Below are 47760 nucleotides of genomic sequence, written 5' to 3' on the forward strand. Positions count from 1 at the left end.
AAATGCCAACCTGAATATGGCCGCAAAGCAAGATATCCACATTGACAGTGTTGACGGCAAACTGACCATTACCGCCAGCAAAGAGTTAACCTTAATCTGTGGCGGCTCGTATATCAAAATCAGCAGTAAAGGCATAGAGCTAGGTACACCAGATAACGTTAAGCTTAAATGTAATGTGATGCAGAAGATGGGGCCCACATCATTATTTCCGACAACAATTGAGTTACCATTAAGTATGGTAGAATTTGCCGAATCATTACCATGCCAGTTAAATCTGAAAATTAGTGATATTCCAGGTAGTAATGGAATTCATTATAGCAATTCACAATGGCGAATTGTCACGGCTAATTGTGTTGAAGATGCTTTAATGACTGATGACGTTATTTATGAAGGTAAAACAACACAGACTGGCGAATTACAAATCTCATCGGAAGAATCGAAAGATATCGTTGCACAGTATAACAAGCATCCAGGCCGTTTATGGATTGTGAATAATAATATTGCTTATCAATTACAAATGTCGACATTAGGGGATGTTGATAATTCAACAAAAAATATTAAAGCAGCGCAAGCAATGGGATACAAAGCCAATTTATTAAAAGAGCAGAAAAGTTTCTTAAATGCGGTTGAAAGTAACTCACAAATTGAAAAGAATCAATTGATCAAATCAATAAGAAAATGATGGTATGCTAATGATGGAACATAATAAAACACATATCTTGTTTGATGAAAAAGGCGAGGAAAACTACACCTCGACAGTAACTGAGGATATTTGGTTATATGATATCAATAAATATGGTAATAGAGATAATTTTGCGGAACCTGCACATAAAAATAGTGTAAAAGCTTATGTACAAAGTTATGACTATTTTCAGGATTTAATTGCTGATATTCGTAGTGCTGAAAGAGAAATCTATATCACTGGCTGGCAGGTAAACTGGGATGCAATGCTAACACCAAATATACGTTTAGTTGATTTAATACTTGAAGTGGTGCAGAAAAATAAAAAATTGGAAATATTTGTTTTACCTTGGAAATCGCAGTCAATCGCCGTCGATACCAATGATCAAGATACTAGAAACGTATTAAGAAACTACATAAATGAATATATTCAGCGAGAAGCGATTTTTGTCAGATTACATAGTTCAAAAAATGATGAGCCATTCTACAGTATTGCAACGCAAATGTTTTTCTCTCATCATCAAAAGTGTATTATTATTGATAGAAAAAAAGCATACGTAGGTGGAATAGACTTAGCTTATGGTCGTTATAGCCATGGTTATGATATCGATCCGAATGCAGACAATAGACAAGTGTTGAATCGTTATAATCCTTGTGTTGCATTGATGGGCGATGACAGAAAAGAAATAAGTCTATCATTCAGACCTAGAGATCGTTCAACGCTTAGCTATGATAAACTTAGCCAAACACAAATATTTGATAAAAAATATTTTGAAAAAACCAAAACAACATTAGCCGACAATCAACCAATTATGCCATGGCAAGATATTCACGTTAAAATTGAAGGTAAAGCGGTATTCGACTTAACATTAAATTTTGTATTACGTTGGAGGCAAGCTGGCACTAACGGTGAGCAAAAAAATGACAATGTATCTGATTATTGTATAAATAAATCACTATCATTACCCACACAGCAAGAATATGATGAAATGGTAGATAAAGGTAATGTTAGTGTACAGATATTAAGAAGTGCGCCTCTTTCTATGCGTGCTAAGGAAACAATGTCGGTACTAATGGGTAGCGATATAGACCTATATAATGGGATTGAAGGTCTTAACAAGCTGGCACCGAATGTTCGGCATAAAACTAACTTCACATTGCAGCCACAATCTGATATTTATCAGGTGATGCTAAAATTAATAAAAAAAGCCAAACGCTATATTTATTTGGAAAATCAATTTTTTATCTCTGATTATGGTAGTCCTTCTGATATTTCATTAAATGATCAATTATCCGAGGCCGCACAAATAGAGTTGCCACTTAAACCGTGGGCGACAACAGTGTTATCGGCAACGGCTAATGATTTGCCTGAAAATAAAATTGTTCAAGCTTTAAGCGATAAAATTGCCAGTGTCATTTTTGCCTTTAAACCCGAACCATTTCATGTCTATATAACCTTACCTGTACATCCGGAAGGGTTATTAAATACTGGTTCTATTATGGCTACCATCCATCAAACCATGCAAACAATCGTATTTGGTAGCGATAGTTTGCTTAACCGCATTCGCAAACATTTATGGGTTTATCAACAACTTGTTCAAGATGAAGTGCCACGAAAAAACTGGCAAAAATTGCGACCAACCTATTACGATAAAATGGGCGAGGAATACAAAACAATAGAGTTAGAAGAGTGTGATAAATATGTTACCTTACTTAATCTGCGTAGTTGGGCTCAGTTAGGTGATCGCACACTTACTGAACAAATCTATGTTCATAGCAAATTAACCATTGTGGATGATCTGTATGTATTAGTCGGTAGTGCCAATATTAATGACCGCAGCTTATTAGGTGGGCGGGATTCAGAGCTTGCGGCATTAATTGTAGATAATGATTCACAAACCATTAATTGTCCTGAACGTGGCATACCTATACCGGTTAGAAAATTTGCTTATGAATTACGCACCAAAATTTGGCAAGGATTATATGGTCAAGGTTTAGAACAAGCGATTAACGTCCCAGAACTTGCCAGTAGTGTTACTGCAATCCGCTCCCGAGCTAAAAGTAATACTGATATTTTTGAATCGGTTTTCCCATTTATTCCGAGGAATTATTTGTATATCGAGGATATTGAGGATGCCCAAATTAAAAAATATTCATCAATTTGGCCTGCTTTAGATTATGATAAATTAAGACAGCAAAATAATAAAAAATGGGAAGAGTCAAAATTACTAGTGGAAGAGATTGAAAAATATAACGGAATATTTGGAGCCATTAGCCAACAGCCTTTTATAAATTATGAACGAATATTAAAAAAAATGTATAGCGAGCAATATTTCACAGAAGAGTTATTGATGCCTTTTAATGAAATTTTTTGGCAAAATTATGCTATCAACAAACCCGGTGCATTAAAAAACATTCAAGGTTATATTACATTAGTGCCCATTCATTGGACTGAAGATGAAAATAACGCGGTTGCTTATCATATTCGGTTATTAACTTAAGGATTTTCTCTCATGAAAAAGATTTTTTTATTAGCCGGCCTTACTTGTTTTAGCTATTTAGCCCAGGCGGTAGAACTCACCTATAAAACCGAATGTATTGGCTCCTATACCTTAGATTTACCTGATAATCTTGAAGTGGCTCTTTATCCTACCAATCAATACTTTAAACCAAAATCTCGTTTTCCTGTTTATTTTCGAGATGGTAAATGGGCTATGTTATCTGTTTTTAATTATAATATAAATGATTTAGCTATTACTAATAGCTGGAGTGATGAGGAAATAATTGATGTTAGAAAACGATTATATAAATTTAATCAGGAAGTTAAAATCAATAACCCTAATAATCTTGTAGAATTATGGGAAAAAGAGAATAGTTTTGGTTATTATTCAAAAAATGCATCTCGCGTAAATTTTATTATAAAAAATAGAGTTTACTCTTTTCATACATCAAATCGTTCATATTATGAAGAAAAAAATTTTGATTTTTATAAAGATAACGTTGAAGCAATTATTAATGGTTTTTCCACTCGTGAACTGTTTGAAGTGCCACAAACCGCAGGTAAATGTATTCCTTTTGGCTTTGTTGCCGGTAATGATTCCTCCGTACCCCTTATTTTAACCGTCTCTTTTCGATTAAAAGAGCACCCTGATATCGTTATTTCGTTTACTGAAAATACAAGTTCTTTTACCAATCTCTTGCGTTATGATGCCAAAGAGGAAATCAATCTATTTTGGAATAGTAATTACGATATAAGTAATCGAAATATAAAAAACATTAAATTACTAGGCTTCCCCATAAAGTATCGGGATATCAAAATGGATGGGCGTAATGGCTTAGCGGGTTTTGTTGAAATACGTTATAAAGATAAATCACCCTCCGATTATGGTTATTATGGCGTAGTGTCTTACTATTCCCGAAACACCTCAAACAGCAAAACCAATCATCCGTGGCTACAGCTATCAGTTATTGGAAAACGTAGTGAAGCAAAAGGGAAAATCCCCCTAACGGAAGATGAAATTTATCAAATGGCGAAAACCATTGAAGCATCAATAAAACGTAGAGCAACAGAACAATAGTTAACAATTACTTAAGTAATAACATGGAATATAAGGTAAATAAAAAGGGAGAAAACACGATGAAAAAGACGCTCCTTTTACTCGGCTTATTAAGCCTGAGCGTAACTACCCAAGCGGTAGAACTCGCCTATAAAACCGAGTGTATTGGCTCATATACTTTAGATTTACCCGATAATCTTGAAATCGCACTCAATCCAATAGAACATTATTTTGAACCCAGTTCAAAATCTCCAAACTATTTTGCAGATAAAAAATGGGCAATTTTATCTGTTTTTAATTATAATCGTAATATATTAGATATTTATGATGGTAATTTAAATAAAACAGCTAAACAGCAGGTTATAAACAAATTAATTGAAGAATCCGATAATCGCTCAGAAACTAACTCAAAACGTAAATTAAAAAAAATAAATATAAATAATATAATTGGTTACTATAGTGATTTTGCTAGTAACTTAGCATTTTACCCAAATAATCATATTTATAATTTTTATTCAAATGAATATTACCAAGGTGAAAAAAAAGATTTTGAGTTTTATAAACAAAACGCCGAAGCAATTATTAATGGTTTTTCCACTCGTGAACTGTTTGAGCTGCCACAAACCGCAGGTAAATGTATTCCATTTGGCTTTGTCGCCGGTAATGATGCCTCCATACCCCTTATTTTAACCGTCTCTTTTCGGTTAAAAGAGCACCCTGATATCGTTATTTCGTTTACTGAAAATACACGATCATTTACCAATCTCTTGCGCTATGATGCCAAAGAAGAAATCAATCTATTTTGGAACAGTAATTACGATATAAGTAATCGAAATATTAAAAATATTAAATTACTAGGCTTCCCCATAAAGTATCGGGATATCAAAATGGATGGACGTAATGGCTTAGCGGGTTTTGTTGAAATACGTTATAAAGATAAATCGCCGTCCGACTATGGTTATTACGGCGTAGTGTCTTACTATTCCCGAAACACGCCAAACAGCAAAACCAACCACCCATGGTTACAGCTATCTGTTATTGGCAAACAGAGCGAAGCAAAAGGAAAAATCCCCCTAACAGAAGATGAAATCTACCAAATGGCAAAAACCATTGAAGCATCAATAAAGCGTCGAGCAACAGAACAATAATGGCATTACAATCAATTAATAATATGAGGCCTAAGGCAAATAAAGGAAAAAACAAAATGAAAAAGATGATTTTTTTATTTGGTGTTTTAAGCCTTAATACAACTCTGGCGGTAGAACTCACCTATAAAACCGAGTGTATTGGCTCATATACCTTAGATTTACCTGACAATCTTGAGGTAGCACTTTATCCGACAAATAAATACCTTAAACCAAAATCCCGTTTCCCTATCTATTTTCAAGATGGTAAATGGGCCATTTTATCAGCTTTTAATTATAACCAAAATAATTTATCAATTACTGCAAAATGGAACGATGAAGAGTTAAAAAAAGCAAAGCAACAAATAGCTATAGAGAATAGTAATGTTAAAAACAGCAATTCCAATGATATGGTAGAAATATGGGAAAAAGATAATAATTTGGGGTTTTATACAAAAAATGGAGCTCGTGTAACTTTTATAGACAAAAATAGAATTTATTCTTTTTTTACTAATGATTATCGCCAAGCGGAAGAAAAAAATTTTGATTTTTATAAAGATAACGTCGAAGCAATTATTAACGGTTTTTCGCCTCGTGAACTGTTTGAAGTGCCGCATACCGCAGGAAAATGTATTCCATTTGGCTTTATCGCCGGTGATAATTCCAACATACCCCTTATTTTAACTGTCTCTTTTCGATTAAAAGAGCACCCTGATATCGTTATTTCGTTTACCGAAAATACAAGTCCTTTTACCAATCTCTTGCGCTATGATGCCAAAGAAGAAATCAATCTATTTTGGAACAGTAATTACGATATAAGTAATCGAAATATTAAAAATATTAAATTACTAGGCTTCCCCATAAAGTATCGGGATATCAAAATGGATGGGCGTAATGGCTTAGCGGGTTTTGTTGAAATACGTTATAAAGATAAATCACCGTCCGACTATGGTTATTATGCTGTAGTTGAACCTTATCAAACTAAAAAAGAGGGTCATAATCCATGGTTGCAACTTCTAGTAGTTGGGAAACAAAAAGAATCAAAAGGGAAAACACCTTTAACTAAAGATGAAATCTACCAAATAGCGAAAACCATTGAAGCGTCAATAAAACTTAGAGCGACAGAACAATAGCTAGTAATTAACGTAAGCAATAACATGGAATGTAAGGTAAATAAAAAGGGAGAAAATGAGATGAAAAAGACGCTTCTTTTAATCGGTCTATTAAGCCTAAGCGTAAATACCCTCGCACTCAAACTCACTTTTTATATTATGAGGCCTAGTCTCTAGGAAAATACCATAATGGACAATAAAAAAATCAATATTTAATAGATAACTCATCATTTCATTGCATTTTTTTATTGATAGGTTATATCGTTGCTACGCAAATAACTATAATGTCTTATAAGTTAGCAAAAGGTATTATAGTTAAAATTTATTGTGATCTAATTAATATTCGATGGGATTTTCAAACAATTTTTACTGAATATTTCAGCGGAAAATTTATCAAAAAACACTGGATTTGAATTCATATTCCCTGAAATAGATAGTAAGATTGGATAGAATTATTAAGCAGTGAAAGGGATCCCAAAAATCACGAGTATGCCTAAAATTATCCTTAAAAGGAGAATGTTTCCTGCTATCTGATATAAGCTGGCTTTTTACTAAAAAATTGCTAGTAAACAAAAAAAACGGAATTTAACTATGCCTTACGCCAAATATGATGGAACAGATAAAATCTATAATGATAAAGAAGAGTTATTAAAGGAAACAGGTATTAGTATTCCTGATCCCATTTTACCTCCTAAAAAACTGGTTAAACTAACCGGTACTTTGACTGATTTTAAAGGGATATTTTGCAAAGCACCGTTATATAATTGCGCTTATATAAGTAAAGAAGAACGAAAAAAACAACAAGCAAAAATGCGTAGCGGAGCAGCATTGGCAACTGTAGCAGGCAATGGCACCGCAGCACTGGCATCGCTTGGTCATGGTGATGATATTCATCGGAGTAACTATTTTGATGGGCAATATATTACAGCTCAATTAAATAATTATCTTACATTAAGAGGTTGGATTGGTTTTTATCAATTTAAAGATGGGGATGAGGTAGAAGTTGTGGCCGAAAAGCATGCTGACCATTATGAAGTATACACAATGCTAAAACCCAGTGAAGAAATTATCTCCATTATTCCGCCTTGTATGGGGGGGCGCAAGCAGTCTTTGAAACGTAATCTTCTACCGCTCATTCTATTTTATATACTATTTACTGTCTGTATGGTTTATTTTACTGCACCATTTACATTAGATAATTTGGTTACAGCTTTTATGGGAGCTGGAATGATATTTATTCCGGCGATTTTTATCTCTTATAAAAATAGTATTGCTAATTTTATTACACTGGCTGAGCGGATTTTTACCACTTTGGATTGGCAAAATGTGAAAAATATTGACTTAGTTTCAATGAGTAAAAAGCAAGTCAAAAAACGAATTGAAGAAGGTAAATATTCCACTGAATATAATTATAATTCAAATGATTATTATGAAAGGCCTCCAAAATCAGGCGCTGGTTGGTATTTTTTCTATTACAATCCCGAAATTGTATGTAAAAAAACACCTAAAAAGCCGTCTAAAAATATGGTAAAAGCTAAAAGAAAAAAATAGTTTTCTGAAAACGTATAGATTTAAAACATATTGGTTACAACATAGATAAACGGAATTTAACTATGCCCTATGCCAAATATGACGGAACAGATAAAACCTATAAAGATAAAGAAGAGTTATTAAAGGAAACCGGTATTAGTATTCCTGATCCCATACTCCCTCCTTAAAAACTGGTTAAACTAACCGGTACTTTGACCGAATTCAAAGGTATATTTTGTGAAGCACCATTATTTGATGATGCTTATATGAGTATAGAAGAACGAAAAAAACAACAAGCAAAAATGCGTAGCGGAGCTGCATTGGCAACGGTAGCAGGCAATGGCACCGCAGCACTGGCATCGCTTGGTCATGGTGATGATATTCATCGGAGTAACTATTTTGATGGGCAATATATTACAGCTCAATTAAATAATTATCTTACATTAAGAGGTTGGATTGGTTTTTATCAATTTAAAGATGGGGATGAGGTAGAAGTTGTGGCCGAAAAGCATGCTGACCATTATGAAGTATACGCAATGTTAAAACCCAGCGAACAAATAATCTCTATCATTCCTCCTTGTACAGGAGGGAGAAAGCAATCTTTAAAGGGTGAACTCTTACTCTATTTCATTGTATACATATTATTTACTCTTTGTATGGTTTATTTTTTTAGTTCGTTCACATTAGATAATCTGTTTCCGGCATTTACTGGTCTCGGAATATTATTTATCCCGGCAATTTTTATTACCTATAAAAGAGATATTGCAACTTATATAACACTGGCTGAGCGGATATTTACAACTTTGGGGTGGCAAAATGTTAAAAATATCGATTTAGCCTCAATAAGTAAACAACAAGTCAAACGACGTATAGCCGAAGGTAAATATACTGATGATTATGATGATAAATCAAATGATTTTTACACAAGACCACCAAAATCAGGTGCAGGCTGGTGCTTTTTCTATTACGACCCTGAAGTTGTTTGCAAAAAGAGGTCTGGAAAAAATTGATGAATACTTGTTGAATCGCTAAGACTATCGTCAGTAAACGATATTAAATTGCTCAATTGGATCTTCAACGGGGTTTTATACTGAAACACATATAAAATCTGAAACTTTTTGACAATCAACATCAAGTTTGCCCAGTCGTGCCGTTATCATATTGATATTATTTTTTTAACAACGTTGATGTTATTTTTCTGACTGTATAAGTTTCAATTGCTGTAACTAACCGAGGTTGTGAATAATGTTTAGGTCAATTGTTTTTTGATTTGCATCTATGTTGTTTCTCTGCCATATATTTTATTCACGCTTGCACAGCTAGTTGAATCGCAATTGACCTTATACGTTAATAATCGTGGTTATAAATAAAAATTATAAAGATATATAAATATATTATTTAACAGTAAAAATAGAGTTTTGTATTATACTTGCTAGCCTTATAATTTATAAATATAAATAAAGAAAATAATGCATAAACTCGCTAAACGACTCGACCATTTTTCTGATTCGGTTATTCGCCGAATGACCCGAATTGCCAATCAGTATCAAGCTATCAACCTTTCACAAGGATTTCCTGACTTTGACCCACCGCAAGCCTTGATTGAAGCATTGAAACAAGCCGCACAGCAAGGTCCGCATCAGTATGAAATAACGTGGGGGTCACGTGAGTTTAGGCAGTTGTTGGCTAAAAAACAGCAAAGGTTGATGAATATTGAGATCGATCCTGAGGAAAACATTCTAGTCACATGTGGCAGTACTGAAGCCATGATGTGCGCGGTGATGACGATCTGTGATCCGAAAGATAAAGTTATCATCTTTTCTCCTTTTTATGAAAATTATGGCGCAGATGCCATTTTATCTGATGCTACTCCCATTTATGTTCCACTAAAACCGCCGACATTTGAATTTGATAAACAAGAATTAAGGCAAGCTTTTGAGCAAGGCGCTAAAGCATTAATTTTATGTAATCCCAGCAACCCTTGCGGTAAAGTGTTTACTCAAGACGAACTTGAATATATCAGTCAATTAGCGATAGAGTTTGATGCTTATGTGATCACCGATGAGGTGTACGAGCATATTGTTTATCCGCCTTATCAACATCTTTATTTAGCCAACTTTCCCGGAATGCAGCAACGCACGATTAGTTGCAGTTCATTATCGAAAACCTATTCGATCACCGGTTGGCGTTTGGGTTATATCATTGCTGATAAATCGATTATTGATGGATGTAAAATGATCCATGATTTTTTAACTGTGGGCGCAGCTGCACCATTGCAAAAAGCTGCTTGTGCAGGGTTGGCTTTAACTGATGATTATTATGTGCAGCTATCACAAACTTATATGGCTAAACGTCAGCTGTTTTTGCAAGGTTTAGATAAGATTGGGCTTAGCTATTATCCGCCGCAAGGTGCTTATTATGTGCTGGTAGATATTTCAGCATTTAACCCATTTAAAACTGATTTTGAATTTTGTGAATGGTTAATCAAAGAGGTGGGTGTAGCTGCGGTTCCCGGTTCGGCTTTTTTCAAACATCCAGAATATCGTTATATTCGTTTTCATTTTGCTAAACAACAACAAACCTTGATTGATGCTTTAGAAAGATTATCCAAATTTAAGGAAAAATTATTATGTTTAAAAAATTAATCGCATTCGCTTTTGCCGTTTTATCAACAGTAATACTGTTAACAGGCTGTGACAACAGTAAAAAAGAAAATCATATTATCGTTGGTGTTGCGGCGGGTCCTTATGGTGATATGTTTGAGCAAGCGATAGCGCCCGGATTGGTAAAAAAAGGGTATAGTGTTGAGATCCGTGAATTTAGTGATTACGTTCAACCTAATCTTGCTTTAGCAAATAAAGAGATCGACGTTAATTTGTTTCAACATCTCACTTATTTGAATAATTTTAAACAAGCACGCCAATTAGATATTGTAGCAATCGGTTTTGTCCCGACTGCTGGGGCGGGTATTTATTCTAATAAAATAACCGATTTTTCGCAGTTAAAAAACGGCGATCAAGTGACGATTGCCAATGATGTCACTAACGAAGCGCGAGCGCTACGAATTTTACAAGCGGCCGGATTAATTAAGCTTGATCCAACTATTGATAAAAATAAACTTACACCAAGCAATATTATCGAAAATCGTTATGGATTAAATATCGTTCCAATCGAAGCGCCACAAACGCCACGCTCTTTAGATAGTGCGGTATTGTCAGTAGTAAATGGTAATTATGCTATTGGTGCCGGCTTAGATTTGTCTAAAGCGCTTTATACGGAAGTATTAGATAAAGACCTTAAAAATGTCATTGCCATTCGCACCGAATCGAAAGAGACATTAGGCAACGATCTGATTGAAGTGCTTAAATCGCCGGAATTTAGCCAAGTGATTGAAGATAAAAATGGTATTTTTTACACCTTTCAAAAACCTGATTATCAATTATTCTAACTATGCAAACTACACCTCTTATTGAAGTAAAAAATGTGTCGGTGCATTTTAAGGCAAAAAATCAGTTGATAGAAGCGGTCAATAATGTCTCATTTGATGTTTATCAAGGCGATATCTTTGGCATTATCGGCTCCAGTGGAGCCGGTAAAAGTACACTGGTGAGAACACTTAATCGACTTGCTGAACCGTCCAGCGGGCAAATCATAATTAATGGTATTGATATCAATACGTTAAAAGGCCGTCATTTACAAGCCTTTCGTTTTCAAGTCGGTATGATTTTCCAAAATTTTAATTTGGCTTCATCAAAAACGGTATTTGAAAATATCGCTTTTGTACTTAAAGCGGCGGGTAAAAAAGGCGATGCGGTTAAAAACAGAGTTAAAGAGCTACTTGCCCTTGTCGGATTAAGTGATAAAGCTGATGCTTATCCGGCCGAACTTAGTGGCGGGCAAAAGCAACGGGTTGGGATAGCTCGTGCCTTAGCTAATGAGGCTAAAATACTGCTTTGTGATGAAGCAACCAGCGCTTTAGATCCAACAACGACAAGCGCAATTTTAGATTTACTCAAAGCGCTTAATCAAAAGTTTGGTTTAACTATTGTGCTTATCACCCATGAAATTGATGTGGTAAAAAAAATCTGCAACCGTGTTGCGGTCATGTCACAAGGTCGGATTGTTGAGATGAATACAACATTTAATCTTTTCGCTTGCCCAAAACAGCCTTTTACTCAAGATTTTCTTAACATTGATGAAAACACCCATTTGCCGGATCTAATCAAGCAAAATGCACAAGGTAAGTTAGTGCGTCTACGTTATATTAATGAAAACACTACGCAACCTATCTTGTATCAAACAGCCTTAGAAACGCAGGTCGCATTTAATATTTTGCATGGATTTATTGAATACTTTGATGATCAAGCATTGGGCAATTTAGTCATAGCGTTGATAGGCGAGCCGGATAATATTAATCATCTTATTACCAAACTTGCTAATCAAGGTGTCATTATTGAGGAGATAAATTGATGATCAAACTGACTATCGCCCAAATGGCTCAAATGTTATGGCAAGCCGCCTATGAGACTTTTATCATGGTAAGCTGGTCTTTGGTTGCCGGTATTGTGTTTGGTACCCTAATTGGTTTACTGCTTTTTTTACTCTCCAGCCCGTTCTTTTTTAAAAATAGCGTGGTGAATAATATTGCTAATTTTATCATCAATGCGACACGTTCAATACCATTTTTAATTCTCATGGTCACGGTTCTACCGTTAGGTGCGCTTATTGTGGGCACAACGGTAGGGCCTAAAGCGGTGATCTTTCCTTTATCTTTAGCTGCGATCGCATTTTATGCACGATTAGCTGAAAATGCCTTTAGTCAGATTGATAAAGGGGTAATTGAAGCCGCGGTTGCAAGTGGTGCTTCACATATTCGAATTATAGCCGGAATACTATTTCCTGAAGCCATGGCGCAATTAATTCGCCATGCAACAGTAACAACCATTTCGTTAATCAGTTTTAGTTCAATGGCGGGGGTAGTTGGTGGCGGTGGTATAGGTGATTTAGCTATTCGTTATGGCTATCAGCGATATGTGACTGAAATTCTTGTTCTATGTATTATTATTCTGATTATGATTGTCATGCTAATACAATTTTTAGGGGACAAGCTCGCTAATCATTTTGACAGAAGTTACAAGTAGTGAGTATAAGAATATGAAAAACTTAGCAGATCTTATAGCAGATCCTCAGCGCATTGTTTACCAAAAAGCGATTGCGCAATCACAGCTTAGTGATGGCTTAAAATTGAAATTTGGTCACGCCGATGTGTTGGTCTATCCACTAACCACAGCAGAAGTCGCAGCCATTGTAAAATATGCCAATGATAACGCCATTAATATTACAACACGAGGCGCAGGTACCAATTTAGTCGGTTCAACTATTCCCAATGGCGGGATTATTATTGATCTCTCATTGATGAATAAGTTGATAGAATTGGATAAACAAACCTTTACCGTCACAGTGCAACCCGGCATGTTATTAGAAGATCTGCAACAATTTGTTGAGCAGCATGATCTTTTCTATCCACCCGATCCGGGGGCAAAAAATGCCACAATTGGTGGCAATATTAGCACTAATGCCGGTGGGATGCGGGCGGTTAAATACGGTGTGACTCGGGATTATGTTCAAGCAATTGAAGTTGTCATGGCCGACGGCACTGTTTTAAATTTTGGTAGTAAAAATGTAAAAGATAATACCGGGTTATCTTTAAAGCATCTATTTATTGGTAGTGAAGGGACACTTGGGATTATTACTCAATGTACCTTAAAGCTAATTGCTAAACCCAAAGTTTTTGAAACGGTAATTTTAGGATTTGCCAGCCTTGCACAGGCCGTTGCCAATATTACCACTATTTTGCAAACATTAACGCCAACCGCATTGGAATTGGTAGAGAGGCAAGTTGCTCAGTGGGGGGAGCGTTATTCAGGTTTTCAATTTCCGCTTGCTGATGCTAAGGCCTATTTGATTATTATGTTAGATGCCTTAGATACTCAATCTATTTTGCAGCAACGTCAACTGTTATTAGCCAATCTAAGTGATTGTCGTTATTATGTTGCCGAAACAGCCCAACAAGCCAATCAAATTTGGGCAGTGAGAGGGTCGCTGGTTCGGGCAGTTGAAGCTGTGACAGAACAAGATCCGATTGATACAGTTGTACCAATCAATCGAATTGCCGACTTTATCACATTTACCAAACAGTTATCAGAAGAAACCGGCGTACGTATGCTCGCTTTTGGGCATGCCGGTGACGGTAATATTCATTTATGTATACTTCGTGACGGGCGTTCAGATTCAGTGTGGCTCACTCAACTAACACAGATTCACGAAGCCCTTTATCAAAAATGCCATGAATTAGGGGGATTACCTTCCGCTGAGCATGGAATTGGAACAGCCAAAGTAAACTATTTTAAGCAGGCGATACCTGAAAAAAATCGCCATTTAATGCAGTTAATTAAACAGCAGTATGATCCAAAAAATATACTTAATAATCAGGTGTATATCACCCAAAATTAGTCGAAAATTTTCGCTGAATGCGATATTAATCGCTGCTTTAAATGCTCACAAATAATGGGTTTGCTATTAGTTTTTGGGACAAGAAAATGTGATATCTGTTTCAATCATCTAAAATTAACCAAATCGTGCCTAATTTGGTTATCAACAGTAAAACAAAGGTTAAATCCACTGACTCATTAACTTATTTTGTGGCGTTATAATGCAATATTGATTTTTAAAAGCCCTGAGGGTGAACGATTAACCAACCATTTTTATCTCTATATCCAAAGCAATAGGATCATTTATCTGGCTTAAAATAGGCTTATCAAATCGCATATTGAATTTATTATTCAGCTAAAGCAGGACGGTTGCACAAGCTTGAAATCTTAATGAAAATAGCGCTTGATTCCGATTAAGTTATGGACATTTTAATCAAAATTTGATTTGATCCAGTTACGTTTACCATTTTTTTATATCGATTATGCAACGTTCTAAAACTTTATCACTAACCACCAACAAACTGTTACTTATTGCCGGTACCGGCTGGCTATTTGATGCAATGGATGTTGGATTGCTTTCTTTTATTTTAGCGGCTTTAAAACAAGATTGGGGCTTATCTGCCACCCAGTTAGGTACAATTGGAAGTGTCAACTCAATAGGTATGGCTGTGGGGGCTTTCGTTTTTGGTCTCTATGCGGATAAGAAAGGTCGCAAAGCCGCTTTTTTATTTACCTTACTGATGTTTAGCATCGCCAGCGGCTTAAGTGCTTTTGCTTGGGGACTGTATAGCTTGCTGGTGCTTCGATTTTTCATTGGAATGGGACTAGGGGGTGAATTACCGGTTGCCTCTACCTTGGTGAGTGAAAGTGTTGCGCCAAATGTACGTGGCCGTGTTGTGGTGTTACTGGAAAGTTTTTGGGCTGTTGGTTGGATATTGGCAGCGTTGATCGCCTATTTTTTGATACCATTACCGTCAGTAGGGTGGCGAGGTGCAATGATTTTATGTGCCATGCCAGCTTTTTACGCACTCTACTTGCGGTTTAACCTGCCTGATTCGCCAACTTATAGCCATTCAAATGAGATAATAAAAAAAGAAACGGTTATACAAAAGATTCGATTACTTTTTTCAAAACCATTTCGTCAGCAAAGTGTTATGTTATGGATAGTTTGGTTTTGTGTGGTATTTTCCTATTACGGTATGTTTTTATGGCTACCGAGTGTCATGATGATGAAAGGTTTTGATATGGTCAAAAGCTTTCAATACATCTTAATTATGACACTGGCGCAGTTACCCGGCTATTTTACCGTTGCATGGTTAATTGAACGAGTAGGGCGAAAATGGGTTTTAGTTTCCTATTTATCCGGCACATTAATCAGTGCTTATTTATTTGGACAAGCCGATACAGCCAACCAGTTGCTCATTTACGGCGCATTATTGTCATTTTTTAACTTAGGTGCTTGGGGAGCCATGTACGCTTATACACCGGAACAATATAGTACCAATATTCGGGCAACCGGATCGGGAATGGCGGCATCTGTTGGTCGAATCGGTGGCATTTTAGGTCCATTAATGGTGGGATTATTAATGGCGAAAGATTTTAGTGTTAGCGCCGTTTTTGCTTTATTTAGCCTATCAATTTTAGTGGCAATTATGGCCATTGTGATATTGGGCGAAGAAACAAAGCAAACTGAATTAACTTAACGAAACGAAGTTAACGATAAAACCTATGGGGCAAATCCCATAGGTTGACAAGATGATAAATCCACTCGTTGCGCTAACCGTAACATTCATATCTTGCTTTGCAACTGATCTATGTTATTAAGCCTCACGGATTTTAGCGCTTTTATTAAGCTAAACAGTTAATAATACTCCCTAAAGTATGTTTTAATGCGGTTAGGTAGGTGCCGGTTGAGGGGATAAAAGCGAATAACTCCGCCAGCATTGTGGTCAATATTTAATGATATTTTACTTTTTCACATCTTATCGCAAGTTTAATTTTTATTAGATATATGCTAGAGTTTTATGCCTCCATTCATTTTTGAGCAGGCAGGTAGATCTTGAATCTTTCACCGAAAGCTTTTCATTATTTGGGCATCATTGCAACCATTGCATCATTAGGTATGTATGTTTCTTATATCCCACAAATCATTGATAATCTTCATGGGTTTAAATCTAATCCAACACAACCCCTAGCCGCCGCTATAAACTGTTCATTATGGGTCTGTTATGGCTTATTACGTGAAAAGAAAGATTGGCCAATTGCTATTGCCAATTCTCCCGGCGTTATTTTTGGCTTAATGGCTTTTTTTACCGCTTTATAAATTCCAATAATAGTCAGTGTCACAGCAAATCACTAATTGCTGTGACACATTGGCTAATCTTTTGCGCTTTTCGTTTTATATTGGGCTAATATTTTCTGATTTCTTGTCTTAATCGATACTTAATAAAAATAGGTTATTTTTTAACCGCATCAAAAAATCAATAATAATTAGAGCATTATCAAGTTATCAACAGGTTTGTTAATCACTTATCAAATTAAGCAGTGCATAAATGTGCTCTTTGCAGTGAATAAAATCATCTAAATTTAAAATTAACAACCATTGTCATTGCTTAAATATTAGCATATATTGAAAGTGCTATAGAGATAGGCTTATTTCCAGCTTACTGATAGATCAAATAATAAATAAGGAAATTACGATGAAAAATCTCAATCTTTCAGATGAATTAATTAAAGACTTTATTTATTCAATGTATCGTAAAGAAGTCTTATTAAACTTAAAAGGCGTTGTGTTAACTGAAGAAGACCGTAATAAACTTCACAAAAAACGTGATTTTGTCAATAGTTTATCACAAGCCGATATCGAAGATATTCGGTCTTGGATCTTAAATAAATTGAAAACGTTAGAAAACAGACATAACTAAACTTGCTGCATCATCTTGAAAACAATATTTTTAAAATCGCTAATTGCACTACCACTTTTTAATTAGATAAAAAGTATATTATTAGATTTATCAATAGGCTGATATTTTATTGATAAATATGTATACATGAAAGGAAAGAAAAGAAAATGAAAAAATTAGTCTCTGTTTTACTGCTGAGCTTACCGATGATTGCAGGTGCATCAAATTGTGAAGAAGTTAGTGCAAAGATTGCCGATAAGATTCAAAATAATGGTGTTGATGCCAGCCGTTTTGAACTTAAGCATGTATCGGTTGATGAATCACAACAAGTTGAAGGGAAAGTTGTCGGATCTTGTGACGGTGGTCGTCAAAAAATTATTTATGTGCGATTAAATGATGTATCTGCTTCATCGCCAACAGAGTCAACAGCCCCAGCTAAACCGGATGAAATATCCCCAACTCCCGAGAAATCAGTACCCGATGAGGATGTTCAATCGTAATACCTAATCAATTAAGCATCTTGCTAAAAAGCTAAATATTAGGGCGAAAGCCCTAACTGGCTTTTTTCTCATTATTATCATATCTTTTTGCTCAAATAAATGGCATTTTTTATTTGTTTTGAGATTCATGATAAATAGCCAGATGTGTTGATAACGTTATTGTTAAAGCGCTAAAACCTCCAATTGGGAATGAAAAAGTATCTAAATTATAAAGATAAAAAGTAATACCATAATATCATTACTGAGTAATAATAGGTTTTTGAATTCCATATGGATGGTAATGACATGTAGTTTTGGGGTATTCCTTTTAAAGGTAAATATAAAGGCAATAATACAAACTTTGAAGGATCATTCAATTTCCGTTTCCATATCCCCGAAGGCTCAGACGAATTAGAAGTTATAAGATAGGTAATCATGAAAAGATTAATCAGTTTATTTTTAATTAGCAGTTTTTTGTTTTCTTGCGGACAAGAAAACCAAGAAAAACAAATGGAAGAAATCATACAACAAGAATTAGCCTTAACGCAAAATTACACACATCGCCCGGCATTCGGCGCACAAGTTACCAAAAACGGATGCAAACTCATTATTGAAGTCGAGGGAGCACAAGATTATCGATTTATTGATAATAATGGACAATCAACCATGCTTCCTTTAAATGTTTTATTATTCAATGCCGGTAAAAAAAATGTCATCATCAAAGTCTACCCGAGAGATGGAGAAGATTATCTATCTAAATACGCTAATGCATCTGTTACCATATACCGAGCAGCCGACAAGGATACTTCTTTAAAAGATTATCAACAAATTGCCGAATTTAACTTGCCACAAGGGTTGGAAGAGCAAAAGTTACCTTATTATGAAGCTAAATTGATGATTGATGTTGATGTGCCCTTTACTTACGATCAGGAGCTTGCAGCATCAGTTAATTTAAAAAATGTCCCAAATATCGAACAAAAAATTGTCGAAAAATATAATCAAATAAGAACAATATGCATTAACAGAGATGAAATTGTATATCATAGGGAATTTCTTCATTCTTCAGGTATTGTATCAAACACAACCTACGAAAATACTTATGAGGAAATAAAAAATTCATATAAAATGAAGCCAATGTTAATCGATTCGGATTCTAGAATAACGAATCACGAATTTTTGCCTATCGAAAACTATACTATACAATATTATGCCAACGGTAAAATTGTGGCACTTTGGCAAAAAAATCTATGTCCAATGCTTTATATGAAAGCTCGTGTAAAAAATGATGAAGGAGAAGAAAGAAATATAGAAGGAGGTCGGCCTATTTTCTTATATATGCCACAAGGAAGCAATGAGTTGAAGGTATGGTAACGATGAAAAAATTAATCAGTTTATTTTTAATTAGCAGTTTTTTGTTTTCTTGCGGACAAGCACCAAAAACAGATAAACAAATAATTCAAGAAACTATGCAAGCAATTGAAATGCCAAAGCAGTACCAGCAAGAACCGTTCTATTATGTAGGTATTTACAGTGCTAATATTAAATGGGAACTATTTGTTAATGATGTACAAATGTTTGCCCATTATCAAGGTAAAATTACCAGTCCCATTCTCCCATTAAACTATCGAATATTGGGTAGTGGTAAACAAAAATTAACCTTTCGCATTTATCCCCCGAATGGACAGGCTGTTTTAGGCGAGTATGCCGCTTTTAGAATGAGATTATTTTTCAATAAAAATTTTAGGGATAAGGAAGATCCTGAAATAAATATACTAAACTTCGAACTGCCTTATGAAGAGACTAAAGATTTACCTTATTTTGAAAAATCGTTTGAATTTGAAGCGCAAGTGCCTTATCAAATAACAGGTTGGACAAAATCTAAAGATTTAACCAAAGTCTCCGATTTGGAACAAAAAGTAGTTAAAAAAATAGAAGAGTTGCGTACTATTTTAGAAAATAAGGATACAGAAGCTTACTTTCAAGCAGTTATGCCTAGATGGAAAGAACAATTTATCTTTTTATATGCCACTCAACAAGAAATTGAAAATTATCTTCAAGAAAACTCTTTAACAAATGGAGAGGTTTCAAATATATTTGATGATATACAAATTTTACCGATTGAAGACTATCAGATAATACTTGAACCCAATAATAGGCTTGTAAAATTAAGACAAAAAGACGATGATAGTTTTACAGACGGAATTAAATTTAAAGCAATTGATAAAGAAGATAAACAGGAGATTACTGGAGGTTATTACTTCCGTTTTCATATACCCGAAGGCTCAGACGAATTAGAAGTTATAAGATAGGTAATAATAAAAAAATAATCAGCTTGTTTTTACTTAGTTATTTTTTGTTTTATTACGGGTAAGAAAAAAATAGAAGAAACTAAGAAAAAGGGAATTATGCAAAATTCCCTTTTGTTTAAAAAGGTTAGTAACGGCAGTGTTGTAATTGTTAAGCGCGTTACCGTAGAACAGTAACGCATTTTTATAACTTACCTTACAATCACATGTTAAAAAGCGTGATGCTATCGATTAATCAATTTTCCTTTCAATCGATCCTATTAATATCTCTAAATGTCGTGAAGATATCCACCTCAATTAAAGTAAATTTGGATATTGTTGGCTTGTGGTGTTGTCCCAAACACTGGCTTGTACTTGTCCAATATGGTTTTGCTGTAAAAGTAACATCACTAAACGAGATTGCCCAATGCCACCACCAATAGTTTGCAATAGTTCGCCGTTTATTAGAGCTTGATGCCAAGCATAATTTAAGCGATCTTCATCATTAGTGATCTTTAATTGGCGCTTTAATGTTTCTGGATCGACACGAATACCCATTGATGAAATTTCAAAAGCGCTATTTAATACCGGATTCCATACTAAAATATCGCCATTTAAGCCTTTAGAACCTAAATCATTATCGCTACTCCAATCGTCATAATCCGGTGCACGCACATCATGTTTTTCGTTATTTGACAGTTTGCCACCGATGCCGATTAAAAACACTGCGCCTAGCTCTTTAGCAATAGCATTTTCACGCTCTTTAGGGGTTAAATTAGGGTAGCGTTTTAATAATTGTTCACTATCCATAAATGTAATGGTTTCAGGGAGGAAACGTGATAAGTGATATTTTTGTGACACCGCATTTTCGGTTGCTTTAATAGCACTATAGATTTTTTCAACAGTCTGTTTTAAATAGGTTAAATTTCTATCTTGTGGGCTGATTACTTTTTCCCAATCCCATTGATCAACATAAACCGAATGAATAGGTGATAATTGATCTTCATCCGGGCGTAAAGCTTTCATATTAGTATAAAGGCCTTCACCGACGGCAAAGTGGTGACAACTTAAAATTTTACGCTTCCATTTAGCAAGTGAATGAACCACTTCAAATTGGCTATCCGGTATTGTTTTTACCTTTACTTGTACCGCATTTTCTGTTCCCGATAAATTATCTTGAATACCGTCGCCAACTCTGCTTAAAATCGGCGCTTGTACTTCTATAAGTGATAAATTTTCGGCCAATTTATCAGCAAAAAATTGTTTTACAAAACTAATCCTTTGTTGTTGCTCTTTGAATGATATTGTCATGTTTACTCTCTAATTTTGTGTTTAAGTTTGAATATAAATTGAATCGAAAAAGCATGAAGCAAATTAGTTTAAGAATGCTTTTTCAACTTCATTAACAATCAAGTTAGTATTAAGCAAAAATTTTATAAGTATTATAAATTTAATTTGTTTTTGCTGATAAAAAATAATCGTTAATAATTTGTTTTAAATTAGCTTTTTGCCATTTTCCGACCAACAAAAGATTGGGCAGTTTAAATTCGAATTTTTGATTATCGAACATGAAAGATAATTTACTACGTATAGTGCCCCGTTTGAATTGTAGATTGGTAATCTTTTCCATTGGGATTTTTTTTATATTTTTGGTTAAGTCACCTAATAGAGTTAACTTAATTAAAATAATCTGATTGGGTTGGAAGTAAATTAAATAGTGTTTAATCAATAAAGTAGCAAAAAAATTAAAAAGTATATATTGCCAAAGTGAGGCATCTTTCAAAATATATAGTATTGATTTATCGTCAAATTCTGGTAATTTTTCGAGCTCGAAATAGTCTTTTATTTTGTCTAATTTAAAACCATTATTCATTTCAATCCTTATTCCTATTCAACATTGATTTACGATAAATTGAGCAATATATTACCACTCTTTTCGTGAATTTTTCATTAATAAAATTCGCAAATAAATTGAATATTCTGCATTGAAGGCTTGATATCGGATTGGATAAAAAATAGTCTTGTCAAGAAGTTTCAGAAATACCCTATGTTTCAGTATAAAACTATTTTAGTTTATGCATTAAACAATAAAACGCTAAAGGCGTGTTGGTAGCATAAATAAGGAAGCGTAAGCTGGTGAGTTTAGTTACACAGGACAATAGGATAAATAAAAACCTTGTCAAAAAGTTTCAGAAATACCCTGCGTTTAAGTATAAAACTATTTTAATTTATTCATTAAACAATAAAACGCTAAAGGTGTGTGGTTAGTATAAATAAGGTAGCGTTAGCTGGTGGCTTTATTAAACAGATTAATTGAATAAATAAAAGTCTTGTCAAGAAGTTTCAGAAATACCCTATGTTTCAGTATAAATCTATTTTAGTTTATTCATTAAACAATAAAAGGCTAAAAGCGTGTTGGTTAGCATAAATAAGGAAGCGTAAGCTGGCGGATTTATTAAATGGATTAAGAGAATAAAGAAAAATCTTGTCAAGAAGTTTCAGAAATACCCTATGTTTAAGTATAAAACGGATAGTATCAATAATAACAGGGTAATACCAAATTAATTATGGGGAGCTATAGTGCTTATTTGGTATTCCCTGTATTGATAGTAAACGACTTTACTCGGCGAATTTATTTTTATGATCATAGCGGTTGTAATGAATATCATCACTAATGAGATATTGATAAATATCATCCACTATTTCGATGCCATTTTTTTGATAATCCGCTTCGCGTTTTTTGCCTCGCTCACCCGGGAAGTATACTTCACTGTTGCCCTTAGCCGGTTTGACTTGCTTAAGTTGATCGAGCATCGCTGACATGGTTTTTTTGAAGGTATCTAAACCAATGAAATATTCAGGGTTGATAACAATATGGAGATGTCCCAAATCGCGCCCTTTTGATAAATCGGCATACATCGAAGAGACATTTCTACCAAATGGTAGACCAAGTAATATGCCCGACAAAATATCAACCATCATCATTAAACCATAGCCTTTAGCACCAGCAATAGGTACCAATGCATTAACTATATGTGAATCGGTAGTCGGTTCGCCATTTTCATCCACTGCCCATGTTGGTGGAATTGGTTCGCCTTTGGAACGGGCATAAAGTACTTTACCCCATGCTTGTACGGTGGTTGCCATATCAAATGATACGATACGCTCATCGGCTGTCGGGGCGGCAAAAGCTATTGGATTGGTACCGAAAAATGCTTGTGCACCGCCAAACGGTACTGCCATGGGGTCGGATTGACACATCGATATTGCCACTAAGTCTTGTTCGGCTGCCATTTCGGTAAAATAACACAGTGATCCACTGTGTGACATGCGCTTGATGCCAACAACAGCGACGCCATTTTTTTTGGCCATTTCGATTGCTTTGTCCATTCCCATTTTTGCTGCCACCAAACCACAGCCGTTATCGAAATCTAAAATGGCGCTCGACGGCCCGGTTTCTGTATAGGTAATTTGTGGATTGTGGGTCATGCCACCTTTAGCGATACGCTCAGAATAATACTCTACTCTAACTGCGCCGTGGGAGTGGATTCCTCGTGCATCGGCAAAAGCTAATGCGTCTGCGGCAATATCTGCATGTTCTTTGCTTAATCCGGCTTTATGCATTTTTTTGGCGATTAAGTCATGTAATGTTTTTCTGTCGATTCTCATAATAAAACTCCCATTTGTTGCTTATAACTGTTTCTGTCTCTATTTGGTGACAATCGTGCCTTTAATGCCGGCGAGTAATGACTCGATATCGGTTAAATTGCCAATATAGGCTTTATTGCCGGTGTTATTAACAAACTCAATGACGGATTTGACTTTAGGTCCTATTGCACCGTCATCAATTGCCAGTGGTTTTAAACGCTCGGTATTAACATGTCTTAATGCTGTTTGTGCTTGCGTTCCCCAGTTTTCATATACTGCATCGGCGTCGGTTAGTATCATCAGATGATCGGCTTTGAGTTGTATAGCAAGTTGCGCAGCACTGTGATCTTTATCGATTACCGCTTCAACGCCTGTGTATCCGGTTTTTTGTTTAATAACCGGAATTCCGCCACCTCCATTACAAATAACAATATTATCATCGGCCAGCAGTTTTTTTATGGTGTCAATTTCCAGAATTTTTTGCGGTTTGGGTGAGGGCACAACGCGGCGAATTGCCTTGCCGTCTGCTTTGAATGTCCAACCATATTGGCTTTGCAGATGTTGTTGATCTTTTGGATCATACACGGGTCCTATAAATTTGGTTGGGTTACTAAATGCAGGATCATCACTCGCTACTTCTACCTGAGTGAGTAGCGTGACAACCTGTTTAACTGTTTCTTGTTGCTGTAAGCTTTGCCCAATCATATAGCCAAGCATGCCTTGAGTTTGCGCAACGAGTATATCAAGTGGATAGGCTGGCACGGCTTGATAGGCGGCATTTTGTAATGCCAGTAGTCCCACCTGTGGACCATTGCCGTGAACAATAACCAATCGATATTTTCCCGCTAATTTAGCAATCAATTTGGTTGTAGCATGAATGTTTCGGTATTGATTTTCAACCGTTAATGATTCGTTGCGTTTGGAAATGGCATTACCACCTAAAGCAATAACAATTAGCTCCATAGTCAATCCTTGCTATTTGGGTTGTTGGTTAAGTATTAAAATAATCTGTTTGATGTTTCTGTTTCGTTTGTTTTATTGATTAAATATCGATATCTCGATGACAATCTTTTGAGTAAATATAACTTAGTGGCTCTTTGCCAACGGCGTAACAAGCCTGTAATGCATAGGCTCCCATAAAAATGTAGTCATCTTTTTTGACCGGTATCCAATGGTTATCTAATAAATACATGCCTTCGCCACTTAGCAGGTACGCACCATGTTCTTGTACATGTGTTTCAATATAGCCATGGCTTGCGCCGGGTTTCAACGTTAAAATGTGAAAGTTCATATCAAATCCTAACTCTTTAGGTAATAGATCTTGCACAAATACGTTATCCATATCTTCATAGTTAATCGTATCAAGGTGCTGAACATGATTGGAAACCACCCGTGTTTGATATCCATTAAGCGGGATATAACGTCTTTTATATAAAAATAGCCGTGAGCTTTGTGCTTGATTTTGCAAGTATAATTTTACCCCTGCCGGGCAGTACAAGTAGCCACCGGTTTGTAATTGGAAAGATTGTTCGTCGGCTTTGGCAATCACCTCGCCGCTAATGACATAAACAAATACTTCAATATCTTTACCACCAAAACCTTGTTGGTTTTTTCCGTCTTGATGCATGGTGACAAGATAGTCGACAAAACTGGCACCGAGTTTTGGGGTCGATAGGATTGTAATATCACAATTTTCAAACCCGGGAATGATATTTTTGACCAGTCCGTCCGGTGGAATTAACGCATAATTATGGCGTTTGATGATAGCTCGTGAAGCTAACAAATCTTTAGGATAACCGGTGTTGTTATTGATGTATCCCATGTTTATCTCCTTGTAACATTTAGAGTTTTGTTGTGCTTTTGATATTACTTTAGGTAATAGAAAGCCCCGCCTTTAAAAAACAGCATGTTTTCAATTTTGTTGTTAAGCCGACTATCGCAAATAGTCGGCAGTGATTTTATTTGTTATTTGTGCTTTGACGCATGTTGATAAGGAAGAAGATCACAGTAGCAACAATTAATATGCCAATTGCTACATAAAATCCGGTTATTTTGGTGCCGGTAAGATCTGCCAGATAGCCGGTTAATGGTGGCGCAATGACCGAAGAGCTCATACCGAAAAAGTTAAATACGCCAAATGAGGTACCGTAATTGGTTTTCGGCGCGGTTTCGGCAACGTGCGATATCAAAATTGGCTCAACGGTTAATTTTCCAAATAGACCATAAAAAATTAGCCCAGCCAGTAAAAAGGTGATCGTTGCTGATTGAACAGTGGTAAATAAAGTTGCTGCTGCAATTAATTCAAGCGCAATAATAAATATTAAGCGTTTATCTCGGAATTTATCAGAAATTTTACTAATAATTAGTGCGCCCGGTATGGCAGCAAAAGCGACCAATGATGAGGCCGAACCGATACTACCGCCGGTAAAGCCACGTTCAGTTTCAAGAAAATTAGGTAGCCAGCTGACAATCATGTAATAACCGTAACAAGTGGCAAAATACATAATATAAGAGGCAATCATCTGAGGACTAAAGAAGCTGTGTTTTTGCGTTGTCGCTTCTGGCTCATCGATAGTTTGCTGCGCTTTGGTCTCGTTATTTGCTGCCGCTTTGAGTTTTGGATTTTCTTTAATAATGATGGCAAAACCGGCAACTAAGCACAGTAACAGGGCTGCGATGATGTATAGCATGTATTCCCATGGCATTCCCCACGATTTTACTAAAAAGCTGGTAGCCAGTAAGCTTATCCCCATACCTAACGCCGAACCGGTATTAATAATAGCTGAGGCGAAACCGCGATGCGCTGAAGGAATATTTTCAGCTGAAAGTGACCATGCAGCACCATAGTAAGATCCACAGCCTAAACCAGCCAGTAAACTACCGATGTAGATCATCATAATTGAGTGCGCATTACCGATGATAAGTGCCGCAATGGTAAACAGTAAAAAGCCGGGAATGACTACCGCTTTTTTACCAAATCTATCAACCAGCATTCCGGCAGGGATTTGCATGGCGGTGTAGGCAAAAAAGTAGCAACTGGCGATTAAACCAAGTTCGGTGTTTGATTGTGGCCCTATGGTTTGTTGGACTTCAGGAAAAATGGCCGTTAATACCGGACGGTAGATCCACATTACTGTCCAGCCTAGGCATAAAAGTACCACAATTTTATGCCAGTATTGTATACCGCCGGTTTTTTCTGTTGTTGAGTTAATAGTTGTCATGCTAACTCCTTATTACTCTTGATATGCTAATTGATAAAGTGCATAGGTTAATGCTTTGATGCCTTCAACCAGATCTTCTGTTTTGGTGTCTTCGGCAGTATTGTGACTGATGCCTTTTATACTCGGCACAAATAACATTGCAGTCGGTACGAATGGCGCAAAGATTTGAGAATCATGCCCAGCTCCACTATGCATGACCCGATAACTTAATTGTTCTTTTTGGCAGATCTGCTCTAGCATCTTGATCAATTTATCATCCATTGGTATGGGATCTTCATCCATCCAGCGATTAATTTCGATTTCAAGTCCAAGCTCTGCTGCAATGCGTAACATGTCCGCTTCTAACTGTTGAGTAAAGGCGACTAATTCGGCTTTATCGGTGTGACGGCAATCAATGGTAAAAAGTACTTCACCAGGCACTACGTTAACCACATTAGGTACCGGTTCAACGTGACCAAAGGTTAAAACTAGTGGGTCGCCCACTTTAAGGGCTTTATCGATTGATTCATTGCAGATCCGGCTAAAGGCATAGACGGCATCTTTGCGGTAACCCATTGGGGTTGTGCCTGCGTGGTTGGCTTCGCCAATCAGTCGGATGTTGTAGCGTCTTTGTCCGACAATACTGGTTACAACACCAATACTTTTTTGCTCTTTTTCCAGCACGCCACCTTGTTCAATGTGAATTTCAAGGAATGCTTTGATATCGTCTCGTGCAGGTTTGGTGTTAAATTTAAATCCGCACGCTTTCATTGCATCAACAAATTTAATGCCGTTGCTATCTTCAATCGATTCGACATCCTGATGATTAGCAATGGCAAACACGTTTTTACTTCCCCAAAAGACATAAGGAAAACGGCTGCCTTCTTCCTCTGCCATTGAGATAAGTTCTAAGGTGCGTAATGGCTGTCCATAGTGTTTTTTTAAATACTCCATAGCCAGTAATGCGGCAATAATACCTAATTGCCCGTCAAGTTTACCGCCGTTGACAACGGTATCGACATGTGAGCCTGACATAATGATTTGATCGGGATATTTGCTTCCTTCAAATCGACCGTATAAATTACCGATGTCATCAAAATAACTCTCCATGCCGATTTCGGTCATTTTATCTTTTAGCGCATTTTGTGCGTCAAGCCATTCACTTGTGTAAAGTAAACGTGTTGTTCCGCCTTGTTCTAATCCACCAAAACTTGATATCCATTTCACTGCGTTAGCAACATCATCATATAAGATATTCATAAGCATTTACCTATTATTCAACTTTCGATTATTAACAATTTTTCTCTCAACTTGCTAACTACGATACTATTAATAGCAAATAATAATGTGATCAAACCAGCTTTTTTGATTTTGTAAAATTTAATTAAATTAATGAGTTATTATTATAAAAAATTTTTTAATAATAATTTATCTATATGATTTTAAATGATTTTATTTTTTTAATTCAATTGCCAATTTGTGACATCTAACCTACTTATTCAATCATTTTTACGTAATATATAAATACAGTCTGATAATTAGATTTAATAGATAAACTCATTACCAGTGTAATGACACAGATCCAAACGGGTATCAGAATTCGCCTTGTGAAGTTATTTTATTCCGTCATAGAGATGTTTCAAAACATGTGATGAGTGGCTATTGAGTTATATTCAATCAGTGTTTAGATAACTATTTTTATAACTGAGAGGCAAATTCTCATGATTCAATCTTTTATAAAAAAAGGAAGCTTTCAAGACTCGGTCAGTTTGATGTTAATCTCGAAAAAACTCAGTAATCTTGAAGAAGTTGATGAAGTTTCTGTCATGATGGGCACTCCTGCCAATAAATCGTTGCTAAATGCCACCGGTTTTTGGAGTGATACTTTCAACGATGCCACCCCAAATGATATCTGTGTTGCTATCAAAACCCATGATGATTCGACAAACGTTATAGCGCTGATTAGTGATCAGTTAGAAGATGCATTGAAAAACATTGCTCAGCAACAACAAGGCGGAACAAAACTACTTAAAGCCCGACGCTATGCCAGTGCCACCGAAAAGCTACCCGATGCTAATCTTATCTTAATTTCCATTGCCGGCGAGTATGCAGCTGAGCTAGCCGATCAAGCGTTAGATGATAATAAAAATGTGATGATATTTTCCGATAATGTTTCGGTCGATGATGAAGTCCGTTTAAAAACTAAAGCTGATAAAAAAGATCTGATCGTTATGGGGCCTGATTGTGGTACTGCAATTATTGCCGGCGCCCCTTTAGCCTTTGCTAATGTGATCCCGAAAGGAAATATCGGCGTAATTGGTGCATCCGGTACCGGTATTCAAGAGGTGATCTCGCAAATTGCCTTATTAAATCAGGGGATTACTCAAGCGATCGGTTTAGGTGGTCGTGATCTGTCTGAAGAAGTAGGCGGTATTAGTGCGCTTACGGCACTAAAAATGTTAGCGGCTGATGAATCGACTCAAGTGATTACTTTTATTTCTAAACCGCCTGCAGAAAATGTGCGTAAAAAAGTTATTACCGCAATGAAACAGATCAATAAGCCAATTGTTGCTCTGTTTTTAGCCTCAAAAATTGATCAGCCACAAGAAGATAATATCTATTTTGCCAATACCTTAGATGAAGCGGCCAGATTGGCTTGTTTATTGGCGAAAGTTGAAGCGGCAGCCTGTCAGTTACCAACGGTTGCAGGTAAAACTATTAGTGGTCTTTATACCGGCGGAACTTTAGCGGCCGAAGTGGCAATGTTTTTAGCTAAAGCGCTCGATCTTGCTGTTAGCCACAGCCATGATAAAGGCATAATGTTAGATCAAAACGGACATAAAATTATCGATCTAGGCGATGATTTTTATACAGTTGGCAGACCACATCCAATGATTGATCCTTCAATTCGTGAAGAAGAAATTGCGCAACTTGGTCAACAGCCTGCGGTTGGCGTTGTGTTAATGGATCTGGTTATTGGTTATGGCGCGAATGCCGATCCAGCCGAATCAGTAATTAGTGGCTTTAGCCGTGCTTGTGCTGCGCGATCTGCTGATAATCCGTTAATTGCTATTGTGACTGTTACCGGATCGGAACAAGATCCGCAGTCGCGTCATCAACAAATTGAAGCACTCAAATCGGCAAATATCATTGTCATGGACAATTTACCGGAAGCTGTATTACTTGCCAAAAGACTTATCACCGCGGGTCAAGCGTCAACACCGGTTAAATCCTATCCTTTATTAAGCCATATTAGCGTGATCAATGCCGGGCTACGTAGTTTTGCTGAAGATCTTCAAGCATCAAATATTCCAGTGGTGCAGTATCAATGGGCGCCAATAGCGGGTGGAAACAAGAAGTTAGCGGCTATTTTGAAAAAATTAAATTAAGAGGTTTTGATAATATGAATACATCAATCAATGAAGCAAACCAAGCAATTATTGAGCGAATTAAAGCCGCCAGACCACACTGGATAGGGGTTATTGCGGCAAAAGAAGCCGTGCCAACGTTAGCACAAGGATATAAATTATTACATGCAGGCCCACCGATTGTTTGGCACGATATGACCGGACCAATGCAAGGGGCGTGCATAGGCGCTTGTTTATTTGAAGGCTGGGCACAAGACGAACAACAAGCCTTGCAATTGCTCGAAAATGGCAAAGTTGAATTTATTCCTTGTCATTCAGTAAATGCAGTAGGCCCAATGGGGGGAATTACTTCGGCAAATATGCCAATGGTGGTGGTTGAAAATATCACACATGGTAATCGAGCTTACTGTAATTTAAATGAAGGTATTGGCAAAGTGATGCGTTTTGGCGCTTATGGTGAAGAAGTGCTCAATCGTCATCATTGGATGAAAGTGTCATTAGCACCCGCATTAAATGAGGCATTAAAGCTTTTTGATAACGGTATTGATCTGACGGCACTAATGGCACAAGCTATTTCAATGGGTGATGAGTTCCACCAACGCAATATTGCCGCTTCCGCACTTTTACTGCGCACTTTATCGCCTAAATTAGCTTTACTTAACCGTGATAAAGCGGAAATGGCGAAAATTTTTGAATTTTTAAGTGTCACCGATCAGTTCTTTTTGAACATAGCAATGGCATTTTGTAAGTCAGTTATGGACAGTGCGGCACAAATTCAAGCCGGCACAATTGTGACTGCTATGACCCGTAATGGTAAGGATTTTGGTATCAAAGTCAGTGGGCTAGGTGATCAGTGGTTTACTGCACCAGTAAACACGCCGCAAGGGTTATTTTTCACCGGTTATTCTCAAAAAGATGCCAACCCTGATATCGGTGATAGCGCCATTACCGAAACTTTCGGGATTGGTGGGGCAGCTATGGTTGCGGCGCCGGGGGTAACTCGATTTGTTGGCGCAGGTGGCGCAGATGTTGCATTAGAAATATCAGAAGAGATGAGTGAGATATTTTTAGCGCACAATATGCTATTTCAAATCCCTTCATGGAACTTTCAAGGTTGTTGTATGGGATTGGATATTCGCCGTATTGTGGAAACCGGCATCACGCCTCTTATTAATACAGGAATTGCCCATAAACAAGCAGGCGTGGGTCAAATTGGTGCAGGCACCGTACGTGCTCCATTAGCGTGTTTTGAAAAAGCACTCGAGGCGTTAGCAGAAAAATTAAAAGTGTAATTTATGAATCAAACACATGCAGTAAACGCAAAATTATTAAAAGCGATGACCCAATCGCAACTCAACGTTAAGTTATCTGCCGATGAATATCGGCAGCGCTGCATGTTATTGATGCCAAATTGTTGCTCTCCTATAAAGCCATTAGTAAGCAGTTCACAACTGCCTTTGCGTGAAGGCAAATTGACTGTTTTTAGTCAACATCGACATACCATTAATTTGATTAATCAGCAGCAACAATTAATTACTCTTCATCGCTATGGAAGTGGATTTGCGCCAATGGGTAGGGTGCTGAAAACCGCAGATTTTGACACTGTTCAAGCCGCACTAACAGATAGTCATTTAACTATCAATCAAACCATTAACGGCGAATTAAAGATTGGTCATATCAGCATCGTTCAGGCGAGCCATATTTGCGATTTAGAATTAAAGCCCGATCCTGCTTTATCCTTTGATAAAAAGGGTGTTGCTCAATTACTGCAACAGATCAATAATTCTACTGGGGTACACGGTCAGTTAGGCAATCTGATTCTAACGCCGTATCAAGCAGAATTAGAAAATTTATGTCTCCAATTATCGAATTTACTGGCAGGTAATCGCGCCGATCTCACCCCTTATATCGGTTTAGGCGTAGGATTAACCCCGAGTTATGACGATATTATCGTTGGGATCTTAGCGGTACTGGCGTGTGATGAGCGTTTTTATGCGCCGTTACAACGATTGCAAGACGCTATGCAGTCTATGCCGTTAGATAAACTGACCACCACCATTAGTGCCACTTTTTTACAGTATGCGTTAAAACGCCAATTTTCTTTACTGGTTATGCAAGTGGTTAGAGCATTAGCACAAGGTAAATACCACCATGTATCGATCCATAAATTATTAAATTATGGTCATACATCCGGTGCCGATCTTTTACTTGGCATTTGGCTAGGTATCGATCGTTTTATTATTAGGGATTAAATCATGTTAGATACTGAAACAATGCGAACATTTACTAAAGTGGTTGAGTGCAATAGCTTTTCAAAAGCCGCTAAACTTTTATATAAAACCCCTGCCGCTATTAGTTATCGCATTAAATCATTAGAAGCAGATCTTAATACCCAGCTCTTTGAAAGGACAACTCGCACAGTCAGTTTAACGCTTGCCGGTCAGCATTTATATGAGCATTGTAGCCAGTGGTTATTATGGTTGACCACCATGCCTGATGAGTTACAACAGATTCGGGACGGGGTTGAACGTAAGGTGAATGTTACCATCAATAATTTGCTTTACGATGTTGATGCTGTGACCGATTTGTTAACCCATTTGAAAGAAAAATTCCCGTTTACTAATTTTAATTTTACCCGCCAGGTTTATATGGGGGTTTGGGATTCGTTGCTTCACGGTGAATGTCATCTTGCTATTGGTGCAACAGGCACTGAATCATTGGATAACATGGTAAATATATTTCCATTAGGCGAAATTAGTTGGGTATTTATTGCGGCAAAAAATCATCCTATTACTCAATTAGAAGGTCCATTATCCAACGAAATACTCCGTAAATATTCTGCTGTTAATATTGAAGATACCTCTATTCATATGAATAAACGTGTTGCATGGTTGTTGCCAAGTCAGTCTGAAATCATTGTACCGAATATCACCACCAAATTAGCTTGCCATTTAAAAGGCTTAGGTATTGGCTTTTTACCTAAGTCGATCTGTCAACCTTATTTAGATTCGGGTGAGTTGGTTCAATGCCAAGTGATTAATGAGCGCAAGCCTTCGCCGCTCTCATTAGCATGGAAAAAAACGCATATGGGTAAAGTGATGAGTGAAATTGTGAATCTGTTTAAGTTTCATCACCCCATTACGAATAATTTTTTGAAAAATATCGATAAGAAAAGATAGTCACCGCATCACAATGTAATGTGAATGTTAACAAGATTAAATCGAAATCAATAAGGGAAAAATACATGTTAGACCTAGACAAATATGATCAAATTAATCCGCCGTCTCGATTACTTATGGGGCCTGGCCCAATTAATGCAGATCCGCGTGTAACAAGGGCTATGGCTGCGCCATTAATTGGACAGTTTGATCCCGTGATGACAGATTATATGAATCAAACTATGGCACTTTATCGTGATATTTTTAAAACCAAAAATGAACAAACGTTCGTTATTGACGGTACTGCTCGAGCCGGTATTGAGGCCGTATTAGTTTCAACCATTCGCCCGGGTGACAAAGTGCTTGTGCCTGTATTTGGTCGTTTTGGTTTATTACTGTGTGAAATTGCACATCGGGCAAGGGCGGAAGTTCATACTATTGAAGTGCCATGGGGAGAAGTTTTCGATCCAAATGTTATTGAAGATGCAATCAAAAAAGTGAAGCCTCGATTATTACTTTGTGTGCAAGGCGATACTTCGACAACTTTAATCCAACCATTAGATAAAATTGGTGAAATTTGCCGTCGCCATGGCGTACTTTCTTATGTCGATGCAACTGCCTCGATTGTCGGTAATGAGCTTGAAGTTGATAAATGGCAACTTGACGGGGTTTCAGTCAGTTTACAAAAATGTTTAAGTGGCCCGCCGGGCGTTGCGCCTTTAACACTTAGCCCACAAATGGTTGATATTATTCAGTCTCGTAAATGTGTTGAACTTGGTATTCGTGCTGAAGGTGATAGTAGCGGAAGTGATGAGATGATTTATTCTAACTACTTTGATATCGATATGATCATTCGCTATTGGGGCGCTGAGCGTATCAATCATCACACCGAAGCAACCTCAATGCTCTATGCGGCAAGAGAGTGCGCTCGTATCGTGCTTCAGGAAGGGTTAGATAATGTTATCGAGCGTCACCGAATTAATGGCGCAGCAATGGTTGCCGGCCTGCAAGCTATGGGACTGGAGTTATTTGGTGATCTTAAACATAAAATGAATAATGTGGTTGGGGTAAAACGTCCCGATAATATTGATGATCTGCAAGTGCGCAATTTGATGCTAAACGATTTTGGCATTGAAATTGGTGCTTCCTTTGGGCCTCTTAAAGGCAATGTTTGGCGTATTGGTACTATGGGCTATAACGCAAGAAAACCGTGCGTACTGCAAACATTAACCGCATTTGAAGCAGTGCTTAATCGTGTTGGATTTAAAACTACGCAAGGTGCCGGCTTACAAGCGGCTTGGGATGTTTATCAAAAATAGTTGGTCATTAACATAATAATAAAAGCTCACAACAAGTGAGCTAGCTTTATACCCAGTGAAGTTATTGCTAGATGAGTTACTTCAAGTGCGGCTGCATGGGCTAACGTTGGTAGCATAAAAATCAGGTTATTAACCATATTACCTTATTGCAACAAAAGGTAACCCTTTTTGCAGCAGGTTATTTGGGATGTTACTTTAAAATGCATAAGGAGATTCAATGAATATCTCAGCTAATAAAATGCCTACATCTGGGTATAATCAAAAAAAATGGAAAGGGCGTTATACCATTTTATTATTATTGTGGTCGGGTTGGTTATTATCGTTTCTTGATCGAATGGTCATGAATGTCTCGTTGCCTTTTATCGGCACTGAGCTTGGTTTAGATAAAACCGTGCAGGGCTCGATAATCAGTGCTTTTTTTATTGGTTATGCGCTGTTTCAAATTCCCGGTGGCTATTTATCCGATAAATTTGGGCCACGTAAAGTTATGGCATTTGCCATTATATGGTGGTCAATATTTACCTTCTTTACCGGGCTGATCTATTGGTTGCCTTTGATGTTGTTGGTACGATTCCTATTTGGTGCAGGTGAGGGCTGTTTTCCAGCGTCCTCGTGGAAAGTCATTGCCACTTATTTTCCCCCTCATGAACGAGGACGAGCAACCGCCATTCAATCTTCTGTTAATACCTTAGGTCCGGCAATTTCTGTTGTTGTGGCCGTGACTATCATTGAGTGGCTAGGCTGGCGAGAGGTTTTTGTCATTTTAAGTGTACCGGGTCTTATCTTAGGCTTGCTTATTTATCGCTATATTCGTAATCATCCGGCAGAAAATCGCTTAATCAGTGCCGATGAGTTACATCTGTTAGAAGCAGATCAAAAAAACGATAAGAAAAATATTGAGATGCAAACTCGATCGTTTTCATTGCTTGCGGTATTAAAAATGCCAATCCTTTGGAAGTTATCGCTGATTTGGTTTTTATTTGATATCACCTTTTGGGGATTTACGACCTGGTTACCCAGTTATCTACTTGAGGCAAGGGGCTTATCGCTGTCTAAAACAGGGATTTGGGCTGCCATTCCGTTCTTATTTGGGGCTTTAGGCACCTTAGTTGGCGGGTATTTTGCCGATAAGTTTCAACAACAACTTAAATATCTTTATGGCATTACAGCACTGTTATCCGGCGCTTTTTTGTTTTTAATGTATCAGGTTGAAAATCTTAATGCTGCTATTGTCTTCCAATGTATTTCAGCTTTATTTATGTTTATCGCCTTTGCGATTTTTTGGGGAATGTTGATGCATCTTATCCCAACCGCCATTATGGGCAAAGCGTCGAGTGTTGTTAACTTTGGTGGACAAGTTGCCGGCGTGGTTTCACCGTTTATCATCGGCTTTTTAATTGATAATGCCAGTGGTGGATATCATCATGCCTTTTTATTTATGGTGCTATCACTTATAGGATCAGCGGTTTTGACCTTTTTTATCCAAAAAATAACACTTTAAGGCAATTTTACTTAGGTTGTAATTGAAGGATTTTTAGAGAGAAGTAGCCAAAGATTAACAATTTAGCCAACGGCGCAATATATGCAGGCAACAATTAGACTGAAGATTTAATACTTAGCTTAATTGAAATTAATCAATGATTAGCATTTGAAGATAATATACCAACAAAAAAACCGTTCTTATGAAGTGAACGGTTTTTTTATTTTGCTAATTGATTAAAGCATTAGCCTTGATATTTTTTCATGACAATTGATGCGTTAGTTCCACCAAAACCGAAGCTATTAGACATTACTGTGGTTAATTCACGTTCAGTCGGTTCGGTGATAATGTTCATGCCGATAGCCGCTTCATCAAGTTCGTCGATATTGATACTTGGCGTGATAAAGCCGTGCTCTAACATGAGTAATGAATAGATAAGCTCTTGTGCACCGGTTGCACTTAAAGAGTGACCAGTCATCGATTTGGTTGATGAAATTGCCGGGATATTATCACCAAATACTTCTTTGATAGCCCAAAGCTCTTTAACATCACCAACTGGAGTTGATGTACCATGAGTATTGATATAATCAACCGGTGCATCTAAATCCGCAATCGCCATTTGCATACAACGCATTGCACCTTCACCAGACGGCGCTACCATATCATAACCGTCAGAAGTAGCACCATAACCAACCAGCTCACCATAAATGTGAGCGCCACGGGCTAATGCATGTTCAAGCTCTTCAACGACCACCATACCGGCACCACCGGCAATAACAAAGCCATCACGGTTGGCATCGTAAGCACGTGAAGCTTTTTCCGGCGTATCGTTATATTTAGTCGATAAGGCACCCATTGCATCAAACTCACATGACATTTCCCAGCACAGTTCTTCACCGCCACCGGCAAAAACAATGTCTTGTTTGCCCAGTTGGATTAGTTCGGCAGCATGACCAATACAGTGAACAGAAGTTGCACAAGCTGAGGTCATTGAATAACTCACACCTTTGATTTTAAATGGTGTTGCTAAACAAGCCGAAATAGCAGATGACATCGATTTAGTCACGGCATAAGGTCCAACGCCACGCAATCCTTTTTCTTTCATACCAGCCACAACATTATATTGTGTTTTTGTCGATCCACCGTAACCGGCAATCAATCCTGTGCGAGGATTAGAAACTTGTTCCGGGGTCAATTTAGCATCTTCAATTGCTTGTTGTAATGCCAGATAACCATAGATAGAAGCATCATTCATAAATCGGACAATTTTTCGATCAATTAGTCCTGTCGTATCCAGTTTTACATTTCCGCATACATGGCTACGCATTCCACTATCTTTCATTTCTTGTGAAAAAGTAATGCCGCTTCGACCTACTTTTAATGATTCGAGAACTTCTTTAGTATTGTTCCCTATGCTTGATAGAATCCCTAACCCTGTAATAACAACACGTTTCATTTAATGCTTTACTCCTAAATTATCTGGCTTTATATGAAAACTTCCGCTGATTATAGCGTACAGTTGTAAGCTGAACAATACCTTAACTCTTTTTTTATAATCAATTTCATATCAACTAGTTGATTAATCGAATTAATATTAAAAAATTTAATAAAACAAAATTCTATCGTCGCTTCATTTTTATGATTTAAACAACGCTTTTAATACACAATATTTACTTGCGATGCGAATACTCATTACGTTATACTGTACAAATATACAGTTTATAAGTGAGTGAATAAATGAATGAGAAAATGATAGCTAAGCTTGAAATATTAGCCGAATCGGCAAAATATGATATTTCTTGCGCTTCGAGCGGCACTTCTCGAAGTAATAAGCATAAAGGCATTGGTAATGCTAGTAGCTGTGGCATTTGTCACAGTTTTACTGCCGACGGTCGTTGTGTTTCTTTGCTAAAAATCATGCTCACTAACTACTGTATGTTCGATTGTGCTTACTGTATCAATCGACAAAGTAATGATATCCCTCGTGCCGGATTTACGCCAAAAGAGTTGGCTGATTTAACGATTGAATTTTATCGCCGTAACTATATTGAAGGGCTATTTATTAGTTCCGGAATTGTCAGAAGCCCGGATCACACAATGGAAAAGATGATTCGTGTGGTCAAAATTTTGCGCAATGAGTATCATTTTAATGGTTATATTCATATGAAAGCTATACCCGGCGCAAGTAATGAATTGATCACCGAAGCGGGACTATTGGTCGATCGGATGAGTGTCAATTTAGAAATTGCCACCGAAAAGAATTTAAAATTATTAGCGCCGGATAAAGATCATCAAAGCATCTATCAACCGATGCGCCATATCCAGCAAAACTTATTAGAGAATATCGAAGATCGCAAAAAAATTAAATCGACTCCAAAATTTGTTCCGGCAGGGCAAAGTACGCAAGTGATTATTGGTGCGACCGATGAAACCGATAATCAGATTTTGCAATTAACCGCCAAATTATATAAGCGACCAAGCATGAAGCGGGTTTACTATTCGGGTTTTATTCCGGTAAACAGCTATGACAGCAGATTGCCGGTTGTGCAAGAAGTGCCAAGAGTTCGTGAAAATCGATTGTATCAAGCCGATTGGTTGCTACGATTTTATGGTTTTGATGTGGAAGAAATTGTTAATGAGCAATATCCTGATTTAGATTTAACGGTTGATCCTAAACTTGCATGGGCAATACGTAATCCGCAATGTTTTCCGGTTGATGTAAATCGTGATAGCTATCAAAAAATTTTACGGGTGCCGGGCATTGGGGTTAAGTCCGCTAAAATGATAGTATTAGCTCGGCGTCATCGTAAACTGAATTTAGAGGCGCTTAAACGTATTGGCGTGGTATTGAAACGAGCACAATTTTTTATTGTTTGTCATGAAATGAAAACATTTAAATTGCTTGAATCTTCAGCCGAATATATCCGCCTTTCCTTGCAAGAACCACCACTGCTGGAAGCGAAAAATCTAAATGTGCCGCAACAATTGGTTATGGGGTGGTAGTTGATGCTTGCCTTTAGTTATGATAAAAGTTTTGAAGGATTACTTTGCGCTGTGTTTGATGCTTTTAAACTCAAACAAATGCCGGAATGCTTATTAGGGAAGGGTGAGGTGGCGCCTTTATTGGTTTCTAATATCCATGATGTCGAATTTCGTAATAGTAAATATGAACGAGTGATGAGCGCGCTAAATAAAAAATTAGCGAAAATCTCACTTAATCATTTAATGTACGTGTGGTTATCGGAAATTCCGGAAAGTGATTTAATTATCTTTCGCTATATTTGCAAAGTGTTTAAGTCTCAGCAATCAATCGAAACCGATTTTGCCGATCCGGATGTGCTTGCAGTACATGAAATTGCCAAAAAAGTCAGTAAAGAGAGACATCACTTAATTCAATTTGTCCGTTTTAATACTATTGAAAGCCCGACAGATCAGAATCATGCTAAAGAGAAAATCTATTTTTCTGTTGTGGCGCCTATTTATAATGCTTTGCCTTTGGTTTTGAAGTTTTTTAAAGATCGCTATGCTGATCAAAAATGGGCTATTTATGATGAAAAACGACAATACGGATATTTTTATGATTTAGAAAAGATCGAACAAATATCATTAACTGATCAAGATGATTTGTTGGTTAACAGCAAAATTAATCAAAAATACTTAACGGAAGATGAAGTTTTGTTTCAGACTATGTGGCATCGTTATTGCCAAGCTTTGACGATAAAAGAAAGGGTTAATCCAAAATTACAACGGCAACAAATGCCTAGACGCTTTTGGCATTATCTGCCGGAAATGCAGGGGTTATAAGAGTCTATTGAAATATAAATTTTGAGCGAACTTATTATAAAATTGAGCTTTTATCGTAAATTGTGCCCCAACTAATAGTCAGTACTGTTGAAAGATGAAGTTTTTTTTCAGACTATGTGGCATCGTTATTGCCAAGCCTTAACGATAAAAGAAAGGGTTAATCCAAAATTACAACGGCAACAAATGCCTAGACGCTTTTGGCATTATCTGCCGGAAATGCAGGGTTTATAAGAGTCTATTGAAATATAAATTTTGAGCGGACTAAGTATAAAATTGAGCTTTTACCAATATTGTGCCCAATTAATAGTCAGTACTATTGAAAGCGGTTTAATGATCATTAAAAGTGATATAAACAGAAACCGCCGAGCTTGTCGGCGGTTGTTAATGTTGATTCATCATTATTATTGTGAATCGATATCATTAATAAAGCTGTTAATGCTTTCTTCTCGTTGCTGTTGTTTTTGTTGATCGACTTTACCACCGGAAGCATTAAAATCATTACGTTGGAAATACGCATTTCGCATGAAGTTATAAGGATCATCACTATTTTTAAGCATATCTTCATATTCAATCGCAACGGCGCGAGCTTCAATACCGTCAACTACGCCACGGGCTAGTGCCCATTGCCAATCTAACCAAACCAGTGGTGGGTAAAGGGTATCGACAAGATCACCACCTTCTTGTCTAAGTGTCGCTGATCCATAAAATGGTAAAACGACGTAAGGTCCGTAAGGAACATCATAATGACCTAACACATCACCAAAACTGCGTCTGTTTCCTTTCTTTAATTGCGGATCAGCCATGCTGGCAACATCAAATACCCCTGCAACACCAAAAACAGTATTGATAAAGAATCGGGCTAAATGGGTACTGGCTTGATGAACTTCGCCTTGAAGCAAGTTATTTACCATAGATGCCGGTTCAGATAAGTTAGATGAAAAGTTAACGACGCCTTTACGTACAGGAGACGGGACATAATCTTTCCATACTACTGCTGCTGGACGCAAAATATAGGGATCAAGCGCATAATAATTGACGTTGAACATCGCTTTATTAACCCCAGACAACGGGTCGCTATATGTATTGGTTTCAGGCTGATATGTAGCGCAACTGGTTAGCGCTAATGCAGTAATCATCATTCCAATTATTCTTTTTTTCATAATATATTCTTCTATTATTGTTAATATTATTGATAAGCTAATTGTATCATGTTTGTATAAAATGGAAAATTTTTGTTATTTAATTGGTATTATTTGTTTAAATTGATTAGAATAACCGACCCGGTGACCTCATAGTTAAATGGATATAACAAGCCCCTCCTAAGGGCTAGTTGCAGGTTCGATTCCTGCTGGGGTCGTATTCGTTCAATCCGGTAAAATTGATAATCCGCCTTTACAACCTTATCAGAACTTATTTTTTTCATTGATAACATATCTAAAAAAACGCCTTCAATTATTTCAGATTGATAACTTTTCTAAACTGTTTACGGTATATTTGACGGTATTTTGAGATAACCTATCAAAAATACCGTGATTGGACTTATTCATAGAAGCAATTAAATTAACAAAGCATAATGATAAATTGTATAACATACCAAAAGTGGAAAGCTAAATTTCAAATAATTGTTTTATATGCACTATGAATTAACAACGTCATCAGTGTCTAAAAGGTTATGATCGCCGTTTGATCTGAATTTGTTTTTAATAGAATAATAAATATTACTTTCAATTGTTGGTTAGGAAGGATCTTTTATAAGTTAAGATTTATGATCATAATGATGAAATTGATCTTTGTATTTGAAGCGAAACGGATCAATTTCATCTTTGCTTAACATTTAATGTTGAGATTTGTGTTTAAGGTAATCTAATATATTTTAAAGAATTTAGTTTTCCATACCATTACCAACCACATGTTTCCCTTAGCGGTTTTATTGCTTCATCAAGCCCGGTTAATGTAAATGTTGTATTTACTGCTGACTCACCGTATGGTGTGACTTGAATAAATAATTTATTTTTTCCGATTAATTCCTTAATAAAATCCGTTGTCTTTTTTGATCGGGTGCTTGAATAGAATATTGCTTTATGATCATTTGAAATATCCCATCTTCTATTCGATACCGCTTTTTCAGAGTCAATACGTGTTATGGGCGTTAAACCATTAGAACGTAAAAATGTATCAAAATCGATATATAATTCAGTTACATTCTCTTTACATCTGATATATAAATGAGGTGTTATTAAATTATATCGCGCGTTTATTGGACGATCAGCATTCAGTCTTATGGTCACAGATTTACTATCATCAACGGGTGATACGCCTTGTTGGACAAACCATTTGCCCATGGCATTTTTATCTATCGAGCTTTCAGTTTTTTTCTCGAATATCTTATCGTAGCATGCAAGTCTTTGAGTTGAATCAGTCAGCGATTTACAGCTGTCGATTTCTTTCTCAAGTTGATCATTAGCGAGGGCTAAAAAAGGTAAAGCAATTAAGGTAAATAAAGTCTTTCTCATAATAAAAATCAATAAGTTAAACGCTCTTTAATAGTATTGTATTTTTTGGGGGAAATCAATGCTTAATTGTTGATTATCTATCGCTGATTTGGTGAATAATGGACAATTGATTACATCATGTTTATCTGCGTGGTTTCATTTTTTTATAGTTATTGCAAATCATCAATGGTACAATAATTGAGCAAATATAGAAAATTTACTATTGAGGAATAGAGATGAAAAAATTTTTACCATTAATGTTAATTTGTATTGCTTTTTTAATATCATCTTGCACCACGTATAAAGATGAAAGTTATTCTGAGCCTCTTCCTAGTGATAAAGTCGCCAAAGTAACCTTTACTTATTCCAAAAATTTTAATAGTAGTACTGCAATGATTTTTGGTGTTTTTTCAATGAGTAAAACAGAAGGTAATTATCTCAATAATACAGAAACTAAAATAAAATTTGATGAAAAAACCAAGGATCGTAACTTTGGCATACCAACTCCAAATAATAGTGAAATTGCATATAATGTTTATATTCCAGCAAATAAGACTTTTAAATTTAATGCTAGTATTTGGCATTATTGGTATTCAAACCTCTCTGATACATCAGGAGAAGAAAACAGATCCAGTTCATGTAGCTATGATAATATAGTATTTACACCAGTTGAAGGTGGTGAATATTTGGTTTTTCTTGATAACCTTAATAATAACTATAAAGATGCGCCAAGATGCTCTTTAACAATAAAACAATTTGTTAAAAGCAAATCAGGTAATCAGTGGGTGGATATTCAATACACATTCAAAAATACTAATGGACGTGATGTTATGACTACCTATTCAAGATAAAATTTAATTCATCTATTATCATCACATAGGCTAAAAAACCACCTTAGGGTGGTTTTTTATTGTGCAAATTTCATAAATTTCGTATTACTAAGCCAAATTATTTATAGAAAAATGTATGAAAAGGATATGTATCACCATTTTATTATTTTTATCTCATCGAGTCTTTATGCAATGAAACTAATGACCAAGATTGGAGCGTTAACATCACTATTACTCCTATTACAGATAAAAAAGTTTTTATATTCACTATTGATATAACGAAATATAAAGAGGTTAAAAGTGCTGAGCTTATGGTTAGTTGTGAAAGGGTAGGTCTTATACCACAGTCAAAAAACTGGCAAGACAACCAAATGATGCAATGAAAATCATTTTTAGAGTAAATAAAGAAAAAATAATTAAAATGCAATGGGGTCTGCATAGAGGTGATGTCAGTGTCAAAAAAGAAGAATTTATGAATGAAGTAATTCAAAATGATTGTGAATATAAAATAAATCGAAGTTTGATAAAAAATTCCATCAACAAATTTACTTTTGACATTGAGATGTTTTTAACTTGCTCAAATGAAAAAGGAGAGGCGAAAAAATCAAAAAGCCAAATAAAAAGAATCTGCACTAGAACAAAATAAGACCCTGTAAATAAATTTGTGTATTTGTCTATTTTTGAACTACTCTAATGAGTAAAAAACAGGTAGATAAAAATGGACTAAAAAAAGACAAAAAAGCATGACTAAATTGTGGTTGTCATTGTTCGTTATTTATAAACTGTATATTAGTAAGTTTGATAATCACGTTTTTTCATCTATTCAATACAAACAATATGAATATAGCCATCAAAAAAAACTCGATAATTACCAACGCTTAACCTGTGTTGATATTTATAATTAGTTAAGGATTTTGCATTAGTACAATTCGGCATATTAACTAGCTCATCAGTTTTATGGAAAGAACGTTAATTAAGAGATTTTTTCAGAATTAAAAATAAAATTTAACAGCATCAAGTTAAATTGAAAATGTTAAAATTTGTGTTTGTTCCTGCATGTTAATTAAAGCTATACCTTAACATAAATTTTAAAATGTCGTTTCAAATGATAATAAATGTGTTATTTTATATAAAATGGTTTTCCACCATTATATAGGAAATAATTGATGGTTAGATTAGTCAAAATTTTTGTTGTCACTATGATTGCTTTCAATGTAGCGTCTTGTTCGAGTGACGGTGAGTTATGCGTGTTTGGTACATGGGTTAGTGAAGATTCTAATTATAAAAGGAAATATTGGCGATCGACTTTATGGAATAAATCTAAAGCTTCAAAGCATGATTTAGAAAAATGTAATCAAGAAGCAGAAAATATAAAGGTTAATCTTGAAAAGATCTTCCTCGATATATGTTCAACTGGGCATATATCTCAAGAGAATTTAGCATATGCAATCTCGATTCAGCACAATTATCTTGAGGGTTATCATTTTGGTAAAGACTCTGAAGAGATGAAAGGAACTATAGATCAGATTTTCACCAGATTTTTCATAAACAACGACAGTAAAAAAGCTTCTGAAGCTTATAAACTAAAACTGGCGTGCGCTCGTTATATACCAAAAGATGGTATTTACTATGATTATAAAGTTGTAGGTCCCGATTCTCTATTTTATAAAAGTTTTAATGAGTATAATTTTGAACAATGTATGCTTAAAAATAACTTTGAGCTAATTGTACCCACTAAAAAGACAACATACTGCAAGGGCATTATGTGGTAAATTTATGTGGGTAATCTTATGAGCTAATTTATTGTTATAACTGAGCGCTTTAGTTAAATAAAACTAATGTTTCTTAAAAGTTTTACAACAAACTATTTAAAGCATAATCGAGTAAGTACTCAATTTATGGAAATGAAGGACGCAAAAGTTTACTATAAAATAGTATGAGTTTTACCCTAGAAAAAAATCGAGGTGATGATGAATTCTTGCTAAGCCTTTTCGGATAAGGCTTTAGAATGGTACGCCCGGGTGGACTCGAACCAATGATCCCCACCATGTCAAGATTAAAGCCTAACAGTGAAAGTAATGATAAAAATCAATATATTAAATTAATTTTCACTGTATATAAAAACAGGTATTTTAGGGAAAATAAGGATTATAATAATCAATAAGTTAGGTAGAGTTTTCCTCCCACTTAAATTACGATTTGAGCATGCGGAACTTCAACCCATTCAATGTGATTTTTAGTATAAATTTTTGTTGATTTTTCATCGCTGTGTGCCATTCTCGCCTGCGGATTAATTCCCTGTTGTTCAAATAAATGCGCAGATAATGCACGGATTTCATGAAACGTGGGACGATATTCGATTGGTAGGTTACCCATAACGCCTATTTCATCTCTAATTGCAGAAAAAGCCTTGCTTAAATAACCTGCGTCAACCTGTGTAAAATGATCGACGTTTTTATTTATCTTTGTAGCTTTCTCTGGCATTCGGTGAACAACATAAGGGCTTAACACTAGATCGCGACTATTATCTATTATTCGCTTAAGTTGCTCGCCAATGGGTATGGCTATATGTGCAGCCTCCTTATCTTTTGTTTTTTGACGATTGATATAAAGAGTGCCATAAATGCCATTAAGTGGGGCATCAAGCCAAATACAACCACTTTCACCGTAACTAGGTGATTTAATAGAGTATTTAATTCTTGACACTTCAAGTCTTGCTTGAGCCGTTTGTAACGAAAGCTCCATTGCTGTTTTTAACCAAAGCGGAGCATGATTTTTTATTTTAATGAAATCTTCTATTGATAAACGTTTACGTTTCTTGCCATCTAGTTTTTTAAGTTTTTTACGTGTAGCAGGATTATCCATCATTATTGATTCATCTACAGCATATGAAAATAGTTTTTTCAAAAACATCACTTTTCTGTTTTGAACTTCGGCCGAACCGTTAGCATGATATTGCTTCAGATATAAATTAACGTGTTCAAGATCAATGTCAGTTGATGCAATAGTGCTAAAAAACTCTTTTGCCCTGATAGAATCATTAGTCAGCCCTTGTTTAACTCGTTCTGATAATTTTTCCTCTTTAAAAATACGTTCCATTAGATGATCAATATGATTAGAAAATGGCTGATATTCTCCTTTATCGCCGCCTGATTCTATCACCAGAGTTTCTGTAGATAGAATATTTTTATATCTCATTCGATTGTTGTATTCAATAGCGATGGCTATAGCGCGAGATTTATTCGCTCCCATTAATTTTCGAACACCATTTGTTAATGTAAAGCGGTATTGTTTTTTGGATTTGTCATACACCAAATAATCAGGCAATTCTTTATACGAAGATTTTCTTGAGCGTGGTGTCATGCTGATGCCTCCATTAATTTTGAAACCTCATTACTAATGTTACGATCAACTCCAAAGATTTCGTTTTCATAAACCCATAATGCGCCATCGTCATCAACTAAGCCTTTTATTTTTCCTTTTTCAATCCATTTTTTTATTGTTTTACGATCTGGGATTGAATTTTCGGCAAATTGAGATTTAGCCCAGATCGAAGCTTTAACTAGTTTGTTTCGCATAATTTTTCTCCTAATTTAATATCATTTTTGCATTAATCTCTCATCAACAAATAACATTCTGCAATAGCACGGCAGGGGTTTTTGTTGTGCGTATGAATTGCGTCAAAGGTAGCCATCCATCCGTTTAAGCATTTTTCTAGACTAATCTCATTATTCACCATTAAATTAAACGCGTCATAATAGTTAGAGCAAACAATACATCTTTATTAATTCCTCTATCTATTTTTCTGTCATGAACTTTTTCAGCAATCAGATGATTTATTTCCTCATCCGGTAATCCGCTATATTTTTCAAATGTATTAGCCTTTGGTTTCAAAATCCCGCCATTTATTTCCTTCATCCATTTATCTATGGATTCAAGAGTTGTTGATGATTTACATTTTTTCATTAATTATTTCTCGCTATTCTTTGGTGTAGTTAGTCGATTCATCAATTCTTGAGTTCCAAGCTGATTGTGCATCATTTTTAGTCTCTCTAAATCGACCCATTGCTCCGCAATTGTTACATTCCACTGCATAGCAGTTGTAGTCGATATATTTAACAGATAAATCTTTACTACCGCAAAACGTGCAGGGTTTTAATTGTTTAGTCATAATCATTTCCTTGTTATTTGTTCACTATTGAGTTAATACGTTTGTCTACGAGAGCAACATATTCATGATTCAATTCACATAGAATTGCATTTCTATTATTGGCCATTGCAACTCCTGCGGTTGTTCCA

Annotated in this window: 44 protein-coding genes and 1 tRNA gene; 31 read left to right on the forward strand and 14 right to left on the reverse strand. The window is 36.2% G+C overall.

What is annotated here, in order from left to right; translation table 11 throughout:
- The 18 genes from J3U74_RS11195 to J3U74_RS11280 form a co-directional block, all read left to right on the forward strand.
- A partial coding sequence (locus tag J3U74_RS11195) for a DUF2345 domain-containing protein (RefSeq protein ID WP_267338057.1) occupies positions 1–682 on the forward strand: 682 nt, incomplete at its 5' end.
- A 10-nt stretch (positions 683–692) separates the two neighbouring features.
- Positions 693–3182, forward strand: a complete 2490-nt coding sequence (locus tag J3U74_RS11200; protein ID WP_267328934.1) for a hypothetical protein — start codon at positions 693–695, stop codon at positions 3180–3182.
- 12 nt (positions 3183–3194) lie between these two features.
- The gene (locus J3U74_RS11205; RefSeq protein WP_267338056.1) at positions 3195–4259 is read left to right on the forward strand and encodes a T6SS immunity protein Tli4 family protein; all 1065 of its coding nucleotides are present in this window, start codon (positions 3195–3197) and stop codon (positions 4257–4259) included.
- A gap of 59 nt (positions 4260–4318) precedes the next feature.
- On the forward strand, positions 4319–5386 hold the full coding sequence (locus J3U74_RS11210; RefSeq protein ID WP_267338055.1) for a T6SS immunity protein Tli4 family protein: 1068 nt from the start codon (positions 4319–4321) through the stop codon (positions 5384–5386).
- Between the two features lie 56 nt (positions 5387–5442).
- Positions 5443–6495, forward strand: coding sequence for a T6SS immunity protein Tli4 family protein (locus J3U74_RS11215; protein ID WP_267338053.1), 1053 nt, complete (start codon positions 5443–5445; stop codon positions 6493–6495).
- A gap of 570 nt (positions 6496–7065) precedes the next feature.
- Positions 7066–8025, forward strand: a complete 960-nt coding sequence (locus J3U74_RS11220) for a putative type VI secretion system effector (RefSeq protein WP_267338052.1) — start codon at positions 7066–7068, stop codon at positions 8023–8025.
- Positions 8026–8270: 245 nt separating this feature from the next.
- Positions 8271–9014 (forward strand): putative type VI secretion system effector, encoded by a 744-nt coding sequence (locus tag J3U74_RS11225; protein WP_267338051.1) that lies wholly within the window; start codon positions 8271–8273, stop codon positions 9012–9014.
- Positions 9015–9473: 459 nt separating this feature from the next.
- Positions 9474–10649, forward strand: a complete 1176-nt coding sequence (locus J3U74_RS11230) for a pyridoxal phosphate-dependent aminotransferase (RefSeq protein WP_267329104.1) — start codon at positions 9474–9476, stop codon at positions 10647–10649.
- A complete protein-coding gene (locus J3U74_RS11235) occupies positions 10634–11452 on the forward strand; it encodes a MetQ/NlpA family ABC transporter substrate-binding protein (protein WP_267329103.1) in 819 nt (272 codons plus the stop codon). Before J3U74_RS11230 ends, J3U74_RS11235 begins: the two co-directional genes overlap by 16 nt.
- Before the next feature lie 2 nt (positions 11453–11454).
- Positions 11455–12474 (forward strand): methionine ABC transporter ATP-binding protein, encoded by a 1020-nt coding sequence (locus J3U74_RS11240; protein ID WP_267329102.1) that lies wholly within the window; start codon positions 11455–11457, stop codon positions 12472–12474.
- On the forward strand, positions 12474–13145 hold the full coding sequence (locus tag J3U74_RS11245; protein ID WP_366518719.1) for a methionine ABC transporter permease: 672 nt from the start codon (positions 12474–12476) through the stop codon (positions 13143–13145). Before J3U74_RS11240 ends, J3U74_RS11245 begins: the two co-directional genes overlap by 1 nt.
- Before the next feature lie 13 nt (positions 13146–13158).
- The gene (locus J3U74_RS11250) at positions 13159–14517 is read left to right on the forward strand and encodes an FAD-binding oxidoreductase (protein ID WP_267329101.1); all 1359 of its coding nucleotides are present in this window, start codon (positions 13159–13161) and stop codon (positions 14515–14517) included.
- 460 nt (positions 14518–14977) lie between these two features.
- Positions 14978–16198, forward strand: coding sequence for an MFS transporter (locus J3U74_RS11255; protein ID WP_267329100.1), 1221 nt, complete (start codon positions 14978–14980; stop codon positions 16196–16198).
- Positions 16199–16554: 356 nt separating this feature from the next.
- Positions 16555–16818: an SWEET family sugar transporter gene (locus J3U74_RS11260; protein WP_255556100.1), complete on the forward strand. Its 264-nt coding sequence runs from the start codon at positions 16555–16557 to the stop codon at positions 16816–16818.
- Positions 16819–17194: 376 nt separating this feature from the next.
- Complete coding sequence (locus J3U74_RS11265) at positions 17195–17419, forward strand: hypothetical protein (protein WP_220217496.1); 225 nt, start codon at positions 17195–17197, stop codon at positions 17417–17419.
- A gap of 146 nt (positions 17420–17565) precedes the next feature.
- Positions 17566–17898 carry a DUF1161 domain-containing protein gene (locus J3U74_RS11270; protein WP_220217495.1) on the forward strand — a complete coding sequence of 111 codons (333 nt, stop codon included), beginning with the start codon at positions 17566–17568 and terminating at the stop codon, positions 17896–17898.
- Positions 17899–18312: 414 nt separating this feature from the next.
- On the forward strand, positions 18313–19248 hold the full coding sequence (locus tag J3U74_RS11275; RefSeq protein WP_267329099.1) for a hypothetical protein: 936 nt from the start codon (positions 18313–18315) through the stop codon (positions 19246–19248).
- Positions 19249–19250: 2 nt separating this feature from the next.
- Entirely contained in the window at positions 19251–20186 is a 936-nt protein-coding gene (locus J3U74_RS11280; RefSeq protein WP_267329098.1) for a hypothetical protein, read from the forward strand.
- A 294-nt stretch (positions 20187–20480) separates the two neighbouring features.
- Here J3U74_RS11280 and asnA read toward each other — a convergent pair whose 3' ends face one another.
- The 7 genes from asnA to allC form a co-directional block, all read right to left on the reverse strand.
- Complete coding sequence (gene asnA / locus J3U74_RS11285; protein ID WP_220217492.1) at positions 20481–21473, reverse strand: aspartate--ammonia ligase; 993 nt, start codon at positions 21471–21473, stop codon at positions 20481–20483.
- Positions 21474–21612: 139 nt separating this feature from the next.
- Entirely contained in the window at positions 21613–22035 is a 423-nt protein-coding gene (locus J3U74_RS11290) for a hypothetical protein (RefSeq protein WP_267329097.1), read from the reverse strand.
- A gap of 746 nt (positions 22036–22781) precedes the next feature.
- Complete coding sequence (gene allD / locus J3U74_RS11295; protein ID WP_267329096.1) at positions 22782–23831, reverse strand: ureidoglycolate dehydrogenase; 1050 nt, start codon at positions 23829–23831, stop codon at positions 22782–22784.
- A 39-nt stretch (positions 23832–23870) separates the two neighbouring features.
- Complete coding sequence (locus tag J3U74_RS11300; RefSeq protein WP_267329095.1) at positions 23871–24773, reverse strand: carbamate kinase; 903 nt, start codon at positions 24771–24773, stop codon at positions 23871–23873.
- A 79-nt stretch (positions 24774–24852) separates the two neighbouring features.
- Positions 24853–25632, reverse strand: coding sequence for a (S)-ureidoglycine aminohydrolase (allE, locus tag J3U74_RS11305; RefSeq protein WP_267329094.1), 780 nt, complete (start codon positions 25630–25632; stop codon positions 24853–24855).
- A gap of 136 nt (positions 25633–25768) precedes the next feature.
- The gene (locus J3U74_RS11310; protein WP_267329093.1) at positions 25769–27031 is read right to left on the reverse strand and encodes an MFS transporter; all 1263 of its coding nucleotides are present in this window, start codon (positions 27029–27031) and stop codon (positions 25769–25771) included.
- 12 nt (positions 27032–27043) lie between these two features.
- Complete coding sequence (gene allC, locus J3U74_RS11315) at positions 27044–28270, reverse strand: allantoate deiminase (RefSeq protein ID WP_220217486.1); 1227 nt, start codon at positions 28268–28270, stop codon at positions 27044–27046.
- Positions 28271–28731: 461 nt separating this feature from the next.
- Here allC and fdrA point away from each other — a divergent pair, with 461 nt between their 5' ends.
- The 6 genes from fdrA (at position 28732) to J3U74_RS11345 (ending at position 36356) form a co-directional block, all read left to right on the forward strand.
- Positions 28732–30399: an acyl-CoA synthetase FdrA gene (gene fdrA, locus J3U74_RS11320; RefSeq protein ID WP_267329092.1), complete on the forward strand. Its 1668-nt coding sequence runs from the start codon at positions 28732–28734 to the stop codon at positions 30397–30399.
- A gap of 14 nt (positions 30400–30413) precedes the next feature.
- On the forward strand, positions 30414–31670 hold the full coding sequence (locus J3U74_RS11325) for a DUF1116 domain-containing protein (RefSeq protein ID WP_220217484.1): 1257 nt from the start codon (positions 30414–30416) through the stop codon (positions 31668–31670).
- Between the two features lie 3 nt (positions 31671–31673).
- Positions 31674–32630: a DUF2877 domain-containing protein gene (locus tag J3U74_RS11330; protein WP_267329091.1), complete on the forward strand. Its 957-nt coding sequence runs from the start codon at positions 31674–31676 to the stop codon at positions 32628–32630.
- Positions 32631–32633: 3 nt separating this feature from the next.
- The gene (gene allS, locus J3U74_RS11335; protein ID WP_220217482.1) at positions 32634–33557 is read left to right on the forward strand and encodes an HTH-type transcriptional activator AllS; all 924 of its coding nucleotides are present in this window, start codon (positions 32634–32636) and stop codon (positions 33555–33557) included.
- A 65-nt stretch (positions 33558–33622) separates the two neighbouring features.
- On the forward strand, positions 33623–34855 hold the full coding sequence (locus J3U74_RS11340) for a pyridoxal-phosphate-dependent aminotransferase family protein (RefSeq protein ID WP_220217481.1): 1233 nt from the start codon (positions 33623–33625) through the stop codon (positions 34853–34855).
- A 217-nt stretch (positions 34856–35072) separates the two neighbouring features.
- On the forward strand, positions 35073–36356 hold the full coding sequence (locus tag J3U74_RS11345) for an MFS transporter (protein ID WP_267329090.1): 1284 nt from the start codon (positions 35073–35075) through the stop codon (positions 36354–36356).
- Positions 36357–36579: 223 nt separating this feature from the next.
- On the opposite strand, the gene fabB is transcribed toward J3U74_RS11345, so the two are convergent.
- The gene (gene fabB / locus J3U74_RS11350; protein ID WP_220217479.1) at positions 36580–37791 is read right to left on the reverse strand and encodes a beta-ketoacyl-ACP synthase I; all 1212 of its coding nucleotides are present in this window, start codon (positions 37789–37791) and stop codon (positions 36580–36582) included.
- Positions 37792–38072: 281 nt separating this feature from the next.
- Here fabB and J3U74_RS11355 point away from each other — a divergent pair, with 281 nt between their 5' ends.
- From J3U74_RS11355 to J3U74_RS12580, 3 genes are all read left to right on the forward strand, one after another.
- Positions 38073–39338: a putative DNA modification/repair radical SAM protein gene (locus tag J3U74_RS11355; RefSeq protein ID WP_267329089.1), complete on the forward strand. Its 1266-nt coding sequence runs from the start codon at positions 38073–38075 to the stop codon at positions 39336–39338.
- 3 nt (positions 39339–39341) lie between these two features.
- Positions 39342–40139 carry a TIGR03915 family putative DNA repair protein gene (locus tag J3U74_RS11360; protein ID WP_267329088.1) on the forward strand — a complete coding sequence of 266 codons (798 nt, stop codon included), beginning with the start codon at positions 39342–39344 and terminating at the stop codon, positions 40137–40139.
- 87 nt (positions 40140–40226) lie between these two features.
- Positions 40227–40370 (forward strand): DUF4130 domain-containing protein, encoded by a 144-nt coding sequence (locus tag J3U74_RS12580; RefSeq protein ID WP_370633948.1) that lies wholly within the window; start codon positions 40227–40229, stop codon positions 40368–40370.
- Between the two features lie 170 nt (positions 40371–40540).
- Here J3U74_RS12580 and J3U74_RS11365 read toward each other — a convergent pair whose 3' ends face one another.
- A complete protein-coding gene (locus tag J3U74_RS11365; RefSeq protein ID WP_267329087.1) occupies positions 40541–41299 on the reverse strand; it encodes an MlaA family lipoprotein in 759 nt (252 codons plus the stop codon).
- A gap of 125 nt (positions 41300–41424) precedes the next feature.
- Here J3U74_RS11365 and J3U74_RS11370 point away from each other — a divergent pair.
- Positions 41425–41496, forward strand: a tRNA-Arg gene (locus J3U74_RS11370).
- Positions 41497–42037: 541 nt separating this feature from the next.
- On the opposite strand, the gene J3U74_RS11375 is transcribed toward J3U74_RS11370, so the two are convergent.
- Positions 42038–42652 (reverse strand): type VI secretion system-associated protein TagO, encoded by a 615-nt coding sequence (locus tag J3U74_RS11375; protein ID WP_220217473.1) that lies wholly within the window; start codon positions 42650–42652, stop codon positions 42038–42040.
- Between the two features lie 215 nt (positions 42653–42867).
- On the opposite strand from J3U74_RS11375, the gene J3U74_RS11380 reads away from it, so the two are divergent.
- The 3 genes from J3U74_RS11380 (at position 42868) to J3U74_RS11390 (ending at position 45233) form a co-directional block, all read left to right on the forward strand.
- The gene (locus tag J3U74_RS11380; RefSeq protein ID WP_267329086.1) at positions 42868–43482 is read left to right on the forward strand and encodes a hypothetical protein; all 615 of its coding nucleotides are present in this window, start codon (positions 42868–42870) and stop codon (positions 43480–43482) included.
- A gap of 358 nt (positions 43483–43840) precedes the next feature.
- Positions 43841–44107 carry a hypothetical protein gene (locus J3U74_RS11385; RefSeq protein WP_267329085.1) on the forward strand — a complete coding sequence of 89 codons (267 nt, stop codon included), beginning with the start codon at positions 43841–43843 and terminating at the stop codon, positions 44105–44107.
- 520 nt (positions 44108–44627) lie between these two features.
- Positions 44628–45233 (forward strand): hypothetical protein, encoded by a 606-nt coding sequence (locus J3U74_RS11390; protein WP_220217470.1) that lies wholly within the window; start codon positions 44628–44630, stop codon positions 45231–45233.
- Positions 45234–45648: 415 nt separating this feature from the next.
- Here the strand turns inward: J3U74_RS11390 and J3U74_RS11395 are convergent, their stop codons facing one another.
- The 4 genes from J3U74_RS11395 to J3U74_RS11410 all read right to left on the reverse strand — a co-directional run bounded on the left by J3U74_RS11395 (position 45649) and on the right by J3U74_RS11410 (position 47632).
- Complete coding sequence (locus J3U74_RS11395) at positions 45649–46824, reverse strand: hypothetical protein (RefSeq protein ID WP_267328908.1); 1176 nt, start codon at positions 46822–46824, stop codon at positions 45649–45651.
- Entirely contained in the window at positions 46821–47039 is a 219-nt protein-coding gene (locus J3U74_RS11400) for a hypothetical protein (RefSeq protein ID WP_267328909.1), read from the reverse strand. The genes J3U74_RS11395 and J3U74_RS11400 overlap by 4 nt, the downstream gene beginning before the upstream one ends.
- Before the next feature lie 160 nt (positions 47040–47199).
- Positions 47200–47427, reverse strand: a complete 228-nt coding sequence (locus J3U74_RS11405) for a hypothetical protein (protein ID WP_267328910.1) — start codon at positions 47425–47427, stop codon at positions 47200–47202.
- A 13-nt stretch (positions 47428–47440) separates the two neighbouring features.
- Positions 47441–47632, reverse strand: a complete 192-nt coding sequence (locus J3U74_RS11410; protein WP_267328911.1) for a Lar family restriction alleviation protein — start codon at positions 47630–47632, stop codon at positions 47441–47443.
- Positions 47633–47760 lie beyond the last annotated feature (128 nt).

Origin of the sequence: Gilliamella sp. B3892 (assembly GCF_026536305.1) — a bacterium.
GTDB lineage: Bacteria > Pseudomonadota > Gammaproteobacteria > Enterobacterales > Orbaceae > Gilliamella.

Coding starts and splice junctions, on each gene's coding strand:
- J3U74_RS11385 (WP_267329085.1), top strand. CDS start 43,841: ATGAAAATCATTTTTAGAGTAAATAAAGAAAAAATAATTAAAATGCAA.
- J3U74_RS11400 (WP_267328909.1), bottom strand. CDS start 47,039: ATGCGAAACAAACTAGTTAAAGCTTCGATCTGGGCTAAATCTCAATTT.
- J3U74_RS11220 (WP_267338052.1), top strand. CDS start 7,066: ATGCCTTACGCCAAATATGATGGAACAGATAAAATCTATAATGATAAA.
- J3U74_RS11200 (WP_267328934.1), top strand. CDS start 693: ATGATGGAACATAATAAAACACATATCTTGTTTGATGAAAAAGGCGAG.
- J3U74_RS11255 (WP_267329100.1), top strand. CDS start 14,978: ATGCAACGTTCTAAAACTTTATCACTAACCACCAACAAACTGTTACTT.
- allE (WP_267329094.1), bottom strand. CDS start 25,632: ATGGGATACATCAATAACAACACCGGTTATCCTAAAGATTTGTTAGCT.
- fdrA (WP_267329092.1), top strand. CDS start 28,732: ATGATTCAATCTTTTATAAAAAAAGGAAGCTTTCAAGACTCGGTCAGT.
- J3U74_RS11340 (WP_220217481.1), top strand. CDS start 33,623: ATGTTAGACCTAGACAAATATGATCAAATTAATCCGCCGTCTCGATTA.
- allD (WP_267329096.1), bottom strand. CDS start 23,831: ATGAGAATCGACAGAAAAACATTACATGACTTAATCGCCAAAAAAATG.
- J3U74_RS11205 (WP_267338056.1), top strand. CDS start 3,195: ATGAAAAAGATTTTTTTATTAGCCGGCCTTACTTGTTTTAGCTATTTA.
- J3U74_RS11270 (WP_220217495.1), top strand. CDS start 17,566: ATGAAAAAATTAGTCTCTGTTTTACTGCTGAGCTTACCGATGATTGCA.
- J3U74_RS11210 (WP_267338055.1), top strand. CDS start 4,319: ATGAAAAAGACGCTCCTTTTACTCGGCTTATTAAGCCTGAGCGTAACT.
- J3U74_RS11250 (WP_267329101.1), top strand. CDS start 13,159: ATGAAAAACTTAGCAGATCTTATAGCAGATCCTCAGCGCATTGTTTAC.
- J3U74_RS11275 (WP_267329099.1), top strand. CDS start 18,313: ATGAAAAGATTAATCAGTTTATTTTTAATTAGCAGTTTTTTGTTTTCT.
- J3U74_RS11230 (WP_267329104.1), top strand. CDS start 9,474: ATGCATAAACTCGCTAAACGACTCGACCATTTTTCTGATTCGGTTATT.
- J3U74_RS11235 (WP_267329103.1), top strand. CDS start 10,634: ATGTTTAAAAAATTAATCGCATTCGCTTTTGCCGTTTTATCAACAGTA.
- asnA (WP_220217492.1), bottom strand. CDS start 21,473: ATGACAATATCATTCAAAGAGCAACAACAAAGGATTAGTTTTGTAAAA.
- J3U74_RS11355 (WP_267329089.1), top strand. CDS start 38,073: ATGAATGAGAAAATGATAGCTAAGCTTGAAATATTAGCCGAATCGGCA.
- J3U74_RS11325 (WP_220217484.1), top strand. CDS start 30,414: ATGAATACATCAATCAATGAAGCAAACCAAGCAATTATTGAGCGAATT.
- J3U74_RS11395 (WP_267328908.1), bottom strand. CDS start 46,824: ATGACACCACGCTCAAGAAAATCTTCGTATAAAGAATTGCCTGATTAT.
- allC (WP_220217486.1), bottom strand. CDS start 28,270: ATGAATATCTTATATGATGATGTTGCTAACGCAGTGAAATGGATATCA.
- J3U74_RS11330 (WP_267329091.1), top strand. CDS start 31,674: ATGAATCAAACACATGCAGTAAACGCAAAATTATTAAAAGCGATGACC.
- J3U74_RS11215 (WP_267338053.1), top strand. CDS start 5,443: ATGAAAAAGATGATTTTTTTATTTGGTGTTTTAAGCCTTAATACAACT.
- J3U74_RS11380 (WP_267329086.1), top strand. CDS start 42,868: ATGAAAAAATTTTTACCATTAATGTTAATTTGTATTGCTTTTTTAATA.
- J3U74_RS11300 (WP_267329095.1), bottom strand. CDS start 24,773: ATGGAGCTAATTGTTATTGCTTTAGGTGGTAATGCCATTTCCAAACGC.
- J3U74_RS11365 (WP_267329087.1), bottom strand. CDS start 41,299: ATGAAAAAAAGAATAATTGGAATGATGATTACTGCATTAGCGCTAACC.
- J3U74_RS11410 (WP_267328911.1), bottom strand. CDS start 47,632: ATGACTAAACAATTAAAACCCTGCACGTTTTGCGGTAGTAAAGATTTA.
- J3U74_RS11310 (WP_267329093.1), bottom strand. CDS start 27,031: ATGACAACTATTAACTCAACAACAGAAAAAACCGGCGGTATACAATAC.
- J3U74_RS11245 (WP_366518719.1), top strand. CDS start 12,474: ATGATCAAACTGACTATCGCCCAAATGGCTCAAATGTTATGGCAAGCC.
- J3U74_RS11375 (WP_220217473.1), bottom strand. CDS start 42,652: ATGAGAAAGACTTTATTTACCTTAATTGCTTTACCTTTTTTAGCCCTC.
- J3U74_RS11240 (WP_267329102.1), top strand. CDS start 11,455: ATGCAAACTACACCTCTTATTGAAGTAAAAAATGTGTCGGTGCATTTT.
- J3U74_RS11225 (WP_267338051.1), top strand. CDS start 8,271: ATGAGTATAGAAGAACGAAAAAAACAACAAGCAAAAATGCGTAGCGGA.
- J3U74_RS11345 (WP_267329090.1), top strand. CDS start 35,073: ATGAATATCTCAGCTAATAAAATGCCTACATCTGGGTATAATCAAAAA.
- J3U74_RS11280 (WP_267329098.1), top strand. CDS start 19,251: ATGAAAAAATTAATCAGTTTATTTTTAATTAGCAGTTTTTTGTTTTCT.
- J3U74_RS11265 (WP_220217496.1), top strand. CDS start 17,195: ATGAAAAATCTCAATCTTTCAGATGAATTAATTAAAGACTTTATTTAT.
- J3U74_RS11290 (WP_267329097.1), bottom strand. CDS start 22,035: ATGAATAATGGTTTTAAATTAGACAAAATAAAAGACTATTTCGAGCTC.
- fabB (WP_220217479.1), bottom strand. CDS start 37,791: ATGAAACGTGTTGTTATTACAGGGTTAGGGATTCTATCAAGCATAGGG.
- J3U74_RS11390 (WP_220217470.1), top strand. CDS start 44,628: ATGGTTAGATTAGTCAAAATTTTTGTTGTCACTATGATTGCTTTCAAT.
- J3U74_RS11405 (WP_267328910.1), bottom strand. CDS start 47,427: ATGAAAAAATGTAAATCATCAACAACTCTTGAATCCATAGATAAATGG.
- J3U74_RS11360 (WP_267329088.1), top strand. CDS start 39,342: ATGCTTGCCTTTAGTTATGATAAAAGTTTTGAAGGATTACTTTGCGCT.
- allS (WP_220217482.1), top strand. CDS start 32,634: ATGTTAGATACTGAAACAATGCGAACATTTACTAAAGTGGTTGAGTGC.